Below are 56084 nucleotides of genomic sequence, written 5' to 3'. Positions count from 1 at the left end.
CCAATATCCTGCGCGATATCGATGAGGACGCCGCCATCGGCCGCCTCTACCTGCCGGCGCCCGCACTGGCCGCCGCGGGCGTGCAGGGGCTGGAACATGCTACGCCGCTGGAAGTCATTGCCCATGCCGGCATCGACGCGGCCTGCGCGGCCGTCGCGCGCGAGGCGCAGGCCCACTATGAACAGGCCGACGCCGTCATGGCGCGCTGCCCGTCACGCGCGGTGCGATCGCCGCGGATCATGTCCCAGGTCTATCACTGCCTGCTCGCGCGCCTGCGCGCGCGGGGCTGGCGCGCACCGCGCGCACGCGTGCGCGTGCCGCGCGCGCAGATGCTGTGGATCGTTCTGCGCCACACCATGGTCTGAAGATGCCGCAAGGGGATCCGCTGCCTGGCGTATGGCGTCCGGCGGCGTCCCGAACACCATCTTCGAGGCACGCATGCGTCGTGCCGAACAAGGAGTTTGCATGTCGATGAACGAGGCCGTCCTTGCCGCACCGCGAGCTGCAATTGCACCCGCCGCGCCGGCCGCCCCGGACGCCCTGGAGGCCGGTATCGGCCATGCGCTCGATGCCCTGCTGGCCCAGCAGAAGTCCGACGGGCATTGGGTCTACGAGCTGGAAGCCGACGCCACCATCCCCGCCGAATACCTGCTCATGGTGCACTACCTGGGCGAGACGCCGGACCTGGCGCTGGAAGCACGCATCGCACGCTACCTGCGGCGCATCCAGAATGCCGAGGGCGGCTGGCCGCTGTACCATGAAGGCCGCTCGGACGTCAGCGCCAGCGTGAAGGCCTATTTCGCGCTGAAGATGGCCGGCGACGATCCGCAGGCCCCGCACATGGCGCGTGCGCGCGCTGCCATCCTGGCCATGGGCGGCGCGGAAGCCAGCAACGTCTTCACGCGCACGCTGCTGGCGCTGTTTGGCGTGATGTCCTGGCGGGCGGTGCCGATGATGCCGGTGGAAATCATGCTGCTGCCGCGGTGGTTCCCGTTCCACCTGTCCAAGGTGTCGTACTGGGCCCGCACGGTGATCGTGCCGCTGCTGGTGCTGAACAGCCTGCGGCCGCAGGCGCGCAACCCGCGCAGGATCGGCATCGACGAGCTGTTCACCGCCCCGCGCGACGCCGTGCGGCTGCCATCCAGGGCACCCCACCAGCATGCCGGCTGGTATTCGCTGTTCCGCGGTGCCGATACGCTGCTGCGCGCTGCCGAGCCCGCCATGCCGGGCGCGCTGCGCCGCCGCGCGATCGAAGCGGCGAAAACTTTCGTGCGCGAGCGCCTGAACGGCGAAGACGGACTGGGCGCGATCTTCCCGGCCATGGCGAACTCGGTGATGATGTTCGACGTGCTCGGCATTCCGCCCGACGATCCGGACCGCGCCGTGGCGCGGCGCTCGATCGAGAAACTGCTGGTCATCCACGGCGACGAAGCCTACTGCCAGCCATGCCTGTCGCCGGTCTGGGATACCGCGCTGGCCGCGCATGCGCTGCTGGAAGCCGGCGAGCCGCGCGCCACGGCCGCAGCCGGCCGCGCGCTGGACTGGCTGCGCCCGCTGCAGGTACTGGATGTGCGCGGCGACTGGACCGTGCGCCGCTCGCATGTGCGACCCGGCGGCTGGGCATTCCAGTACGCCAACCCTCACTACCCCGACGTGGACGACACCGCGGTAGTCGCCGCGGCGATGCACCGCGCTGCCCAGGCGAACCCCGCAGGACGCCAGGACCCGAACACCGAAGCGGTCTCGCGCGCGATCGAATGGATCGTCGGCATGCAGAGCGGCAACGGCGGCTGGGGCGCGTTCGAGCCCGAGAATACCCATCTCTACCTGAACAACATCCCGTTCGCGGACCATGGCGCGTTGCTCGATCCGCCCACGGCGGACGTGTCGGCGCGCTGCCTGTCCATGCTGTGCCAGACCGGTGACACGCCCGACAAGAGCGAACCGGCCGCGCGCGCGCTGCACTACCTGCTGGCCGAACAGATGCCTGACGGAAGCTGGTTCGGGCGCTGGGGCACCAACTACATCTACGGCACCTGGAGCGCCTTGTGCGCGCTCAACGCCGCGGGCCTGGACCGCGAAGCGCCGCCGGTGCGGCGCGCCGCCGACTGGCTGGCCGGCATCCAGAACGCGGATGGCGGCTGGGGCGAGGACGGCGACAGCTACAAGCTCGAATACCGCGGCTACGAACGCGCGCCCAGCGTGGCATCGCAAACGGCCTGGGCACTGCTCGGACTGATGGCAGCCGGCGATGCCGCGCATCCCGCCGTGGCACGCGGCATCGACTACCTGTTGCGCACGCAGCAACCCGATGGCCTGTGGCGCGAGCCGCGCTTCACCGCCGTGGGTTTCCCGCGCGTGTTCTACCTGCGCTATCACGGCTATGCCCGCTACTTTCCGTTGTGGGCGCTGGCGCGCTATCGCAATTTGCAGCGCAACCTGCAGCGCAGCGGCAAGCGCCAGGTGGCGTGGGGACTGTGAACGGCACCCCGGACGCACCTGCCATGAGCGGGCCGTGCGTGCTTGTGGTCTGCGGCATGGATTTCGAAGCGAAAATCGCCGCGGGTCCGGGCAGTGAAGTCGTGTACGGCCAGCGCGGCGCGGCGTTGTGTGCGGCCATCGAGCGCCGCGCCGGTGCATGCGCCGGCATCCTCAGCTTCGGCGTGGCCGGTGGCCTCGATCCCGCACTGGCGCCGGGCGCGGTCATCGTTGCCACGAGTGTGCGCGACGAATCCAACGGCATGTCCGCGCCAGCCGATCCCGACTGGATGCGCGCGCTGATGCGCTACCTGCCGCAGGCGGTATCCGGCGCCCTCGCCGGCTCGGACACCGCCGTGGCGACGCTTGCCGACAAGGCTGCCCTGTACGCCGCCAGCGGCGCGCTGGCCGTCGATATGGAGTCTCACATCGCCGCCCGTGTCGCACGCAACCACGGACTGCCGTTCGCGGCCTGCCGCGTGGTGATCGATCCGGCCACGCGCGCCGTCCCGCCACTGGCGCTGGCCGGCATGGGAAGCGACGGGCGCACCGATGTCGGTGCGGTCATGGCGGGACTACTGAAGGCGCCGTGGCAACTGCCGGCGCTGATGCGGCTGGGGCGCGATGCCAGTGCCGCACGCGCGAGTCTGCTGGCGGTACGACGGACTGTCGGTCGGGGTTGGGGTATGCGAGGGGATCTGGCCGCCGCCAGGCTTAATGCGCAATGAGGCTGGCAATGATGTCCCGCCGCTCGTGCAAGATGCGCACAATATCCAGCACCTTGCTGCTCACTCGATAGAACACGAGGAAGGGGAAACGGCTGAGCGGCCAGACCCGAAGCGATTCGTCAGGCAGGAAATGCGCATAACGGCGGGAGCCGACACTTGGGTTCGCGGCCAGAAAGGCCAGCACACCCAGCAACTCGTCGGTGAAGGCCTCGCCAAGACCTGGCGCCGCATCGTCATACCAATCCTGGGCCGCGTAAGCGTCGCTGCGCGCGGCAGGACGTAGCTTCAGGCGCAGCGCCATCGTTCAGCGCGTGCGATTTCGGAGGCGGGCGCGGAACTCCGCTGCAAACTCTTCTACACGCTCGAACTCGGCCCCGTCACCACTGTTGAGCCCTTCCATGATGAGCTCATACAGGCGATGCTCTGCCTCGTTCTGCGGGCCGACAGCATCGGCCGCACGGGGCATCGGGTCCTTTGGCGAGGGAGGTGGAGTCAAGCGGGCCATGGCCGCATTCTATCAAGGTGCAGTCGGTCCGGCCGTCGCATTTTCCGTATTAACCATCCGGAGCGGGCCGCGGCACTCCCCGCGTCCGCGCCCCAGTCGCCTGTTCGATTGTGTGGCCATCACATCTGTGTTTCTCAAAGCACTCCGAATCGGCAGCGACGGCTTTTTTACCCAAACTTCCGCGCCGCATCCAGCGCCAGCCCCGACCCGATCCCGCCGAACAGGTCCCCTTCCACCCGCCGCGCCTGCGGCAGCAATTCGCCGAGCCGCTGACGCAGCAGCGGCACGCTGCTGGAACCGCCCGTGAACAGGATGGTGTCGACCGCATCCGCCTTCACGCCCGCCGTCACCAGCATGTCCTGCACGGTCTTCTCGGTCCTGGTCACGAGCTTGCCGATGGACTGGTCGAACTCGTCGCGGGTGATGGCGAGCATCAGTTCGGGCTCGATGCGATGCAGGTCAACGTCGGTACGGTCCGTGCCCGAGAGCGCGATCTTGGCCGCTTCCATCTGGATCGCCAGCCAGTGGCCCGCGCGCTCGCGGATCAGGCGGATCAGGCGGTCGAGCATCGCGGTGTCGGCCGCGTCGCGATAGTTATCCATCACGATCGACCACGCCTTGCGCGTGTAGACGAGATTGATGGTGTGCCAGCTCGCCAGGTCGAAATACTGGCCCGACGGCATTTCCTTGCCGTTGCGCAGCTTGCTGCCCAGGCCCAGCAGCGGCATGGCGCGCGTCAGGCTCAGCGCGCGGTCGAAGTCGGTGCCGCCGATGTGCACGCCGCCATTGGCGAGGATGTCGTCGCGCCGGTCGGTGCGGCTGGCGCGTTCCGGCGACAGCCGCACCAGCGAGAAGTCCGACGTGCCGCCGCCGATGTCGGCGACCAGCACGAGTTCTTCCTGCGCGATCCTGGCTTCGTAGTCGAACGCGGCCGCGATCGGCTCGTACTGGAATTCGATGTCGCGGAAGCCGGCATCGCGCGCGATCTCCGCCAGCGTCTGCTCGGCGAGCTGGTCGGCCTTCGGGTCCTCGTCGATGAAGAACACCGGGCGGCCCAGCACCGCGCGCGTGAACGTGGTGCCCGCCGCGCGCTCGGCGCGGCCCTTCAGTTCGCCGATGAAGTGCGCCAGCAGCTTGCGGAAGGGCATGGCCTGGCCCATCACCTCGGTGCTGTCTTCCATCATCGAGGTGCCGAGCAGGCTCTTGAGCGAGCGCATCAGCCGGCCTTCATAGCCCGCGAGGTAGTCCTCCAGCGCCGCGCGGCCATAGCTCACCAGCGGGTCTTCGGCATGGAAAAAGATCACCGAGGGCAGCGTGAGCTTGCCGTCTTCCAGCGGCAGGAGTGCGGCCGGATGGCCGGGGCGGTTCCAGCCCACCGTGGAGTTGGACGTGCCGAAGTCCAGGCCGCATGCGTTTGACATCATCGATTCCGTTCTTTGTACAACCACTGCAAGTTCCCCGTGCCGGCCAATGGCCGGCGCAGGCCGGGCGCCATTGTAGTGGCAGATGACGACCGGATCCGGCCCTTGACACGTTTAGCGTCGGCTCCTATGCTGGCTACGTTCTTTCTATAAGACCATTGTTCTGTCTTACAGAATATAATACCTGCCAGGAGACGACATGACTTTCCCGCACCGCCGCAAGCTCCACACGTGGGCCCGCGCATTGCTCTGCCTCGCCATTCCCGGATTCATGGCGGCCGCCGTGCCGGTCCGCGCCGACACTTATCCGAGCCAGCCAGTGCGCCTGGTGGTGCCGTTTCCGCCGGCGGGCGGCACGGACGTGCTGTCGCGGCTGGTGTTCAACAAGGTCGGGTTGGCTACGCACTGGAACGTGGTGGTGGAAAACCGCGCCGGCGCAGGCGGCAATATCGGCCTCGATGCCGTCGCCAAGGCGAAGCCCGACGGCTATACGCTCGGAATGGGCCAGACCGCCAACCTGGCGATCAACCCGACCCTCTACCCGAAGATGCCCTATGACGCGGTGAAGGACTTCGCGCCGGTGGTGCTGGTCTCCGCCCAGCCGGTGGTGCTGATCGTGCGCGCCGACGCCCCGTACAAGACGGTGGCGGACCTCGTGGCGGCGGCCAGGGCCAAGCCGCTGTCGATGGCCTCGGCCGGCACCGGCACGGTGGGCCACCTGACCGGCGAGATGTTCGCGCGCCGCGCCGGCATCAAGACGCTGCACGTGCCCTACAAGGGCGCGTCGCCCGCGCTGACCGACCTGCTCGGCGGCCAGACCGACTTCTACTTCGCCACGCCGCCCATCGCGATGCCGATGATCAAGGCCGGCAAGATCCGCGCGCTGGCCGTCACGTCCGGCAAGCGCCTGCCGCTGCTGCCCGCCGTGCCGACCGTCGCGGAATCCGGCTACGCCGGCTTCCAGGCGGAAGACTGGAAGGCGCTGGTGGCGCCGGCCGGCACTTCGCCCGAAGTGGTCAGGCGGCTCAATGCCGAGGTCAACAAGGCGCTCGCCCAGCCCGACACCATCAGCAAGATGCGCGAGGAAGGCAGCGACCCGCGCGGCGGCAGCGCCCAGGACCTGGCCGCCTTCATCAAGGCCGAGAACGCCCGCTGGGGCACGATCGTGAAGGAATCGGGCGCGCGCGTAGAGTAGTCCGCGCCCCGCCCCATCCCAGCATTCCGCAGGAAACCCATCATGCAAAAACCATTGCGCCATGTGCGCGTACTCGACCTGACCAATGTGCTGGCCGGCCCGTTCTGCTGCCACCAGCTTGCGCACATGGGCGCCGAGGTCATCAAGGTGGAAACGCCGGGCACCGGCGACCTGGCGCGCCAGCTCGGTGCCGACGCCGAACTGAACCAGCGCCTGATGGGCGTGTCGTTCCTTGCGCAGAACCCGGGCAAGCAGTCCATCACCCTCAACCTGAAACACGCGCGCGGCAAGGAAGTGTTCCGCAAGCTGGTGCAGAGCGCCGACGTCGTGGTCGAGAACTTCCGTCCCGGCGTGATGACGCGCCTGGGCCTCGGCTTCGAGACGCTGCGGCAGGACAATCCACGCCTGATTTACTGCGCCATCTCGGGCTTCGGCCAGGACGGGCCGCTGTCGGACCTGCCGGCCTATGACCAGATCATCCAGGGCATGTCGGGCGTGATGAGCATCACCGGTGACGCGCAGACCGCGCCCTACCGGGTCGGCTACCCGGTGTCGGACACCATCGGCGGCATCACCGCGGCGTTTGCCATTGCCGCGTCGCTGGCGGACCACCAGCGTACCGAGGGCTATTTCATCGACGTGTCGATGCTCGAAGCCACGCTTGCCACCATGGGCTGGGTGGTATCGAACCACCTGATCGCCGGCAAGACCCCGGCCCCGATGGGCAACGAGAACTTCACCGCCAGTCCGTCGGGCACCTTCCGCACCGGCGACGGCCTGCTGAACATCGCCGCCAACAAGCAGGAGCAGTTCGAGGCCGTGTGCCGCGTGGTGGGCCGCCCGGACCTGATCGCGGACGAACGCTTTGCCGCGCGCCAGGCCCGCCTGGCGAACCGCACTGCGCTGACGCAGGCACTGGAAGCCGAGCTGGCCAAAAAGCCCGCCGACGCATGGTGGGCCCTGCTCAACGAGGCCGGCGTGCCGGCCGGCCCCGTGCTGGGCGTGCCCCAGACCCTGGAGCAGCCGCAGGTGCGCGACCGCGGCATGATCGGCACCTTCGCCGACGTGCCCGGCGTGGGCCGCGACATCCGCGTGGTGCGCACCGGCTTCAAGCTGAACCGCGAAGCCCCGTCGGTCGACACCCCGCCGCCGCAACTGGGCGAGCACACCCGGCAGATCCTTGCCGGCCTTGGCTACAGCGAGACCGAAATCGACACCCTCAGACAGGAGCGTGCAGTATGAGCGAGACCAGCCAGACCATGGACCCCGGCCAGCAGATGTCCCAGGACTGGTGGCGCACGGAAATCATCGACATGCGCCCCGGCGAGATCCGCTACCGCGGCTACCCGATCGAGCAGCTGATCGGCCAGGTATCGTTCGCGCAGATGATCTGGCTGATGCTGCGCGGCGAGCTGCCCGGCCCGGGACAGGGCGAGCTGCTCGATGCGGCATTGATGGCGGCCGTGGATCACGGGCCGCAGGCGCCCAGCATCGCCATTGCGCGCATGGCAGCCACGTGTGGCGTCGGGCTGAACAATGCGATGGCCTCGGCGGTCAACGTGCTCGGCGACGTGCACGGCGGCGCCGGCGAACAGGCGGTGGAGCTGTACCAGGACATCGCGCGGCGCATCGACGCAGGCGCCGCGCTGGACCAGGCGGTCAGCGCCGGCCTGCAGCACTACCGCGACCTGCACGGCAAGTTCGTGTCGGGCTTCGGCCATCGCTTCCATCCGGTGGATCCGCGCGCGCCGCGCCTGCTGGCGCTGGTGGACCAGGCCGCGGAAAAAGGTGTGGTGAATGGCCGCTACGCCGCGATTGCGCGCGCCGTGGAACGCGCGCTCGGTGAAGGCCGCAGCAAGCCGGTGCCGCTGAATATCGACGGCGCCACGGCGGTGATCTATGCGGAACTGGGCTTCCCGGCCCCGCTGGCGCGCGGGCTGTTCTGCCTGTCGCGCTCGGTCGGCATCCTGGCGCATGCGTGGGAACAGACGCAGCAGGGCGGCCGCAACAAGGGACCGATCCCGCGCCAGTTCCTGTGGACGTATGACGGCGTGCCGCAGCGCGACGTGCCGGGCGCTACCCGGGCCTGACGCGGCTCAGGCCGCCGGTGTCATGACGCGACTGGTCACGTGCACCAGCGACGGCACCGGCACCGCGTCGAACGTGGCGGATGCCAGCACGTAGCGGTCGCGGCCCTGCTTCTTGGCCAGGTAGAGCGCGCGGTCGGCATCCGCGAACAGGGTGCGCCACAGCAACTCCTTGCTGCCCGTCTCGCCGCGCAGTTGCGCCACGCCGATGCTGACCGAGGCAAAGCATTCCTGCCCGGGCAGCGGGATCGCGCGGACCTTGCGCAGGATACGGTTGGCCAGCGCGGTGGCCTGGTGTTCGTCGGTGTGCGGGCAGAGAATGCAGAACTCCTCGCCGCCATAGCGCCCGGCCACGTCGGAGGCGCGGCGCGAGTTGTCGAGCGCCTGGGCGACTTCACGCAGCACTGCGTCGCCGGCATGGTGGCCGAAGGTGTCGTTGACCTGCTTGAAGTGGTCGATATCGATCACCAGGCATGAAAGCGGCTGGCCGTCGCGCTGCCAGCGCGCCACCAGGCCGAGTGCCGACAGGTCCAGCGCGCCACGGTTGAGCAGGCCGGTCAGCGCATCCACTCGGGCGCCGCTTTCGTTGTTGGCGATGATCTGCTCCATCGCCATCACGGTGAATCCGAACAGTCCGAGCAGCCCCGCGATCAGCGGCGCCAGCGCCCAGGCCGAGCCTGCCGGGCCGGCGAAGAACAGCGTGAGGTCATGCCGGTCGACGCCGGCCTGCGTGATCGTATGGCTGGCGCACACCAGCTGGGTCGACAACTGCACCAGACTCGACACCAGCACCAGCGGCGCGCCAATGCTGCGCCGCCCGCGCCCGGTACGCGCCAGCGTCCCGATCGTCGCCAGGGAAATCATGGCCAGGATGCCGTAGACCACGGCCAGCAGCAGCCGCGGCCCGTCGGGCAGGCCGGAGGACGTGGCCATCAGCCCGAGCACGACCACACCGGCCGCCGCCAGCGGGCCGGCGTGCGAGCGCAGGCCGTAGTAGACGCGCACGCCGCGGTAGATCAGCAGCCAGCCCAACACGAAGGCGCCCGCGCCCAACACGCCCAGGTCCGGCGCGCCGCCGGCCGCGCTGACCGCGAGCGCCAGTCCGGCGCCGGACACGATGACATGGCCGAACGCCCACAGCCGCCCCGCTTCGATCACGCGCAGCGCAAAAACCAGCCCAGCCGCGATGACCAGCGTGCTGGAAAAGAACACGATCATCACGACCGCAATGGTCTGCTGGTCCAGGTGCACGAACATCCCTTAACAAAGCCATGAGGCGCGCCGTCAATCGACATGAGGGCACGGGTGAAGGGGGCGATCGCGAATGATATCCCGCCGCGGCAGTCGCAGGGCACCCCCGACAAGCCGGGTCGCCTCGCCACAACACCCGCCCGCGCAGCGGGATCAGGCTGCCGCCGGCATCTCGGGGAAATCGGGGAAGTTGCCACCCAGCCCCTGGGTCAGCGCGCGGGCCGCGCCCAGGACATCGTCACGGAAGTCTTCACGGAACCGGCTGGCCGGGCAGGTCAGCGTCAGCGCACCGGCCAGGGCGCCGTCCGGTCCGAAAACCGGCGCCGAAACGCCCGCGATATCGGGGCTGCGGTCGCCGACCAGCGCGATCACCCCCTGGCGGCGGATGCGCTCGTAGAGTTCGCCGGCCTCGCCGGCAAAGGCGCGCAACACGCGCCCCCCGGCGCCGCGATCGCGCGGCAGCAGTTCCCCCGCGCGGATGTGGTCGCGCACGGGCTGAGGCGAATCGACGCGGTACAGGCACAGCCGGTGTTCGCCCTGCTCGACATGGAACGCGGCGCTTTCGCGCGTGGCCTGTACCAGCGCGCGCAGCACCGGCATGACCACGGCTTCGAGCGAAAACGACGCGGCATAGACCGCATTGAGCCGCGCCACTTCGGGCCCCAGGCTGTAGCGCCCGTCGGGCAGCCGCTGCACCAGCGCGGCATGTTCCAGCGACGCCAGCAACCGCAACAGCGTGCTTTTGTAGAGGCCGGAGCGTTGCGCCAGCTCCGCCAGCCCGAGCGAGGTATCGCCAAGCCGGAACGCCGACAGCACGAACAGCGCACGGTCCACGGCAACGGCACCGCCTTCGGCGGCGTGCTTGTCGGCTTCGGAGACCTGGGCGGCTTTGCGTGGCATGGGCTGGCGCTAAACGGAAAACCGGCGTGCAGTGCACGCCGGTATGACAGAACGAGCAGTCACCGTATAGAACAGGCCCGCCCTTGTCAATGGATGCCGGACCGGCCGTCAGCGGTGCCCGCCGCCGCGTGCGCCACCCATCGCACCGCCCATTCCGCGGCCCATGCCGCCGTGGAAACCGCCGGACGGCATGGCACGGAAACCGCGCGCGCCCCCGCCGGCGCCACCCATGTGGCGGAAGAAAACGTGGTGCATCGGATGCGCGTGGTGGTGGCGGTCCACGAAAATGAACGCCGCCCCAAAGCCCACACCCACGGGTGCCCAGTACCAGGGGTAGCTGTCGTCGTAGTAGTAGGGCGTCGGGTAGAACGCGCCGCCGCTGTCGTCCACCAGCTGCCAGCTGCCGTCAGGCTGCAGGCAGGCCAGTCCGGTCACCTGCTGCCACTGGCCGTTGACTGCCACCTGTCCCGCCACCTGCTGGCATGGCGGCCCCGTGCTCCATTCGTCGTCGGCCAGCGCGGGCGTCCCGGCACAAAGTCCGAGACTGACCACCCATGCCGCCGTCCATCTTGCTGCACCGTACATGGCCCACCTCCTGCGCAGTCGTTGGGGCCGTTGCGAGGGCCCGCCTTGCAACCTCGCCTCATAGCTGTTGTATAGACGTATACGACCGGCGCCGCACGTTTATTCCGGCCGAACTACGGTAGCCGCTGGCGGCGCGACGCGGGTGCTTCTGGCAGCGCACATGTTCAGCATTCACTCCATCCAGATCCGCGCGCTTGCACGGCCACCGATCCGGACGGGTTCTTATTGGCCACACGCACGCGTCGACAGATGGCGTTTTTCCGCAACAGCATTTCCCGCCTTATCGTTCGCACGGCAAGGGCAAAGGCGCCTTAAGGCACATGGCGCGGCATCGCACGCCACGTATGCGCCGCGTCTGCGCCCCATGCCAGAATTAGAAGGGTTATTGCCTGCTTTTGGTTAAGCCGTTGCTGCATGGCATGGATAGAATCATGCGTTACCTCCCGCCGCAGCTTTACTTTTTGCATTGGTATGACCTTCCACAACATTTCGCTTGGCGACATCCTGGATGACTTGCGCAGCGCACCGCGACCGCTGACGCCGTACGAGCACACCTATCTGGCTCATCTGAGGCAGCGGATCGTCACCGGCGACGCCGACCTCTGGACCACGCTGGAAACCGCGGGCGTGCAGTGCAGCGAGCGCCGCCTGTCACCCGAAGTCGTACTGGCGCTGACCGCGCTGGGCCAGTTGCCCATGCACTGAAACCGCGCGGGGCGCGCTGCCGCCCCGCTGCGCAACGCGTCCTGCTTCTCCCCCTTCCTCTCTGCCCGTCCCACGCGGGAATCTGCCCAAGCGGACCAGCAAGGACTTCCGACGCATCGCAATGACGTTGCGGAAGTTCCTGACTCAAGGCTGGCACCGCCGGCGACTACGATCAGCGCTTTAACCTGCACCACGCCGCGTCCCCCAGCCTGCGGCAGGCTGGCGGCCAGATGGCATGGCTCCGATGCATGGCACACCTCCTGAAAACCCGCGCGTCAGCCTGCCCGGATGCCGCAATGCCGCCCTGCGGCCCGGTTGCGTTCGGAGTGCTGCACGCCACCGTGCAGGGAGGGCGCCGGCCTGGCTACAGACGCGTGCAGCTGTAGGCCTCGGTCCGGTACGGAAACGCCACCAGCGCGTGGCCGGCCAGCACCGGCTCCTGGTCGATCACGGCCTGCACTTGCGCGCGCACGGTGGCCTGCTGCCCGGGCGGCAGCGAGGCAATGAAGCTGACCGACATCACCCGATCGACTACGACCTGCTGCGGCGGCCCTTCATGCACGTAAGGCAGGCTTTCCAGCGCGAGCGGGCCGAACCCCTGCGCCGGGAACACCTTCTTCCAGTCGCCCTTGTAGAAGCGCGGCGCATCGCCCTCGAGCGGCATCATGATCGCGGTGAGCCTGGCGACCCAGGGCACGCTCTCGTCGCGCACGTTCCACACCAGGCCCAGTTTGCCTCCCGGGCGCAGCACGCGGCGGATCTCGGCCATGGCGCGGTCGTTGGCGAACCAGTGGAAGGCCTGCGCGCAGACGACGGCATCGACGCTCGCGTCGGGCAATGGCATCGCCTCGGCCGTGCCGGCCACGGCCTGCACCGCGGTCAACGCCGCGGACAATTGCGCGCGCATCTCGTCGACCGGCTCGACCGCGATGACGGCCGCGCCCGTCGCGGCCAGCCGGCGCGTGAACTTGCCCGTGCCCGCGCCGAGATCGACGACTGTCCTGCCCGCGCCGAGACCGAGCGTCCCGCGCAGCCAAGCGCCAATGCCCTCCGGGTATTCGGGGCGCCCGCGTGCGTAGGTAGCGGCCTGGGCCGCAAATCCCTCGGCGGCGGCGTGGTGGATCTCTGTCATGGCGGGCTCCGGTCTCGCTGTGGATATCGGAGCCGTACACTACTCTCGCCGGAGGTGGCGGGCAAGCGACTCAGTGCTGCATGCCCCAGCGCCTTACCGTGAGCCGCTCCAGCGTGGTGAACACCAGCCCTTCCACCATCAGCCCGATCAGGATCACCGTGGCCAGGCCGGCAAAAACGCGATCGGTGTACAGCTCGTTGCGATTCTGGAAGATGAACCAGCCCAGCCCGCCCTGCCCCGACGACGCGCCGAACACCAGTTCGGCCGCGATCAGCGTGCGCCAGGCGAAGGCCCAGCCGATCTTCAGGCCCGACAGGATCGCGGGCAATGCCGCCGGCACCAGGATCAGCACGACATAGCGCACGCCACGCAGCCCGTAGTTGCGCCCGGCCATGCGCAGCGTCTCCGGCACGCTGCGAAACCCCGCATAGGTGTTCAGCGCCAGCGGCCACAACACCGAGTGGATCAGCACGAAGATCAGGCTCTTCGTCCCCAGGCCGAACCACAGCAGCGCCAGCGGCAGCAGCGCAATCGCCGGCAGCGGGTTGAACATCGCGGTCAGCGTATCGAGCAGGTCGCGGCCGATGCGGCTCGACACCGCCAGCGTAGTCAGCACGAACGCCAGCGCCACGCCGCCCGCATAGCTGCGCAGCAGCACCGACAGCGATGCGGCAGCCTTGCCCGGCAGCTCGCCATTGGCCATGTCGGCCGCAAAGGCGCGTGCCGTCGCCAGGAACGATGGCAGCAGCAGGTCGTTGTCCTGCACGCGCGCCACCAGTTCCCACAGTAGCGCCAGCGCGAGCAGGATCGCCGCCTTGCGCAGCCAGCCGTGCTGCCACAGGCGCTGCGGCCACGGCAGCGCGCGCGCGAGCGGCATGGCGACAAAGGGCTCGGGCTCGCGGATGTACTCGGGACGCACTTCGGGCAAGCCGCCACGCGGCGTGGCGGCGGTGGAGACAGTCATGATGGCTTCCCTCGGTATTGCCGCGCCGCCGGTCGCTCGCGCGGCACCTGCGTGTCGGTGGTGTCGGCGGTGTCGGCGGGCACGTCGAACAGCATCTGGTGAATGCGCTGCGCCGCCGCCTGGAATTCCGCGCTGCCCTGGCTGGCCAGGCTGAACTGATGGCTGTTGAGTTCGGCGCGCACGCGCCCCGGATGCGGCGACAGCAGCAGGATGCGGCTGCCGACCACCAGCGCTTCCTCGATCGAATGCGTGACGAACAGCAGCGTGAACGCCGCATCGTCCCACAGCGCCAGCAGCTCTTCCTGCATGCGCCGGCGCGTCAGCGCATCAAGCGCGGCAAACGGCTCGTCCATCAGCAGCACCTTGGGCCGCATGGCCAGCGCGCGCGCAATCGCCACGCGCTGCTTCATGCCGCCGGACAGCGTGTGCGGATAGGCATCGGCGAAGCCGGCCAGTCCGACCTTGTCGAGGCAATGCATCGCGCATTCATCGGCCTCGGCACGCGACATGCGGCGCGATTTCCGCAGCGGGAACATCACGTTCTGGCGCACCGTCTTCCACGGCGGCAACTGGTCGAACTCCTGGAACACCACGATGCGGTCCGGCCCCGGCGCCTGCACGCGTTCGCCGTCGAGCCGGATCTCGCCCTCGCAAGGCGGCACGAAGCCCGCCACGGCCTTGAGCAGCGTGGACTTGCCGCAGCCCGAGGGACCAAGCAATACGAAGCGATCGGCCGCATGCACGTCAAAGCTTACGCGGTGCGTCGCGCGCACGATGCGCTCCTCGGTGCGGTACTCCAGCGACACGCCGTCCACCTGCAGCAGCGGGCCGCGCGCCGCGCCACGGTCGGACACCACGCGCAGATTATGCGTGGCCATGTCAGCTACCCTGCGCGGTGGCCGGGTCCTGGAAGAAATAGTCCTGCCAGGATTTCGGCTGGTTGCGGATGGCGCCCACGCGATGCATGAACTCGGCCAGCGCGAACGTGTTCTGCGGCGTAACTTTGAACTGCACCTGCGGGTTCTTCAGCACCTTGACCAGCAGCGCGCGATCGATCTTCGCCTTGTTCACGCGGACGTACAGGTCCGCCGCCGCTTCCGGATTCGCGCTGGCGAACTTTGCCGCCTCGGCGAGCGCATCGACGAACGCGCGATAGGTCTTCGGATTGTCGTTGCGGAATTTTTCTGTGGCGTAAAGCACGGTGGCCGAACTCGGGCCGCCGAGCACGTCATACGAATTCAGCACGATGCGCGCATTCGGATTGCCAGCCAGTTCCTGCTCCTGGAACGGCGGATTGGCGAAGTGCCCGGTGATCTCGGTGCCGCCCGAGATGATGGCGGCCGTGGCATCGGGGTGCGGCACGGCCACGGTCCACTTGTCGAGGCGGTTGAACTCCTTGTCGCCCCACTGCTTGGCCGCGGCAAGCTGCAGCACGCGCGACTGCACCGACACCGTCACCGCCGGCAAGGCGATGCGATCCTTCTCGGAGAAGTCGGCAATCGTCTTTACTTTCGGGTTGTTGCTGACGAGGTAGTAGGGGAAGTTGCCGAGCGATGCGACGCCGCGCACGTTCTGCTTGCCGAGCGTGCGGTCCCACAGCGTCAGCAGCGGACCGACGCCCGCGCCGGCGATATCGATGGCGCCGGACAGCAGCGCGTCATTGACCGCGGCGCCGCCGGACAGCTGCGTCCATTCGACCTTGATGTCGACGCCCTGTTGCTTGCCGTGCTTTTCGATGAGCTGCTGGTCGCGCGCCACGTTGAGCAGCAGGTAGACCACGCCGAACTGCTCGGCAATGCGCAGCTTGCCTTCGGCATGCGCGGCACCGGAAACGGCCAGCCCGGCGCCGAGGGCGAGCAATGCCAGCTTGCGCGGCCAGCCACGGGCACGCGCGGTAAAGCGGGATGGGAACATGCGGATAACTCCGGAAAAAGCGGAACAGGAAGACCTTCGGCTACGCCACCGCGCTCAGCGTGGCACGTCGCCTTCGATGGTGGTGCGGTACATCACGCGGCGCAGTTCGGGCGGACAGCCCGCGGCAAGATGCAGCAGCGAACGGTTGTCCCAGAACACCAGGTCGTTCCCCTGCCACCGGTGGCGGTACACGTGCTCGGCACGCGTGCTGTGCGCAAACAGCTGGTCGAGCAGTTCACGGCTCTCGCCTTCGGGCAGCCCGGCGATGCGCGTGGTGAAGTGCTCGCTGACGAAGATCGCCTTGCGGCCGGTTTCCGGGTGCGTGCGCACGATGGGCTGCAGCACGGGCAACACCCGCGCAACCTGCTCGGGAGTGAGGTCGGGCCGCCACGGGCTGCGCGCCTGCAACTCTGCATAGCGGGCAAGGTAGGTGTGCTCGGCCTGCAGGCCGTCGACGGCGCGCTGCAGCTCGACTGGCAGCGTGTCCCAGGCCAGGTGCATGTTGGCTAACAGCGTGTCGCCGCCTTCGGCGGGCAGCTCGCGCGCATGCAGCAGCGAGCCAAGGCTCGGCTTGTCCTTGTAGGAGAGATCGGAATGCCAGAAGTGGCCGGCATCGCCAAGGCCGATCGGCTTGCCGTTCTCCACCACGTTCGACACCACCAGGATCTCCGGATGGCCGGTGAGCTGGAACTGGTGCAGCACGTGGATCTGCAGCGGACCGAAGCGGCGGCTGAAGGCGACCTGCTGGTCCGGCGTGATGCGCTGGTCGCGGAACACCAGCACGTGGTGGTCGAGGTGCGCGCGATGGATGCGCGCGAAATCTTCGGCGGACAACGGTTGCGACAGATCCAGTCCGATCACCTCCGCACCGAGCGGTGCGTCGAACGGATGGATCCCGAAACGATTCGTGCCCGCAGGCGCTTGCGGTACGTAGGGCCGGCGGCTCGGCTGGCCGCTATGGAGGTTTGCAGTCATGGCAGGCTCGGTGATGCGCTGGGAGGGGAAGCCAGCGCCGCGACGCATGCCGATGGGCACTGCGCGCGGCGGGTACGAGCCATGCACTGTAGGGAACGCCGGCTGACGCGGTCAACGAACGATATCGCTGCGCCTTATGCGGGCAGCGCATATCCATGTCCGGACATTGGCCCCCGCGCCATCGAAACGGCTTCAGCCGGCGCGCGGCCTGTCTTCGATCAGCCTCACCAGCGCGTGCAGCAGCCGGTTGGCCGGAACGGCGATGCCGAGCGCATCGCCACGGCGCACGATCAGGCCATTGAGATGGTCGATCTCGCTGCGCTTGCCGCGCGCCAGGTCCTGCGCCGTCGACGAGGTCTGCGCGGGCATGGTCTCGGCAATGCGGCGCACGGCCTGCTCGATATCACCGGGCAGGCGCACGCCGTCCGCGTGCGCGACCGCGAGGCATTCCGCGACGATATCGCGCATCACGGCCTCGACGCCTTCACCGCGCACCAACCGGCCATACGGCAACTGCGTGATCGCAGACAACGCGTTGTAGGCACAATTCAGGATCAGCTTGGCCCACAGCGCACCGCGCACATTGTCGGAGGTCTCGACTGGCACGCCGGCCGCGGCGAAGGTACGGGCCAGGGTCGCCCCCTGGCTGGTCGGCTCGATCACAAGCTCGCCGCGCCCGTTGTGCCTGACGTGTCCCGGGCCCGCCATCTCGGTTGCCACATAGACCACCGCGGCAGCCACTTCCTGCTCCAGCAGGCCACGCAGCGTCTCGGCATTCTCGACGCCGTTCTGCAGCGACAGCACCAGCGCGCCCTGCGCGAGCGACGGCTTCATGGCCAGTGCCGCGCTCTGCGTGTCGGTGGACTTCACGCAGAACAGCACGAGGTCCGCGCCTTGCACCGCGCCCGCGTCGGTGCTCGCCGATACTCCGACCTGCTCGTCGAACGACTGCGTTTGCAGCCGCAGGCCGCGCGCCTCGACGGCCTGCACGTGTTGCGGGCGGGCGATCAGCACCACCTCATGGCCGGCCCGCGCCAGCATTCCGCCGTAGTAGCAGCCGACTGCCCCGGCGCCCATGACTGCGACTTTCATTTCACGCTCCTGCTGTGAATCCCGATTGATCCGCGATGGGGGCGACACGTCGAGCTGTCCCCCATCCCTTGCATGAATGCAATTATGACAGGGCGCCCCCGGCGCGGCGTACCGGGGCGAAGCGATGCGCATACCGATATGCAAGCCGCACACGCAACAGGCGCATATGCGGGCATCCCATGACCAATGCCAAAATCGATCGCGCATGCGCACGGCCGGCCCGGCGGCACTGGCCGCGCATAAGCAAATGCAATATGGTTCTTTGCCGCGCATGGTCCCGGGCACCATGCGCTGCTACCATGCGCAGGCCCGGCGCACCGTACGTTGTGGCTTCACCCGGCATCTTCCTCACGCATGCCGCTCCAGCACCCGAAAAAGAACAACCCGATCATGAGACTTGAAACCATTGCCGTCCACGGCGGCTACTCGCCCGACCCGACCACGCGCGCCGTGGCCGTGCCGATCTACCAGACCGTCGCCTACTCGTTCGACAGCGCGCAGCATGGTGCCGACCTGTTCGACCTGAAGGTGCCCGGCAACATCTACAGCCGCATCATGAACCCGACCAACGACGTGCTGGAGCAGCGCCTGGCCGCGCTGGAAGGCGGCGTCGGCGCGCTGGCGCTGGCCTCGGGCATGGCGGCCGTCACCTACGCGATCCAGACCATCGCGGAGGCCGGCGACAACATCGTCTCGTCCAGCCAGCTCTACGGCGGCACCTATAACCTGCTCGCGCACACGCTGCCGCAGTCGGGCATCGAGACGCGCTTTGCCGACGGCCGCAACCCGGCGAGCTTCGGCGACCTGATCGACGAACGCACCAAGGCCGTGTTCGTGGAATCGGTCGGCAATCCGCTCGGCAACGTGGTCGACATCGAAGCGTTTGCGCGCGTGGCGCACAACCATGGGGTGCCGCTGATCGTCGACAACACCGTGCCGTCGCCGTACCTGTGCCGGCCGTTCGAGCACGGCGCGGACATCGTCGTGCATTCGCTGACCAAGTACCTCGGCGGCCATGGCACCAGCGTGGGCGGCGCCATCGTCGACAGCGGCAAGTTCCCGTGGGCCACGCACAAGGCGCGCTTCAAGCGCCTGAATGAGCCGGACGTGTCTTACCACGGCGTGGTCTATACCGAAGCGCTGGGCCCGGCGGCCTACATCGGCCGCGCACGCGTGGTGCCGCTGCGCAACACCGGCGCGGCGCTGTCGCCGTTCAACGCGTTCCTGATCCTGCAGGGCATTGAAACGCTTGCCCTGCGACTGGACCGGATCACCGAAAACACGCTGGCCATCGCCAGACACCTGCAAAAGCACCCCAAGGTGGATTGGGTCAACTTCGCCGGCCTGCCCGAGCACGCCGACCACGCGCTGGTGCAGAAGTATCTCGGCGGCCGCGGCCCCGGCATCCTGTCGTTCGGCCTGAAGGCCGGCGGACGCGAAGGCGGCGCGCGCTTCCTCGACGCGCTGCAGCTGTTCACGCGCCTGGTCAATATCGGCGATGCCAAGTCGCTGGCCACGCACCCGGCGTCCACCACGCACCGCCAGCTCAACGCCGACGAACTCAAGGCCGCGGGCGTGAGCGAGGACATGGTGCGCCTGTCGATCGGCATCGAGCACATCGATGACCTGCTTGAAGACCTCGACCGCGCACTGAACGCTGCCTGAGCGCGATGGTGCTGCTGCGCGTCCCGGCACGGGGCGCGCAGTCCTGCTTGCGGCGCCTGCCTTTGCCGTCGTCGTCGCCCTCGCCGCCCATATGCGCTTTCGGCATATGGGCATGACGAAACACTCGTTCCCTGCTTGTCTGCCCGTCCCTACAATGGCCCGACCATGCAGCCTGAAGGCTGCGCCATTCTGATAACCACGGGGAGCTTTTGATGAAGATCGGCAAGGGGATCCGGCTGTTCGCAGCCGTGCTGGCAATTGGCGTGATGCAGGCGGCGGGCGCGGCCGATCCGGACAAGAAGGAAATCCGCTTTGGCGCAACGGCCGGCCCGTACGCCGACCAGATCCGCTACGGCGTGAAGCCGGTGCTGGAAAAGCGCGGCTACAAGGTCACCATCGTCGAATTCAGCGACTACGTACAGCCGAACCTGGCCCTGGCCGATGGCGCGATCGACGCCAACGCGTTCCAGCACGTGGCCTATCTGAAGAAGTTCTCCGCCGACCGCAAGCTGCAGCTCTCCGAAGTCGTTCAGGTGCCGACCGCGCCGATCGGCATCTACAGCAACAAGCACAAAGCCCTGACGGAAGTGAAGGCCGGCGCCACGGTGTCGCTGCCCAATGATCCGAGCAACCTGGCGCGCGCCATCACCATCCTGCAGCAGATCGGCTGGGTCACCCTCAAGCCGGGCACGGACATGATCCGCGCTTCGGAGCGCGACATCGAAAGCAATCCGCACAAGCTCAGGCTGATCCAGCTCGAAGCCGCGCAGCTGCCGCGTTCGCTCGATGACGTGGACTATGGCTTCGTCAATGGCAACTTCGCGCTGGCCGCCGGCCTGAAGCTGAACTCGGCGCTGGCGCTCGAGAAGATTCCCGACTACTACATGAACCTGGTGGCGGTGAAGACGGCGGACCTCAACAAGCCGTTCGTGAAGGACATCCGCGAGGCCTACCAGTCCGCCGAGTTCAAGGCGGTGGCGCAGCAGCGCTTCGCGGGCTTCGTGCCGCCGGCTTACCAGAAGTAGGCGAACCGGCTGAACGCAGCCCCGTACGGAAAGGCTCCCACCGGGAGCCTTTCCTGTTTTCTGCCGCCGGGTAATGCGGCCTGCCGACGCGCTCCGTTTGCTGCAGCACGGCATGGCCGATCCGGCCACGCTTCTGCGCCCGGAGTAACACAGGCGCCGCTTTTGATCCCCCATGCGCGTGCCCATGCCCTAAACTCAATGCAACCCGACCCGGTCCCGCCCTCCCACAAGGAACGCACGGGATCCCTGACACGCACATCGGAGGCCTCCCACATGGGCACGGTTGCGAGCTTTGACATCGGCTACACACGATACCTGGACCCGCCGGGCGCATCCCCGGTTTCTTCTTCCCCTCTCCCGCCATTCGCCACCGACCCGGACGCGCTGTTGCCGCTGTACCGCGCGATGGTGCTGACCCGCCAGTTCGACCTCAAGGCCATTGCGTTGCAGCGCACCGGCAAGATCGGCACGTTCGCCTCGGCGCTCGGGCAGGAAGCGGTCGGCGTGGGCGTGGCCAGCGCCATGCGCGCCGAGGACGTGCTGGTGCCGTCCTACCGCGACCACGCCGCGCAGTTTGTGCGCGGCGTCACCATGACCGAGAGCCTGCTGTACTGGGGCGGCGACGAGCGCGGCAGCGGCTTTGCGGCGGCGCCGCATGACTTCGGCAACAACGTGCCGATCGGGACGCAGGTATGTCATGCGGCGGGCGTGGCCTACGCCGTCCAGTTGCGCGGCGAGAAGCGCGTGGCGGTCTGCATGCTCGGCGATGGTGGCACCTCAAAAGGCGACTTCTACGAGGGCATGAACATGGCCGGCGCCTGGCACGCGCCGCTGGTCATCGTCGTGAACAACAACCAGTGGGCCATCTCCATGCCGCGCAGCCGCCAGACGGCTGCGCACACGCTGGCGCAGAAGGCCATCGCCGCGGGCATTCCCGGCGAGCAGATCGACGGCAACGACGTGGTCGCGGTGCGGCACCGCGTGGGCCAGGCCATCGAGCGCGCGCGGGCCGGCGAAGGACCGGCGCTGATCGAGGCCATCACCTACCGGCTCGGCGACCACACCACGGCCGACGATGCCTCGCGCTACCGTGACGAGGTTACCGTCAAGGCGCACTGGCAGGCCGAGCCGCTGCTGAGGCTGCGCGAACACCTGCTGAAGCTGGGGGCCTGGGATGCGGGACGCGAAGAGGCGCTGGTGCGCGAATGCTCGCAACAGGTGGCCCAGGCCGTGGAAGCCTACCTGGCATTGCCGCCGCCCGACCCGGCCGCGATGTTCGACTGCCTGTTCGCCACCATGCCGGCGGCCTTGCAGGAACAGCTGGCGACCGCGCGGCGCTATGCCGCGCCGCATGGCCAGCCCAACCCGAACTGAGGCGAGCGCACCATGGCTGAAATCACTCTGGTCGAGGCCGTCAACCAGGCGCTGGGCTATGCGCTGGAATACGACCCCGACGTACTGCTGCTGGGCGAGGACATCGGCGTGAACGGCGGCGTGTTCCGCGCCACGGCCGGCCTGCAGGCCCGCTTCGGTCCGCAGCGCGTGCTGGACACCCCGCTGGCCGAAGCCGGCATCGTCGGCGCCGCCATCGGCATGGCCGCGATGGGGCTGAAGCCGGTGGCCGAGATCCAGTTCACGGGCTTTATCTATCCGGCCATCGACAACATCATCAACCACGCCGGGCGCATGCGGCACCGCACGCGCAACCGCCTGAGCTGTCCGCTCGTGGTGCGCTCGCCGTTCGGCGCGGGCATCCACGCGCCCGAGCATCATTCGGAAAGCCCCGAAGCGATGTTCGCCCACATGCCGGGCATCCGCGTGGTCATCCCGTCATCGCCGGCGCGCGCGTATGGCCTGCTGCTGGCCGCCATCGAGGACCCCGACCCGGTGATCTTCCTGGAGCCGACACGCCTGTACCGGCTGTTCCGGCAGGAAGTCGCCAATGACGGCGCGGCGCTGCCGCTCGACGCCTGCTTCACGCTGCGCGACGGCAGCGATGTCACGCTGGTGAGCTGGGGCGCGATGCTGCAGGAAACGCTGGCCGCGGCGGACCAGCTCGCCGAGGAGGGCGTATCCGCCGCCGTGATCGACGTGGCCACGCTCAAGCCGCTCGACATGCAGACCATCCTCGAATCCGTGGCGCGCACGGGCCGCTGCGTGATCGTGCATGAAGCGCCGCGCACGGCGGGCTTCGGCGCGGAGATCGCGGCCGGGCTGGCCGATGCCGGCCTGTACTCGCTGGCGGCGCCGGTGCAGCGCGTGACCGGCTTCGACACCGTGGTGCCGCTCGCGCGGCTGGAGCATACCTACCTGCCAAGCGTGGCGCGCATTGTCGACGCCGTGCGCAAGGCGCTGGCGGCCTGACGATCCGGGGACGCAACCATGAGAGTGTTCAAGCTGCCCGATCTGGGCGAAGGCCTGCAGGAGGCCGAGATCGTGACCTGGCATGTCAAGGCCGGCGACACCGTGGCCGCCGACCAGCCACTGCTGTCGGTGGAAACGGCCAAGGCCATCGTCGAGATTCCGTCGCCCTACGCCGGCACGGTCGGCAAGCTGTTTGCGCAGGCCGGCGACATCGTCCACCTGGGCGCGCCGCTCGTGGGCTTCGAGGGCGCCGGCGACGATGCCGACGCGGGCACCGTGGTGGGCGCGGTCAAGGTCGGCTCGCAGGTGGTGGCGGAAGCCGCCACGCCGCTGGCGCCCGGCGCGGGTGGCGCCGGCATCAAGGCCACGCCAGCCGTGCGTGCGCTGGCACGGCGCCTGGGCGTGGACCTGGCGATGGCAAACCCGTCCGGTGCGGATGGCGTGGTCACCGCCGCGGATGTGGAGCGCGTGGCCTCGACACTCGCCGAAACCGGGCCGGGCGAGGTACTGCGCGGCGTACGCCGCGCGATGGCGCAGAACATGGCGCGCGCGCAGAGCGAGGTCGCCGCCGCGACCGTGATGGACGATGCCGATATCCATGCCTGGCAGGGCGCGCATGACGTCACCATCCGCCTGGTGCGCGCGCTGGTCGCCGGGTGCCGCGCCGAGCCCGGCCTGAACGCCTGGTACGAAGGCCAGACCGGCAAGCGCCACGTCATGCAGAAGATCGACGTCGGCATTGCCGCCGACCTGCCTGAAGGCCTCTTCGTGCCGGTGCTGCGCAACGTGGGCAACCGCGACGCGGCCGACCTGCGCCACGGGCTGGACCGCATGCGCGCCGATATCCGTGCGCGCACCATCGCGCCTGAAGAGATGCGCGGCAGCACCATCACGCTGTCGAACTTCGGCATGATCGCGGGCCGCTATGCCGCGCCGATCGTGGTGCCGCCTACCGTGGCGATCCTCGGCGCGGGCCGCATCCGCGACGAGGTAGTGGCCGCCGGCGGCGTGCCGGCGGTGCACCGCGTGATGCCGCTGAGCCTGACCTTCGACCACCGCGTGGTCACCGGCGGCGAGGCGGCGCGCTTCCTGGCCGCGGTGATCGCCGACCTGGCGCTGCCCGAATAGTCCGCGGCGTCAGGCCAGCCGGATGTCGCCGTCGAATGTCGCACTCAGTTTGAGCCGGCCAAGTTCCAGCGTCATCTTCACCGGCAGGATCTCGTTGCCTTCCAGTTCGCCGCTGGCCAGCGCGGCCGCGACGGCCTGTTCGATCTCCCGCTGTGAACTGACACCCACGGTCTTGAGGAACTTGCGGATGCTCATGTTGAAGGCTTCCTGATCCATGGCGGTCTCCTGACTGGCTTGTCCCGGTTTGTCCCGGTTCGTTCCGATACTGCCTTGATAGTAGTGCAGGGCGGCGAAGGACTGGCGCGCGGGTGCAAAACGCGCTACACAGGAGGCTGGCTGCCGCCCAGGAGATGCGATGCCCGCGATCCATGACCGCCCCAGTCCGACGTCCCGCTGGCTGTGCCGCCTCGCGTCGCTGCTGGCTGCCGCACTGCTGATGGCGGGCTGCGCCAGCCTGCCGCCGCAGGACGGGCGCGCCGCCTCGTATGCGGTCACCGATACGGCCGGCACGCCGCTGGGCCGCACCGTGGCGCCGATGCTGTCCGCGCACCCCGGGCAATCGGCCTTCTACCCGCTGGCCAGCGGCCCCGACGCGCTGGTGGCGCGGCTGGCGCTGGCCAGGGCCGCGCAGCGCACGCTGGACGTGCAGTATTACATCTACGACGGCGACCTGACCGGCAAGACGCTGCTGGCCGACATCATCGCCGCGGCCGACCGCGGCGTGCACGTGCGGCTGCTGCTCGATGACCTCCACATGTCCGGCCAGGACCGCATTCTCTCGGCGCTCGACGACCACCCGAACATCGAAGTCCGCCTGTTCAACCCCTTCACGGCGCGCAGCCTGCGCATGGCCCAGATGGCCCTGGACTACAGCCGGCTGAACCGCCGCATGCACAACAAGTCGATGACGGCCGACAACCAGGTCACCATCGTCGGTGGCCGCAATATCGGCGACGCCTATTTCTCGGCCGACAAGGGCTCGGACTTCACGGACCTTGACCTGTTGCTGGCCGGCCCGGTGGTGCCGGAGGTCTCGGCCGTGTTCGACGATTACTGGAACGGCGCCGTTGCGTACCCGGTCAGTGCGCTGGCCAAACCGCCCGAGGACGCGGCAGCGCAATTGCAGGCCGTGCGCGAATACCTCGATGAGCACGTGGCCGAAGCCCGCGGCGGCGAGTACTCGCAAACCTTGCAGGCCTCAGGGCTGGCACAGGCGCTGGAAGGCGGCAAGCTCCCCGCGTACTGGGGCCGTGCCACGGTGATCGCCGACAAGGCGGCCAAGGTCACGCTGCCGCCTGAGGACGATTCCAGTCATGCCATCCCCAAGCTGGCGAAGCTGCTCGGGAGCGCGCAGCAGGAACTGGCGCTGGTATCGCCGTATTTCGTGCCGGACCGCAAGTCGGTCGACTGGCTCGCGCAGATGACGAAACGCGGCGTGACGGTGCGCATCCTGACCAACTCCTTCGCCGCCACCGACGTCAGCGCCGTACACGCGGGCTATTCACCTTGGCGCGAGGACTTGCTGGAAGCCGGCGTGGAACTGTACGAGCTCAAGCCTTCGGCCTACGCCGAGATGGCGCGCGAAGGCCAGCACGCGCATCGCAGCATGATCAGCAAGAGCCGCGCCAGCCTGCATGCCAAGAGCTATATGGTGGACCGGCACCTGCTGTTCGTCGGATCGCTCAATCTGGATCCGCGTTCGGCCCGGCTCAACACCGAGATGGGCGTGGTCGTCGACAGCGCGGCGCTGTGCGAAGCGCTCGGCAAGAACCTGGACCAGGCGCTGCTGGACGTCGCCTACAAGGTCATGCTCGCCCCCGGCACCGACGGCAATGCCGCGCACCTGGAATGGGTGACGCGTGAGAACGGCCTGCTGCGCACCTATGACAGCGAACCGGGCATGGGCGCCTTGCAGCATCTCGGGCAGGGACTGCTGCGGATGCTGCCGATCGAAGAGGAACTGTAGACCAGCCGGGGACGCGCGTTTGGCCCTGTATATAATGCGGTTCCGATCGCCGCCGCGCATCGCGACTGACCTCCATGGAATCCAAGACCGCCCGCCTCACCATCCTGATCGATCCGGTCAAGAAAAAGGCTTTCGAGACCCTGTGCGCATCGCAGGACCTGACGCCGTCGCAAGTGGTGCGGCAACTCATCCGCGAATACCTCGCCCAGCACGGCGTGGAATATGCCACCAAGGCCAGGCCCGGTGGCCGGAAGAAGGCCCCGGCCGACAAGGCCTGAGAACCCATCGCATAAAGAGAAAGGGGTTCCAGGCCGGTTCGTCATTCCGGCCGCGCGATGCGCGCGCAGCGCTCGGTCGCCGCGGCCAGCGTTTCCTGGTAGTTCCCTTCCCCCAGCGCCGCCAGCACGCCGGCGCGCGCGAGCTTCTGGCGCACGCGCGCGTTGGCTTCGCACAGCACCACGGCCACGCCGCGCTGCCTGAGCTTGCCGATCACCTCCTCCAGTGTCTGCAGGCCGGTCATGTCCATGAACGGCACGCGGCGCAGCCGGATCAGCAGCACGCGCGGATCGGTGTGGGTCTGAATCAGCGCGCGTTCGAAGTTTTCCACCGCTCCGAAGAAGAACGGCCCGTCGATGCCGTACACGAGCACGCCCGGCGGCAGGCCGGACGGCATGCCGCCTTCGCGCGACAGTTCGTGCTCCACGTCGGGGGCGTCCTGGCGCGAGACTTCCACCGATGCCGACATGCGCCGCAGGAACTGCAGCATGGCCAGGATCACGCCGATATTCACCGCCACCACCAGGTCAGTCAGTATGGTCAGGCAGAACGTGATCAGCAGGATGGCCACGTCCGCCCGCGGCGCGCGGCGCACCATGCGCGCGAAGTGCCGCAGCTCGCTCATGTTGTAGGCCACCACGAACAGGATGGCCGCCAGCGCGGCCAGCGGCACGTTGGCGGCCAGTGGCGCCAGGAACAGCACCACCAGCACCAGCGTCGCGGCGTGGGTGAGGCCCGCCAGCGGGCTGTTGCCGCCGTTGCGGATATTCGTGGCGGTGCGCGCGATGGCGCCGGTCGCGGCAAAGCCTCCGAACAGCGGTGCGACCACGTTGGCCAGCCCCTGCCCCACCAGTTCCTGGTTGGAGTCATGGCGCGTGCCGGCCATGCCGTCGGCGACCACGGCCGACAGCAGCGACTCGATCGCGCCGAGCATCGCGATGGTGAAGGCCGGCCCGGCCAGTTCCAGCACGCGCGCGAGCGTGACCTCGGGCAGCGACAGCCCCGGCAGGCCGCGCGGCAGGCCGCCGAAGGCGCTGCCAATGGTGGCCACGCCGTCGAAGCGGAACAGCGCCTGGATGACAGTGGCCGCCACCAGCGCCACCAGCGGCCCGGGGATGCGCCGCAGCCAGGGCAGGCGCGGCGTGCCGACCACCAGCAGCAGGCTCAGCAGCGCGATCGCCGTGGTTGCCGGATGCCAATGCGGCATGACTTGCAGCAGATGCCAGAGCTTCTGGTGGAAATGGTCGCCGGCCACCGCCGGCAGGCCGAAGAAGTCGCGCCACTGGCCGACGAAGATGATCACGCCGATGCCCGCCGTGAAGCCGACGATCACCGGCGCCGGGATATAGCGGATCACGCTGCCGAGGCGTGTCATCCCCATGGCCAGCAGGATCAGGCCGGCCATCAGCGTGGCGATCTGCAGTCCGTCGATGCCGTGCCTTGCCGTGATGCCGGACAGGATGACGATGAACGCCCCGGTCGGCCCGGCGATCTGCACCCGGCTGCCGCCGCAGGCCGAAACCAGCAGGCCGGCCACGATCGCCGTGTACAGCCCCTGTTCCGGCTTGGCGCCGGAAGCAATGGCAAAGGCCATGGCCAGCGGCAGCGCCACCACGCCGACGATGGCGCCGGCAACGATGTTGGAAAGCCAGTTCCCGCGGCGGAACAATCCGGCCTGCCATGCTTCGCGCAACGCAATCATTGGGGCACCTTCGTCGACGGTGATCGGTAAGCACATCGGATGATAACAGCATGTTAATCATCGACACGCGCCGGCCGACCCGGTCCGGAGGCTGCGCATCGATGCCGGAAAGCGCACTAACGGGCTGTCGCGACGGGCGGGCAATTCCTATACTGGATTGGCCCGCGCGGACCGGGGCATGCGCCAGCCGGAAACGCGCCGGCTTTCAGAGGACTGGCAGCGGAGGACTCGATGTTCAAGCACTTCCTGGTTCCCACGGATGGCTCGCCCCGTGCCGACGCGATGATTGCGCGCGCCATGACCTTTGCCGGACGCCTCGGCGCCCGCGTCACCGGACTGCATGTGATTCCCCAGTACCACCTGATGACCTACCGGCTGACCAGCCTGCAGGACACCCGGGAGACCTTCGCCGCGGAAGCGGCACGCCATGCCGACGAGTTCCTGGCCGCGCTGAGCCGGGCGGCCACGCAGGCGGGCGTGCCGTGCGAAACGGTCACCGCCACGGACGACCACCCGTGGCAGGCGATCGTGCAGACGGCGCAACAGAGAGATTGCGACCTGATCGTGATGTCATCGCATGGACGGCGCGGCCTGCAGGCCATGCTGATCGGCAGCGAGACGCACCGGGTCCTCACGCACAGCGCGATTCCCGTGCTGGTATTCCGCTAGGCGCCCGCAGGGACCTGGCATGCGGGCGACAGCCCGTTCCCCCACCTTCACCACAAGACCAAGGAGTCCGATCATGGCGATTCGAATAGGCGAAGAAGCTCCCGACTTCACCGCCGAGACCACGCAGGGCCCGATCCGCTTCCATGAATGGATCGGCGACGGCTGGGCCATCCTGTTCTCGCACCCGAAGGATTTCACGCCCGTCTGCACCACCGAACTCGGCTACATGGCCGGCCTCAAGCCTGAATTCGACAAGCGCAATACCAAGATCATCGGCCTGAGCATCGACCCGGTCGGCGACCATTCGCGCTGGGCCAAGGACATTGAAGAGACGCAGGGCCATGCGGTGAACTATCCGATGATCGGCGACGCCGACCTGAAGGTGGCCAAGCTCTATGACATGATCCATCCGGAAGCCAGCGGCGGTCCGCGCACGGCTGTGGATAACGCGACCATCCGCTCGGTGTTCTGGATCGGGCCGGACAAGAAGATCAAGGCCATGCTGGCGTACCCGATGAGCGCCGGCCGCAATTTCGACGAAGTCCTGCGGTTGCTGGACTCGCTGCAGCTCAACGCGAAGCATGCCGTGGCGACGCCGGTCAACTGGAAACCGGGCGACGACGTGATCATCCCGACTTCGGTCTCGGACGAAGACGCCCGGAAGAAGTACCCGGACGGCTTCAAGACGCTGAAGCCCTACCTCCGGGTGGTGGCCCAGCCAAAGTAGGTAAGTGGCGGGCGGCGCGGCCGTCCGGCCCCGGGAATTTCGGGCGCCGCCTCATCCTTTGGTATGAGGCGGCCGGATCACCGGGAAAACTATCCACAGGAACAGTGGATATCCGGCCTATTGACAACCGCACAAGGCGCGCCGGTATTGGGAAACACTGGAGTGCCTAAATTCTGGGCAGCCGCGCGGCGTGGGGAAATGGTTGCGCCAGCGGCGATTCTGTGCCTGATGCGATACAACCGGGCTCCGGATTCAGTGCACCAGCACACTGCGGAGCGTCTCGGCCAGTTCCTTGGCAACGAACTTGGCAACGTAGGCATTGGCGCCGACCTTGCGTACGTGTTCCTCGCTGGCCTCCCCCGAAAGCGATGAATGAATCACCACGGGAAGCGACTTGAGGCGGCTGTCCGCCTTGATCCTGCGGGTCAGCGTAAAGCCATCCATCTCGGGCATTTCCAGGTCGGTCAGCACCAGTGCCACCTCGTCGTGGATGGAGCGGCCTTTGCTGGCCGCTTCGGTCGCCATGCTGTCGAGCAGTTCCCAGGCTTCCTTGCCGGACTTGGTCATGAGCACCGGCGCACCGAGCGCCTTCAGGCTCTGCTCGATCAGCCCGCGCGCGAGCGCCGAATCGTCGGCGGCGATCACCTTGGTGCCCGGCGGCAGCGTGAGCTGCGGCCCGACCGATTCCGGGACCACGTCCGGCTGGCGGGACGGCAGCACGTCACGCAGGATCTGCTCGACGTCGAGCACCTGCACCAGGCGCGCCTGGTCGGTGCCGGCATCGAGCTTGGCGATGCTGGTCACGTGGCCGGTTTGCACGCTGGCCTCGGCCGAATGCACCTGGTTCCATTCCAGCCGCACGATTTCCTCGACCGCTTCCACCGCAAACCCCTGGGTCGAGCGCGCATATTCGGTGACCAGGAGGATGCCGAGGCCGTTCGCGGGCTTGCAGCCCACCATGCGCGGCAGGTCGATCACCGGGATCACCTGGCCGCGGATGTCGGCCATGCCCAGGATCGACGGATCGGCGCCGACCACCGTGGTGACCGGCGGCATCACCAGGATTTCGCGGACCTTGAAGACATTGATGCCGAACAGTTCGGACTGGCCTGAATGCTCGGCGTCGCCCAGACGGAACAACAGCAGCTCGAACTGGTTGTTGTTGGTCAGGTTGGTGCGCTCGTCGATGTCCCTCATCGAACTGCTCATTTGATGCTCCCCTTGCATGCCGATTGGCCGATTGGTTTGCCGCTGCGGTAGGTGCGGTCTGCGGCCTGGCGGCAGGCGGACAGCAGACGTTGGATGTCTGGATAACGGCAGGCGGGACGGGGGATTTAAGGCGCACCCCTGCGCCAGATCAAGGCGCGCGGTGCGGCGCACGTGAAGTGCGGCAGTTCAGCCGCCGGCGAGCGCCTGCAGGATGTGGACTTCGTCATTGTCGTGCAGCGGCGCGTCGAGCCGCATCCACTGCACGCGATTGACGAAGACGCGGATATACGGCCGCAGCTTGTCCTGTTCGTCGACGATGCGGAAGCGCATGCCGGGGAATTGCCGGTCGAGATCCTCGAGCAACTGGCCGATGCTGCCGCCATGCGCTTCCACCACCGGCTGCTGGCCGGTGTACGAAAGCAGCGGCGAGGCAATATGCACGCGCATGGCCCGGGCCCCGGTCAGGCCGGCCGCGCGGTCTGCACCGCGTAGATGTGCGGCAGATGGCTGGCGATGCACTGCCAGTGTTCGCCCTCGTCGGCACTGGCCCAGATCTCGCCGCCGGTGGTGCCGAAGTACAGGCCCACGGGTGCCTGCGCGTCGGCCGCCATGGCCTGGCGCTTGACCGTGAGCCAGGCCTGCCCGGCCGGCAGGCCGCGGTCCTGGCGCTGCCAGCTTTCGCCGGCATCGCGCGTGACATAGACCGCCGGCTTGCCGCCGGGGCTCACGCGTGGCCAGACGTCGCTGCCATCCATCGGGAATACCCACACCGTGCGCGGATCGCGCCGATGGGCGACGATCGGGAAGCCGATGTCCCCGACCTCGCGCGGCATGGCGTCGCCGATGCGCTTCCAGATTCCTTCGTGCCGGTCCATGCGGTAGATGCCGCAGTGGTTCTGCTGGTACAGGATGTCGGGCGCGGCCGGATGCTGGAGCACGCAGTGCGGGTCGTGACCGTATTCAACATCGGGGTCCGGCAGGAAATTGGCGGCACAGCCGCGGTTGAGCGGCTTCCAGTCGGCGCCGGCGTCGGTGCTTTCAAACACGCCGCCGCTCGACATGCCGATGTACAGGTGCTTCGGGTCGCGCGGATCGACCAGGATGGAATGCAGCTTGGGGCCGTCGGGCGTGCCGTCCTGCTCGCCGCCGGTCCAGCTGCGCCGCATCGGGTGGTCGTTGAAACCGGTCACGGAGTCCCAGCTTGCGCCATGGTCGGTACTCCGGAACAGACCCTGCGGAGACGTGCCGGCGTACCACGTGCCGGATTCGGTCGCGTGTCCGGGCGTCAACCAGAAGACATGATCGACGACGCGCCCCGTCTCGCCTTCAGGCACCTTGGCAAAGGCTGGCGGGCGCGTGGCTTCCGTCCAGTTCTGGCCGCCGTCGGTGGAACGGAAGACGGTCGGGCCCAGGTGGCCGGTGCGTGCGGCCATCAGCATGCGCCGGGGCTCGCGCGGATCCTGCACGATGTGATGGATGGTATGTCCCAGGAACACCGGTCCCCGCAAAGCCCAGTTGCGCCGGGCCGCGTCGCTGGTCAGGAACCAGGCACCCTTGATGGTGGCGACCAGCAGCATCGCCGGCCCGGATTCCGGGGTCGGCATCGAATGGGGATCGGTATGCGGCGCCGTGCTAGCAGTCATCATGGCTCCTGCGGAACTGCCCCGATGTAGGGCACGTGCTTCCGAGTCTAGTACATGTAGACAGCGTTCACAATTACGATCCGGCTGCCGGATGAGGCGGCAAATCATCGCCCGGTCACGCGCGGGCCTTGACGAATAAACGCTGTTGACCGTGGATCCCGGCACAATGGATGGACATTGCCGACAAAATATGGGATAAGACTCATTGCCCGGCCGCGCCCCGCCATGCCGGTTCCTGCCTCTACCTATTCGCTGATGCCACGCCCCCTCCGCGCCACCGTTCTGCTTCGCCGTGCTATGCATGGCGTGGCCGCGTGCGCGTTGGCGGCGGCCGCCCGCATCGGCTTGCCGGCGATCCCGGCCCGTCGAGCCGTGCTTTTCCTGGCCGTGCGGGCAGCTCGGCGGACCCCCGTCCCGACCTGAGCTTTCCCGCACGGCACTTTGCATGCCGCTGCCCTGTTGGCAGCCGCAAACCATCGTGCATCCAGGAGAAAGCCATGCCATTGATCTACCGCCGCACCCTTTGCGCCATGCTGGCGCTCGTGATCCTGTACGTCGCCCTCAACGCCTGAGCGGGGGTCTCACCATGACCATGACCTTCGAATTGCGCCACCCGGCGCAGGGACTGGCACGCGCATTGGAATTGCGCATCGATGTCAGCCCCGGACACGCCGAGGTGGAAGACGAACTGGGCGCGCTACATGACCGCATGCGCTGCCCTGGCGACCGGCTCCATGCGATGCCGGCTCAGCCCAGCGGACTGCCGGGGCTGCGCCTGCGCTATCGCGAGGCCGACGGCGAGATTTTCGTGTACGTGGAAGACGTGGCCAACGGCCGGCTTGCCGGCTATACGGTGTTCAACCGGCTGATCGAAGTCGGCCGTCGCGCCGACCCTTGGGTGCGTTCGCCCCACACGAAGTTTGCGCCGGCTTACCAGCGCCGCGGCCTGGCATCAGGCCTCTACCGCTGGGCGCTCGACGGTGGACTGTGCCTGCTGAGCGGCGCCCGGCAGTCGGCGGGCGCGCATGCGCTGTGGCAGTCGCTTAGCCGCCGCTACACGCTTGGCTATGTCGACCTGCGCCACAAGACGCTCACCTATCTGGGCGAACGGGTCAGCGCAGCCGTGATGGATGACCTGCACACACGCATGGTGCTGCTCGGGCATGGCTGGACGCTGCGCCGCTTCAAGGAAGCGACGGGGATGTACTGAGTTCGCCGCGGCGGCGTTCGGAACGGTTCGGAACGGTTCAGAGCCAGGTGATGGGCGCCGCCACGCGGGCATTCTCCACATGCAGCGCCCAGCCGCGCGCAAAGTAATCGCGCACCCGCGCGGCGAGCGAACGGCCGCTGCCCATGCGGGCGTACAGGTCCACATCGCGGGACAGGTCGGCGGGGGCCGCAGTCGGACGGCGGTTCGGCGACTGGCGATAAAGCGTATCGGCAAGGACTTGCATAAGAGAAATCAGTAGATGAGGCGTCAATGAAAAGCGCATCGAATCGCACCTGCACCGCGCCTGCGGGACTCGCGAGATCCAATTCGAGGGTTATCCCTAGTATAAAGAAGTCGACCCCAAGACATACGGGTCAATCCCTATAGGCCCTATTTGCTTCAGCTGATAATGCACGCGTGCCTCGGACCCGCCTCCACGCGGCTGCTGCGCACGAAGACGGCCATTCATCACATTCACTATTCCCTTCCAGGCATACCGCGCATTTTGTGGGGGTTATGACGACGCGCCGTGCGTCGCCTAGCCTTCAGCCTTGCCCAGATCACGCCCATGCAGAAGGCGCGGACAGGAGGCAACACCGATAAAACCGGCCGGGCAGCGAGCATTGTCACGGCCGATACCTAGAACCACGTGAGACAAAGCCTGTCCATGGCCCTTCCGTCGGCCGCGGCAGCGCCCTGCAAGGAGACAGATCATCATGATCGAACAGCCCTATCCGTCGGTGACGGAAGTCGATTCCGCGCGCCCCGAAGTCAAGAACAAGCTCGACGCCTATTTCCAGATTACCGCGCGCGGCAGCACGCAGCGCCAGGAACTGGTGGCCGGCGTGACCACCTTCATGGCCATGGTCTACGCGGTCTTTGTCGTGCCGGGCATGCTTGGCAAGGCCGGCTTCGACACCAGCGCGGTATTCGTGGCGGTATGCCTGACCACGGCATTCGGCTCGTTGCTGATGGGCGTGTGGGCCAAGCTGCCGATCGCCATCGGCTGCGCCATTTCACTGACTGCCTTTATGGCCTTTGGCCTGGTACTGGGGCAGGGACTGTCGCCGGCCGTCGCGCTGGGCGCGGTATTCCTGATGGGGGTGGTGTTCACCGCGATCTCCGTCACCGGCGTACGCTCCTGGATCCTGCGCAACCTGCCGGCCGGCGTGGCCCACGGCGCGGGGATCGGCATTGGCCTGTTCCTGCTGCTGATCGCTTCCAATGAGGTCGGCCTGGTGGTCAAGAACAGCGGCGCAGGCCTGCCCGTCACGCTGGGCAAGATCACCGCCTTCCCGGTGGTGATGTCGGTGCTGGGCCTGGCCGCCATCTTCGGCCTGGAGCGTCGCCGCGTGCCGGGAGGCATCCTGCTGGTGATCGTGGCCATCTCCCTGCTGGGCCTGATCTTCGATCCCGCCGTGAAATTCACCGGTGTGTTCGCGCTGCCTTCGCTGAGCGCCCCCGGCCATCAGTCGCTGATCGGCGCCATGGATATCCGCGGCGCGCTGTCCGCCGCCGTGCTGCCAAGCGTGCTGGCGCTGGTGATGACTGCCGTGTTCGATGCCACCGGTACCATCCGCGCCGTGGCGGGCCAGGCCGGCCAGCTCGACGCCAGCGGCCACATCCGCAACGGTGGCCGTGCGCTCACCGCGGACTCGGTCAGCTCGATCTTCTCCGCCATGTTCGGTGGCGCCCCGGCCGCCGCTTATATCGAGTCGACCGTCGGCGTGGCCGCCGGCGCCAAGACCGGCCTGACCGCCGTGGTGGTCGGCCTGCTGTTCCTCGCCGTCATGTTCTTCTCGCCGCTGGCGGCCCTGGTGCCGTCGTACGCCACCGCGCCGGCGCTGATGTACGTGGGCCTGCTGATGCTGTCGAGCGTCTCGCGCCTGCACATGGATGACCTGGTCGATGCGCTGTCGGGCCTGGTGTGCGCGGTGTTCATCGTGCTGACCTGCAATATCGTCACCGGCATCATGCTTGGCTTCTGCACGCTGGTGGTCGGCCGCATCGTCTCTGGCGAATGGCGCAAACTCAATGCCGGCACCGTGGCTATCGCCGTCGCGCTTGCCGCGTTCTATGCCGGAGGCTGGGCAATCTGAAACAGACGCTTCAATCGGACCGCCGCTGCCGCTGGCGCGGTTGTCCGGAGTGAATTCAACAATGTCTCCTCCACCGCCACACGGTGGATTTATGCCCCGGGATTCCTGCTTTCCCGGGGTATTTTTTTATTGCGTACCGACCATGCGCGAATCCTTTCCGCGCTTCACCCTGGCAACGTGCCGGTACGCGCAACGCAGCCGTTCCCCATTCATGGCGACGTGCCTCGCCATTTTCCTTCTATCAACACCCAATTGAATCCGCATGCCATATCGATGGCCGCCGCGCGCGCGGCGGCAAGCGATGCGATTCGCCTGCAATGTTCTGGCTGACGATCATGCGAATCACCGCTGCATCAGCCAATCCGGATTGAAGCCTGATGCCCGCCGTGAAGACACAGCGGATTTCCATGCAAAGCGATTGGAAAGCCGGAATGCCGGCGCGCACACGTGGCCGGAAAACCCATTCCAGATCGCCGGATGCAATCCATTTCCCGCCATTAGCCATTGCCAAAGCCTCGGAACACGGCAATGGCATTGCCCTGCCAGCCCCCGCTATATGTGCCGGACGAACAGCCTGTAACAAGAGACCCGTGCAATCTGCGTTATATTTCGTAAAATATTTTCGTGTCCACCGCAACATGACAATGCCATATCGGCATGAAGTTCCAGTACCATGCAGCGGCCAATCGCAATAAAAGGGGAATATAAATGGCGACATACAAGCAACTTCTCGCAGAAAAAGAAGCGCTCGAAGCGAAGCTCAATGAAGTCAGGGAAACCGAAGTCGCCGGCGTGATCGACCAGATCCGTTCGCTGATGGCCGAATACGGTCTGACTCCGGACGACATCGCCCCGCGCCGCGGCCGTGGCCGGCCGGCCGGTTCGAGCGCCGTCAAGAAGGCGGAACACGCTCCGCTGCCCCCGAAGTACATGGACCCGAAGACCGGCAAGACCTGGTCGGGTCGCGGCCGTGCCCCGGCCTGGCTGGGCAAGCGTCCGGAACGTTTCCTGATCGAGTCGTAATAGTCCGCTGCGGCCGCCCCGCCAGGGGCTGGCCTGTCCGGGCGTCGTCACGACGCCTGGCAGATATATTCTTTCCTCAGCGCGCGGAAGCCCTGCTGCGTCGGCTCGACCACGGGCCGCGCGGCGCCTGACGGCAGCGGTTGCAGGCGCAAGACCTGGGCCGAGCACTGGCTCGCGGTCTCGTCCCGCTTGTAGCGGATTTCATATTGCGCCCCCGCCGCGGGCACGAACGACACGCCCGCCGCGCAACGCAGTTCCGGCAGGGGCGGTGCGGCTGTCGACATCACGCCCACATAGATCCGCCGGCCCGCCTCCACCTGTCGCTCGCGTGTGCGCGCCGGTGGCTCGGGCGAAGTGCCGGCCATCTCCAGTCCACGGTCCCGCCCGATCGCCGACAACTGCTTCCCCATCCCGGCCAGGACCAGCGGACGCGCCGGGTCCGGGCATCTGGCGGGATCCACCACCGTGAAGGTGGTGTTGTCATCGGTATCCGTCATCAGGCGGACGCTGGCCACCGGGGCGCCGGACGGCACGCGGTACTGCGCCACGCAGCCGGCCGCCATGACGGCGCCGGCCAGCATGGTCAGGATCGGTACTGCCGTCGGCCCGTGGTTTCGCATGGTGTCTCGAAGAAAGGGAATGCATGCCGGGTCGCCGAACGGCGAGTGGGGGGCCGGGGCGGATCGCTCAGCATACTCCCGGGCCGGGGGCCGCGTCGATGGTAGAAACCCATGTTGAAATCCGGCGAGGATATCCACAGAATCTGTGGATATCCTCGCGCGCCCCTCCCGAAACGCCCAGTCTGTGCGCCAACGCACCGGAGCGCCTAAATTTTAGGCACCCGGTTGCACCGCGGCGCAACCCGTCAGGCCGGGCGCTCCCACGGCGGGTTTTCGCCGAAGTGTCCGGCCAGGAAATCCACAAACGTCCGCACCCTTGGCGGCACCAGCCGGCGCTGCGGCATGACCGCGTAGATCCCTGATTCCGCTACCGGATAGTTGGCCAGCACCGGCACCAGCTGGCCGGTGCGCAGCGCCGCGCAGACATGCCAGGTCGAATGCATGGCAATGCCGAGGCCGGCCAGGGCGGCGTCCGACAGCAACTCGCCGGAGTTGGCGTCGATCGGTCCACGCACCCGGACCGCAATCTCCCCGCCCGCCCCGTCGCCGAGGCGCCAGACATCCTGCCGGCCCTGGCTGCCCACGAGCAGCAGGCAATCATGGCTGGCCAGGTCCTGGGGCGTGCGCGGCGTGCCGCGGCGACGCAGGTATTCCGGCGATGCGCACAGCAGCCGCCGGTTGGTCGCAAGTTTGCGCGCGACCAGCGCGGAATCATCGAGCGCGCCGATCCGGATCGCCAGGTCGAAACCGGCGCTGACCAGGTCCAGCACGTTGTCCGTCATGGTGAAGCTGAGCTTCAGCCCCGGATGGCGCGCCATGAACTCCGGCAGCAGCGGCGAGATATAGAGGCGACCGAACGATGAGGAGGCGGTCACGCGCAGCGTTCCCGAGATACCGGTGCCCGCCTGCCGCAGCGAACTGCCCAGCGCGTCGAGATCTTCGACCAGCGCCCGGCCTTGCTCGGCGAGGATCGCGCCCTCCGGCGTCGCATGCAGGCGTCGCGTGGTGCGATGCAACAAGCGAACGCCGAGATCGCGCTCCAGCCGCTGCAGGCGCTGGCTGGCCACTGCCACCGACAGATCCAGGCTGCGCGCGGCGGCACTGATCGACCCCAGATCCAGCACACGCAGAAACAGGCCGATATCGCCGATGCGATCCATGATTATCAATTTTTCGTTGAAACTGATTATGAATCATGCCGGTTTATGAAGAAGATGAAAAGACCGACACTTCAGCCTTCCTGCCATCCCTCCCGCTATCCGCAAGTGGCCCCTACCATGTCAAACCCCGTCCCGCACCCGCACACCGGCCGCATGCCGGTAGCCCTGTACGCGCTGACCGCCGGCTCCTTCGGCATTGGCTGCGCCGAATTCGTCATCATGGGCCTGCTGCTGCAAGTAGCCACTGACTTGCACGTCAGCATTGCCGCGGCCGGCATGCTGGTCTCCGGCTATGCGCTCGGCGTATTCGCCGGCGCGCCGGTGCTGACGCTGCTGACCCGACGCATGCCGCGCAAGGCCGTGCTGCTCGCGCTGATGGTCATCTACACCATCGGCAACGCGGCCTGCGCGCTGGCGCCCGACTACACCACGCTGATGATCGCGCGCGTGCTCACGTCGCTCACGCACGGCACCTTCTTCGGCGTGGGCGCCGTGGTGGCAACCAGCCTGGTGCCGGCCGAGCGCCGCGCCTCGGCGATCTCGGTCATGTTCTCGGGTCTGACGCTGGCCACGCTGCTCGGCATGCCCGCCGGAGCCTGGCTGGGCCTGCACCTTGGCTGGCGCTCGACCTTCTGGGCCATGACGGTGATCGGGCTGGTCTCGCTGGTCGTGATTGCCGCGCTGGTGAAAGCAAGCCGCGACGACAGCGCCCCGGTCGCGCTGCGCGATGAACTCGCCACCGTCGTGCGGCTGCAGGTGCTGCTTGGCCTGCTGATGACCGTGCTGCAGGCCGTTGGTACGTTCGCGCTGATCACCTATGTGCAGCCGCTGCTGACGCGCGTGGCCGGCTTCAGCGAGGGCGCGGTGTCGCCGATCCTGCTGCTGTTCGGTGGCGGCATGATCCTGGGCAACATCCTGGGCGGCCGGTTCGCCGACCGCCAGCCGACGGCCGCGCTCCTTGGATCGCTGACCGCGCTCGCCGCCGTGCTGGCGGCCATGACTTTCGCCATCCACAGCCAGGCCGCCATGGCCGGCTTCGTCGGCATCCTGGGCGTCGCCGCGTTCGCGACCGTGTCGCCGCTGCAGCTGCGCGTGCTGCACCATGCCAGCGGCGCGGGCCAGAACCTGGCATCGAGCTTCAATATCGCCGCATTCAATCTCGGCAACGGCATCGGCGCGTGGCTGGGCGGCATGGTGGTCGCCCATGGCCCGGGCCTGAATGCACTGCCCTGGGTGGCCGCCCTGGCCCCATTGGCTGCGCTGCTCGTGGCATGGCTCAGCGTGCGGAGGGAGCGCGGTGACGATCGCATGGCCGTAGCGGCCGGGATGGGCTGACGCGGACCTGTGCCGGCCGACCGGGCAGACCGGCCCTGCCCAAGTCAGTCCTTGCGCAAACGCGCCTGCCGCCACGGCTTCGGCGAGATGCCGAATTCCTGGGAAAACCAGCGTGTGAAGGATCTTGAACTGTCGAAGCCAAGCTGCTCCGCGATGGAGAAGATCGAGTGGCGCGTATTCTCGAGAAAGCGCGTCGCGCTGTCCCGGCGCACCGTGTTGTAGACGCGCATAAAGGTGGTGTCTTCCTGGGCCAGCCGCCGCTGAAGCGTTCGCGGACTCGTCTTCAGGTAGTCGGCAACCAGGTGCAAATCGACCTTGCCGCTCGGCATCAGCAATGAGATCGCCTTTCTCGCATCCTCCAGGACAGACTCGCGATTGACCACTGGCAGATTTTCGATGAAGAACCGCTCGTAGTTCTTCAGTTCGATCTCCGAGAAATCGGAAGGCGAGTCCAGTTCGCTCGTGAGGCACGCGAAGCCTGAATACCCGGCACCGAACCGCAGCGGACAGCGAAAGACGCGGCGATGGATCCGGCGATCGTCCGGCGCCGCATGCGAAAAATAGGCTTCGTGCGGACACCAGTGTTCCCCCAGCAATGACCGGAAGATGCTGATGATCACGCCCACGCCCAGCTCGGCCGCCTGCCTAGAATAGACATCGGAAATCAGCTCGACCCGGACCACCGAGAACTTCCCCTCGCTCTCGACCTGAATCGCGAGGACGTCGCTCAGCAACCCCTTGTGCCTCACGAGGAAGTCGATCGCCGCCCGCGCCGAGCGCTGATGCCGCAGCAGCAGGCTGATCGCCCCGATGTCCGAGAGCTTGCGCCGCTCCACCATCAACGCCGCATAGCCGGCGCAGCTGGACGCGCTCGCCGCATCTTCGAGCAACTGGATCACCACGCGCGCAGGCAGGAAGCTGCACTCTGCGGGGTCCAGCATGGCGCGGCTCAGTCCGTGCCTCAGCAAAAGGGGTTCCGGATCCAGGCCGAGTTCGCCGGCGACCTCCAGGAACCGGGCCAGGGAGGCGGATCGAATGTTCAGGCTCATCAGGATATTCGCTCGTGTGGCGCGATTTGCTACCTTTTTGGCGCCTTCAGTGACCTTTAAAGTCTCCAATGTTCTTACGATCAGGTCAATTATTTCGCCGCTGAGCTACCGAATGACATCCAGATGAAAACATCATCCATGCCGGCACCGCGCACGGAGCCCGTCCCGGGTGTCGCCGCCATGGCAGCCGTCGTAGCCGGACTGTCGATGCTCGGGCAATTTGCCATCGCTAGCTATCTGCCCGCCTTTCCGGTGATTGCCGATGACATGCACGCGACGACTGCGCAGGTGCAGCAGTCGCTGACCGCCTATCTGCTGCCCTTCGCGTTGATGATGCCGTGGCATGGCGCCATCTCCGACGCCGTAGGCAGGCGGCGGATGATTCTTCTCGGCTGCGCGCTGTTCACCTTCGGCTCCCTGGTCTGCGCGGCCGCCACCGGCATCTGGTGGCTTCACGCGGGGCGGGCATTGCAGGGAGTCAGCGCCGGCATTGGCGTCATCGTTGGCCGGGCCATGGTCAGGGACGTCTTTGACGGCATCAAGGCGCAGAAGGTCATGGCACTCGTCGCCATGATCTTCGCGCTGGGGCCGGCCCTTGCACCGGTCTGCGGCGGCTGGCTGCTGCTGTGGATCGGATGGCGCAGCATCTTCGTTTTCCTGGCCCTGGTGTCAGCGTCGCTGCTTGCCGCCTGCTGGCTATGGGTGCCGGAGACCTTGCCGCCCGCGCGCCGGCATCCGCTGCACCCCGTGTCACTCGCGCGCGCCTATGGCGACATGCTGGCGCATGGCCGCTTCATCGCGCTGGCGCTCGCCAACGCCGGCGTCAATGTCGCCATCTATGTCTATGTCTTTACCGCGCCCCGCTTCGTGACCCAGTATCTCGGCCTTGGCGCGCAATCGTTCGGCTGGGTCTTCATCCCGATCGTGGGCGGGATTCTGTTCGGGTCGTTCGTATCGCACCGCATTGCGGGCCGGATCAGCCCCGTGCACAGCGTGCTGCTCGGGCATGCCGTCATGCTGCTGGCCGGCACGTTCAACCTTGCCGTCTGCGCCTTGCACGCCCCGGCAATGCCCTGGGCCCTGGTCGCTCTGCCGGTCTTCGCCGCCGGGATGACCATCACGCAACCGAGCCTGCAACTTCTGGCGCTGGACTGCCTGCCCATGCGGCGCGGGCTGGCAGCCAGCGGCTATGTCACGACACAGCAGTTCGGCAATTTCCTCCTGTCGGCGCTGCTGGTCCCGCTACTGGACTCCATCGTCAAGATGGCGATCTGCATGGCAGGGTTGCAGTTGTTCGGCCTGGTCATGTTCGTCGCGGCGCAACGCCGGAGGGTCGCAGATTCTCCGTGAGGGCGGTTCCCTCCGAAGGGTGGCGGCCGACCGAGTGGCAAAGGCAAATGAATTCGCCGGACACGCGAGGTCCGGCGATGAGTCGGGGGTGACGGCTGTCTTGTGCCGACCGAGTGCCGGGCCACAAACCCCGAAGCTTGCCTTCAGCCAGCCTTTCCGTCGATCCTTGGCCGTGCCAGCCGCGGCGCGTAGACCACCGCGTAGACCGCGAACCCTGCCACCCAGCAGGCAGCCGCGCCATGGATCCAGTGCAGGTACCCGGCCGGCCACAGCAGCGGCCCGACGACACGCAGCACCGCGGCCGCGGCCACCAGCCAGTACGCCGCGGTCTCCGCGCGCCCTGCCGCCAGCATCCGGCCCGTGTGCCCGAGCGCCGTGCGCGTGATCATGGCGATGATGGCGCCACCGAGCACGCCGACCGTGAACGCGTGCGTGGCAATGCCCGGCATCACCATCCCGAGCGCGGCGGCACCCTGGAGCAGGAAGGCAAGAGGCAGCCATCCATAGGCCAGGTGCAGGGACCACAGCAGCGGGCGGTTGCCCACCGCGTAGCCACGCCAGCCGATTACGCGGATGCCGAGCACCACGGCCGCCAGCAGCGACAGCGCGGCTGACAGCCAGCCCGGCAGCGGGACCAGCCCGGCCAGCAGGCCCATCACCGCGGCCGGCACGACCACGCGGTCAACTTTCGGATACTGGCGCAGCCGGAAGCCGGGAATGGCATTGGTCGTGAACATCGGAATCACGCGCCCGCCGATCACGATCACGAACAGCGTGATCAGCGCGACGCCGGCCTGGCAGGCACGCAGCGCCGCGTCCGCATGGCCACCGGCCTGCAGCCCGAGGCTCGCTACATTGGCCAGCGCCAGCAGCCACAGTGCGAACGCGAGCGGATAGTTGCGGCGGTTGCCGCCCCTGACCAGCGTGCGCGTGAATGCCAGCGCGGCCAGCGGCAGGAACGCGCCGTCGATCCACGCCGCCAGCGCGCCGGTACCGAACCACATGGCGCCACGGCCGGCCAGCCACAGCACGAACAGGCAGGCCAGCAGCGCACCGGTCGGCGTGGGTTGTCCAGTCCACGCGCGCCCGGCCGTGAACAGGAAGCCCACCACGATCGCGGCGGCAAAGCCGAACACCATCTCATGGGCGTGCCACAGCATCGGCGGCAAGGCGCCCGCAGGCGCCACGCCAGCCGCACCGCCATACATGGCCGCCCACACGGCCACGGCGATCGCCGCGAAGACCGCGCCGCCGAGGTAGAAGGGGCGGAAGCCGAGCGCGAACAGCGCAAAACCACGGGGCGGCGGACCGGCTTCCGGCAACTTGCGCGGACCGCGTGCGGGCAGGATAGGGATGGTTTCCATGATGGGCGCGTGCGAGAGATTTGATCCTTGTCACGGGTTGATACCGTGTCCAGGCAGGTTGCGACCACGATAGCACCCTGATGCCACCGTCGTCCTCCGCCGATGGAACTAGCTCCACCAGCAGGTTCCGGGCTGTGGCGGCTTGTGCTCCCGGCGAATGGTCAGCCGCAACGCCCATGCCTACTCTGGCGTCATCCCGTCAAAGTTGACACAGGAGCATGGCCATGGCCACCCCCACACGCGCGGCGCGAATGCCGGAGCCCGTCCCTTCCGGGGCATGGACGACACTGGCATCGAGCACCTTCGCCTTCACCATCTGCTTCGCCGTCTGGATGCTGTTCGCCGTCCTCGGCATCCCGCTCAAGAAAGAGCTCGGACTCAATGAGACCGAGTTCGGCCTGCTGGCCGCCACGCCCGTGCTGAGCGGCTCGCTGATCCGCGTGCCGCTCGGCATCTGGACCGACCGCTATGGCGGCCGCGTCGTGTTCTTCGTGCTGATGCTGGCCACGGTCATCCCGATCTGGCTGATCTCGTATGCGCACACCCTGTGGCAGCTGCTGGTGCTGGGCCTGTTCGTCGGCCTGGCCGGCGGCTCGTTCTCCGTGGGCACGCCGTACGTGGCGCGCTGGTTCCCGCGTTCGCGCCAGGGCCTGGCCATGGGTATCTTCGGAGCCGGCAACTCGGGCGCCGCGCTGACCAAGTTTGTCGCGCCCGCACTGATCCTGGCCGCCGGTACCTGGGAAGTCGTGCCGCGCGTGTACTCGGTGGCGATGCTGGTGACGGCCATCGTGTTCTGGCTGGGCTCACGCACCAATCCCGCCCACCGCGTGGCATCCAGCACCGGCTGGCGCGAGCAGTTCGCCATGCTGCGCGACCCGCGCGTCTGGCGCTACTCGCAGTACTACTCGGTCGTCTTCGGCGGCTATGTCGGCCTGTCGCTGTGGATGACCAAGTACTACATCGGCGAATACGGCTTCGACATGAAGGTGGCCGCGTTCCTGGCCGCGTGCTTCTCGCTGCCGGGCGGCATGCTGCGCGCGATCGGCGGCTGGATCTCCGACCGTTACGGCGCGCAGCGCACCACGTGGTGGGTGATGTGGGTGAGCTGGGTCGGCTTCTTCCTGCTGAGCTACCCGCAGACCGACTTCGTGATCCACACCACCACGAGTCCGCAGAACTTCCGCATCGCGCTGACACCGGCCGTATTCACGTTCCTGCTGTTCGTGGTCGGCATCGCGTTCGCCATCGGCAAGGCCTCGGTCTTCAAGTTCATCTCGAACGATTTCTCGCACAACATCGGCGCCGTGTCCGGCGTGGTGGGCCTGGCGGGCGGGCTGGGCGGCTTCGTGCTGCCGATCCTGTTCGGCGCGCTCGCCGACCTCACGGGCGTGCGCAGCAGCTGCTTCATGCTGATGTACGGCACCGTGTGCGTGAGCCTGGTCTGGATGCACTACAGCCACCGCGCCGAACGCCGGCGCAAGGAACAGGCCGTCGGCCTCACCCAGACGGCGTGACGCCGCCCCTGACACCCCTTTCCACTCAAGCACACTGTCATGTCCACCTCCGTACTAACGCGCTGGGAGCCCGAGAACGCGGCGTTCTGGCAAAACACCGGCGAACGCATCGCCTATCGCAACCTGTGGATCTCGATCCCCGCACTGATGCTGGCCTTCGTGATCTGGATGCTGTGGAGCGTGGTCGCGGTCAACCTTGACCGCGCCGGCTTCCAGTTCACCAAGAACCAGCTGTTCTGGCTGACCGCGCTGCCCGCGCTGTCCGGCGCCACGCTGCGCATCTTCTACTCCTTCCTGGTGCCGGTGTTCGGCGGCCGCCGCTTCACTGCCATCTCCACCGCGCTGCTGCTGATCCCGGCGCTGGGCATGGGCTTCGCGCTGCGCGACCCGTCCACGAGCTACCCGACGCTGCTGGCCCTGGCCTTGCTGTGCGGGCTGGGCGGCGCCAACTTCAGCTCGTCGATGGCCAATATCAGCTTCTTCTTCCCGAAGGCGAAGAAGGGGCTGGCCACGGGCCTGAACGCGGGCATCGGCAACCTGGGCGTGTCGGTCGTGCAGTTCGTCACCCCGCTCGTGGTATCGCTGGCGGTGTTCGGCACGCTCGGCGGCGAGCCCCAGCAATACCAGGCCGGCGACGCCATGAAGAACCTGTGGCTGCAGAACGCGGGCTTCATCTGGGTGCCGTTCATCGTGGTGTCGTCGCTGGCGGCATGGTTCGGCATGCATGACATCGCCGACGCCAGGGCTTCCTTCGCCGAGCAGGCCATCATCTTCAGGCGCAAGCACAACTGGCTGATGTGCTGGCTGTACGTGGGCACGTTCGGCTCGTTCATCGGCTTCTCGGCCGGGCTGGCGCTGCTGACCAAGTCGCAGTTCCCGGGCGTCAACCCTACCGCCTACGCCTTCCTGGGGCCGCTGGTCGGCGCGCTCACGCGTCCCGTCGGCGGCTGGATCTCCGACAAGCTCGGCGGCGCACGCGTGACGCTGTGGACCTTCGTCGGCATGATCATCGCCGTGTTCGGCGTGCTGGCCGCGCTGCCGCATGACGGTGCGGCGGGCAGCTTCCCGGGCTTCCTGGCGGCCTTCGTCGCGCTGTTCGCGCTGACCGGCATCGGCAACGGCTCGACCTTCCGCATGATCCCGGTGATCTTCCTCACCGAGCGCCAGCGCGCCGCCGCCGGCAAGGGCGACATGGCGCAAAGGCAGGCGCTGCAGGAGGCCGGCAAGGAATCGGCCGCGGTGCTCGGCTTCTCCGGGGCGATCGGTGCCTATGGCGGCTTCTTCATCCCCAAGAGCTTCGGCACCTCGCTGGAGCTGACCGGCTCGGCCGACGCCGCGCTGTACTGCTTCATCGCCTTCTACGTGAGCTGCGTGCTGGTGACATGGTGGTGCTACGCGCGCCGCAACGCGGCCATGCCCTGCTGATGCTGCCGGCCGGCCTAGTTCGACAGAGCTAGGCCGGCCCCCGCCGACTAGCCCGAACGCACCGCGCGGCCTGTTCCACCAGCGAATTGGCGCGCACATCCCTCCCCCATAAGCTACGAGTGTCCCTGCAACGGCCGTGTGCCGCCAGCAGCTAGCATTCGCGGAGAACAAGAGATGAGTCACTTTCTGGATCGACTGAAGTTCATGTCGCGCGTCAAGTCCACCTATGCGGACGGGCACGGCGCGGTGGTGAACGAAGACCGCAAGTGGGAAGACGGCTACCGCAGCCGCTGGCAGCACGACAAGATCGTGCGCTCCACGCACGGCGTCAACTGCACGGGCTCCTGCTCGTGGAAGGTGTATGTGAAGAACGGCCTGATCACCTGGGAAACCCAGCAGACCGACTACCCGCGCACCCGCCCCGACCTGCCCAACCATGAACCGCGCGGCTGCCCGCGCGGCGCCTCCTACAGCTGGTACGTCTATTCTGCCCAGCGCGTGAAGTACCCGATGATCCGCGGCCGCCTGATGGAAATGTGGCGCGAGGCCCGCAAGACCATGGACCCGATCGCCGCGTGGGAGTCGATCAGCCAGGATCCCGAAAAGGCCGAGCGCTACAAGAGCGTGCGCGGCCTGGGCGGCTTCGTGCGCGCCGACTGGAACACCGCGACCGAAATCATCGCGGCCGCCAATGCCTTTACCGTCAAGAAGTTCGGCCCGGACCGCGTGGTCGGCTTCTCGCCGATCCCCGCCATGTCGATGGTGTCCTACGCCGCCGGCGCGCGCTACCTGAGCCTGCTCGGCGGCGCCTGCCTGTCGTTCTACGACTGGTACTGCGACCTGCCGCCGGCCAGCCCGCAGATCTGGGGCGAGCAGACCGACGTGCCCGAATCGGCCGACTGGTACAACTCCACCTACCTGATGGTGTGGGGCTCCAACGTGCCGCAGACGCGCACGCCGGACGCCCACTTCTACACCGAGGTCCGCTACAAGGGCACCAAGACCGTGGCCGTGTCTTCCGACTTCGGCGAGATGGTCAAGTTCGGCGACATCTGGCTGGCCCCGAAGCAAGGCACCGACGCCGCGCTGGCCATGGCCATGGGCCACGTCGTGCTCAAGGAATTCCACGTCACGCGCAAGTCCGCGTACTTCCGCGACTACATCAAGCAGTACACCGACATGCCGATGCTGGTGCTGCTGCGCGACAATGACGGCACGCTGGTCCCCGACCACTTCCTGCGCGCCTCGCACCTGGCCGACAACCTCGGCGAAGCCAACCATCCGGACTGGAAGACCCTGGTCGTCGACGACATGAGCGGCGACATCGTCGCGCCCAACGGCTCCATCGGCTTCCGCTGGGGCGAGGCTGCGCACAACGGCGGCGAGAAGGTCGGCCGCTGGAACCTGGAGATGAAGGACGGCGGCAGCAGCCGGAACATCGATCCGCGCCTGTCGCTGCTGGGCAGCCACGACGAAGTGGCCGAAGTCGGCTTCGCGTACTTCGGTGGCGAGCATGACGCGCTGCTGCGCCGCCGCGTGCCGGCGCGCCGCGTCACGCTGGCTGACGGCACCACCGCGCTGGTCGCCACGGTGTACGACCTGCAGCTTGCCAACTACGGCGTCGACCAGGGCCTGGGCGGCCCGAACGTGGCCGCGTCCTATGACGACGACGTCCCCTACACGCCCGCCTGGCAGGAAAAGCACACCTCGGTGCCGCCGAAGCTCGTCATTCAGGTGGCGCGCGAATTCGCCGACAACGCGGACCGCACCCAGGGCAAGAGCATGGTCATCGTCGGCGCGGCGCTGAACCACTGGTACCACAACGACATGATCTACCGCGGCATCATCAACCTGCTGATGATGTGCGGCTGCATCGGCAAGAGCGGCGGCGGCTGGGCCCACTACGTCGGCCAGGAAAAGCTGCGCCCGCAGTTCGGCTGGGCGCCGCTGGCCTTCGGCCTGGACTGGTCGCGCCCGCCGCGCCAGATGAACGGCACCTCGTTCTTCTACAACCACACCAGCCAGTGGCGCCACGAGAAGCTCGGCGTCGACGAGATCCTGTCGCCCACCGCCGACAAGAACAAGTACGGCAAGATGACGCTGCTGGACCTGAACGCCAAGTCCGAACGCATGGGCTGGCTGCCGTCGGCGCCGCAACTCGGCTCCAACCCGCTCGACGTGGTCGACGCGGCCGAGCGCGCCGGCAAGGACCCCGTCGCCTACACCGTCGATCAACTCAAGTCCGGCAAGCTGCAGTTCGCCTGCGACGACCCCGACAACCCCGCCAACTTCCCGCGCAATATGTTCGTCTGGCGCTCGAACATCCTGGGCAGCTCGGGCAAGGGACATGAATACTTCCTGAAGTACCTGCTCGGCACGCAGAACGCCGTGTTCGGCGACGAGGACGATGCGATCAAGCCGAGCGAAGTGAAGGTGCGCCCGGCCGCCGAAGGCAAGCTCGACCTGCTGACCGTGCTCGACTTCCGCATGAGCACCACCTGCCTGTATGGCGACATCGTGCTGCCCACGGCCACCTGGTACGAGAAGGACGACCTCAACACGTCCGACATGCACCCGTTCATCCACCCGCTGTCCGAAGCCGTGCAGCCGCTGTGGGAAAGCAAGACCGACTGGGAAATCTACAAGGCCATCGCGAAGACGTTCAGCGAGATCGCCGGGCCTTACCTCGGCACGCGCAAGGACCTGGTCTGCACGCCGCTGCTGCACGACACCCCGGGCGAACTCGGCCAGCCGTTCGAGCCAAAGGACTGGAAGCACGGCGAGTGCGACCTGATCCCCGGCAAGACCGCGCCGTCGATGACCGTGGTCGAGCGCAACTACGCGGACATCTACAAGAAGTTCACCTCGATCGGGCCGCTGCTCGACAAGATGGGCAATGGCGGCAAGGGCATCAACTGGGATACGAAGCACGAGGTCAAGGAGATCGGCGAACTCAGCAAGACCGTGGCCGACCATGGCGTGAGCCACGGCCGCCCGAAGCTGGAAACCGCGATCGACGCCGCCGAGATGATCCTGACCTTCGCGCCCGAGACCAACGGCCATGTCGCCGTCAAGGCATGGGACGCGTTGTCGAAGATCACCGGCCGCGACCACACGCACCTGGCCGAAGGCCGCGAGCACGACAAGATCCGCTTCCGCGACGTGCAGGCCCAGCCGCGCAAGATCATTTCCGCGCCGACGTGGTCGGGGCTGGAGTCCGAAGAAGTCAGCTACAACGCCGGCTATACCAATGTGCATGAGCTGATTCCATGGCGCACGCTGACCGGCCGCCAGCAGTTCTGGCAGGACCACCGCTGGATGCTCGACTTCGGCGAAGGCTCGGCCGTGTACAAGCCGGCCATCGACACCAAGACGGTCAGCCCGATGCTCGGCAAGAAGCCGAACGGCAATCCCGAACTGGTGCTGAACTGGATCACGCCGCACCAGAAGTGGGGCATCCACTCCACGTACTCGGACAACCTGCGCATGCTGACGCTGTCGCGCGGCGGCCCGCACGTGTGGATCTCGGAAGTCGAGGCCAAGGCCAACGGCATCCGCGACAACGACTGGGTCGAAGTGTTCAACGTGAACGGCACGCTGACCGCCCGCGTGGTGGTGTCGCAGCGCGTGCCGCAGGGCATGTGCCTGATGTACCACGCCCAGGAAAAGATCGTGAACGTGCCGGGTGCCGAGACCAGCCGCATGCGCGGTGGCATCCATAACTCGGTCACGCGTGCGGTGACCAAGCCCACGCACATGATCGGCGGCTACGCGCAACTCGCCTACGGCTTCAACTACTACGGCACCGTGGGCAGCAACCGCGATGAATTCGTGATCCTGCGCAAGATGAACAAGGTCGACTGGCTGGAAGGGCCGCTCGTGGAAAAGACTGCGAAGTCGAACAAGAAGGAAGGAGCCTGAGAATGAAGATCCGTGCCCAGGTGGCCATGGTGCTGAACCTCGACAAGTGCATCGGCTGCCATACCTGCTCCGTAACCTGCAAGAACGTGTGGACCAGCCGTGACGGCATCGAGTACGCGTGGTTCAACAATGTCGAAACCAAGCCCGGCATCGGCTACCCCAAGGAATGGGAAAACCAGGAGAAGTGGCAGGGCGGCTGGAAGCGCAATGCCAACGGCACGCTGGAGCCGCGCCAGGGCGGCAAGCTGAAGATCCTGGCGAACCTGTTCGCCAACCCCAACCTGCCGCAGATCGACGACTACTACGAGCCGTTCACCTACGACTACGAGCACCTGCAGAAGGCACCGCTGGTGCAGACCCCGCCGACCGCGCGCCCGGTGTCCGTGCTGACCGGCCGCAAGATGGAAAAGATCGAATGGGGTCCGAACTGGGAAGACGACCTCGGCGGCGAATTCAGCTCGCGTGGCCGCGACAAGCTGTTCGACGACGTGCAGAAGGAGATGTACTCGACCTTCGAGAACACCTTCATGATGTACCTGCCGCGCCTGTGCGAGCACTGCCTGAACCCGGCCTGCGTGGCGTCGTGCCCGTCAGGCTCGATCTACAAGCGCGAGGACGACGGCATCGTGCTGGTCGACCAGGACAAGTGCCGCGGCTGGCGCATGTGCATCTCGGGCTGCCCGTACAAGAAGATCTATTTCAACTGGCAGAGCGGCAAGGCCGAGAAGTGCCTGTTCTGCTATCCGCGCATCGAGGCCGGCCAGCCCACGGTGTGCTCGGAAACCTGCGTCGGCCGCATCCGCTATCTGGGCGTGATGCTCTATGACGCGGACCGTATCGAACAGGCCGCATCGGTGGCCGACGAGCGCGACCTGTACCAGTCGCAGCTCGACGTGTTCCTCGACCCGCACGACCCGACCGTGCAGGCTGAAGCGCGCCGCCAGGGCATTCCGCAGAGCTGGCTCGATGCCGCGCGCAAGTCGCCGGTCTACAAGATGGCCTGCGAATGGAAGGTTGCCTTCCCGCTGCACCCGGAGTACCGCACGCTGCCGATGGTCTGGTACATCCCACCGCTTTCGCCGATCCAGTCCGCCGCCGAGGCGGGCCACATGGGCATGAACGGCGTGATCCCGGATGTGAAGAGCCTGCGCATTCCGGTGAAGTACCTGGCCAACCTGCTGACCGCCGGCGACGTCATACCGGTGCTGTCGGCACTCGACCGCATGCTGGCGATGCGCGCCTACAAGCGCTCGCAGGTCGTCGACGGCGAACAGGACCTGGCCGTGCTCGAGCAGGTCGGACTGACGCCGGCACAGGTCGAGGACATGTACCAGACCATGGCCATCGCCAACTATGAAGACCGCTTCGTCATCCCGTCGTCGCACAAGGAAATGGTCGAGGACAGCTTCAGCGACAAGGCCAGCTGCGGCTTCACCTTCGGCAACGGCTGCTCCGGCGGCACCTCCGAAGGCACGCTGTTCGGCAAGAAGCCGAAGCCGGCCATCGCCTACGCCGCGCTGCCGCGTTCGCGCAAGGCCTTTGCCGGCTGATCCGGCTGAACCGACAGGAGAACTGACATGCCACTCTACCCAGTCCTTAGCGCCCTGCTCTGCTATCCGGACGAGGCCTTGCTCGAAAGCCTGCCCGAGATCGACGAGGCCCTTGCCGAATGGCCACAGGCGCATGACATGCTCGCGCCACTGATGCACATGCTGCGCGAAGAGACACTGATCGCGCTGCAGGAAAACTACGTCGCCACGTTCGACCGGAACCCGGCGCATTCGCTGCACCTGTTCGAGCATGTCCACGGCGAGAGCCGCGACCGTGGCCAGGCCATGGTCGACCTGATCGAGGAATACCGGCGCGACGGCTTCGAGCCGACGGCGTCCGAGCTGCCCGACTACGTGCCGCTGTTCCTCGAGTACCTCGGCGCGCTCGTCGCGGACGACAAGGAAGCACGCGCCGAGCAGTTGCTTGGCGACGCCATCCACGTGCTGGCCGCCGTGGGCGACCGGCTCGCGCGCAACGAGAGCCCGTATGGCGGCATCTTCACGGTGCTGCGCACGCTGACCGACGTGCAGCCCGAGCCCCGGCAGGAGCCGCCCGTGCGCGACATGGACGAAGCGCTCGAAACCTTCGGCCCCGGCGCCGACGGCGTCGAGCCGCTGCTCGGGCCCGTCACCGGCGCGCACGCCGTGAAGTTCTACCCGCGTGGCACCGCGCAGCGCGCGCCGGCGGCATCCGTCTGCTGAGAACGCCAAGGTGACGACCATGAACCTGATCCATCAATTCCTCTTCGGCATCTACCCGTATATCGCGCTGGCCATCTTCCTGTTCGGCAGCCTGGCGCGCTTCGAGCGCGAACAGTACACGTGGAAGACCGACAGTTCCCAGGTGCTCTACCGCGGCAACCTGCGCACGGGCAACATCCTGTTCCACGTCGGCATCCTGGGCCTGTTCTTCGGGCACCTGGTCGGGCTGCTCACGCCGGTGGCGGTGTGGGACACGCTGGGCGTCTCGCACGGCCTCAAGCAGGCCGTGGCCATGACCGCCGGCGGCGTGATGGGCACCATGTGCCTGGCTGGCCTGCTGATCCTGCTGCATCGCCGCCTGACCAACGCACGCGTCTCGGCCGTGACCCGCGCTGGCGACAAGGTGCTGCTGCTGTGGCTGCTGGTCACGCTGCTGCTGGGCCTGTCCACCATCTTCGAATCCGCCAGCCATATGGACGGGCACATGATGGTGCTGCTGATGACCTGGGCCCAGCATATCGTCACGCTGCGCGGCGATGCCGCGAGCTTCGTGGCCGATGCCCCGCTGCTGTTCAAGGCGCACCTGTTCATGGGGATGTCGCTGTTCGTGATCTTCCCGTTCACGCGGCTGGTCCACGTGTGGAGCGGCTTCGCCTCGGTAGGCTACCTTGGCCGCGCCTGGCAACTCGTGCGCAGCCGCTGAGCCGCGCGCACCGTAACCGGAGAACACCATGCCAGTCACCGTCAACGGCGTAGAACTGACCGACGCCGACATCGAACGTGAAATGGACCACCACCACGACGCGCCCAACCCGGCGCAGATGGCAACCGTATCCGCCATCCTGCGCCGCCTGATGCGCACCGAGGCGGAACGCCTCGGCATTGTCCACGGCGATATGGACGACGACGCCGTGGCCCAGGCCCTGCTCATGCAGGAGGCGCCCGTGCCCGACCCCGACGAGAGCAGCTGCCGCCGCCACTACGACAGCCGCCCCGACCGCTTCCGCGAAGGCGAATGGGTCGAAGTCGAGCACATCCTGTTTCAGGTCACGCCGCGCGTGCCGCTCGACGCGCTGCGCGAGATCGCGCAGCAGACGCTTGCGCTGATCAAGGGCGATCCGTCGACCTTTGCCAGCCACGCCAGCGCCTTGTCCAACTGCCCGAGCGGCGCCGGCGGCGGCCGGCTGGGCCGCGTGTTCCGCGGCGAGACGGCCCCGGAATTCGAACGCGCGGTGTTCTCCACGCAGGCGCAGGGCGTGATGCCGCAGCTCGTGGAAACGCGCTTCGGGCTGCATATCGTCCGCGTGCTCGACCGCTGCGACGGCAACCGACTGCCCTTCGATGCCGTCCGCGCGGACATCGCCCGCGCGCTGTCGGACGCGGCGCGCGACCGCGCATGGAAGCAGTACGCGAGTTTGCTGATCGGCCGTGCCAGCATCACCGGCATCGAGCTCGAAGGCGCCGACAGCCCGCTGGTCCAGTAGCATCGTCGTTTCCGGGAGCCCGCTGGCATGCACGAAATAGAACGTCTGCTGAAAGGCTTCGAGCGCTTCCAGCAGCATTACTTCGAGGACCAGCCCGAGCTGTTCGACACGCTGCGCGACGGGCAACGTCCGTCGACATTGCTGATCGGCTGCAGCGATTCACGCGTCGATCCCGCCCTGCTGCTCGGATGCGACCCCGGTGAACTGTTCACCGTGCGCAATATCGGCAACCTGGTGCCGCCGTGCACCGGCAGCCAGGAAGGCAGCCTGCATGGCGTCTCCGCCGCAATCCAGTTTGCCGTGGAGCAGTTGCGCGTGGCCCGCATCATTGTCATGGGCCATGCCGGTTGCGGCGGCATCCGCGCCTTGCTGGCGCAGCCTGCCGATGCCGGGCACGAGCAAGCACCAGCCGGCAGAGACTTCATCGGCCCGTGGGTGCGGATCGCCAGCCCCGCACGCCGGCATGTCGACGAGACCCTCGCCGGCGCCAGCACCGCGCAACGCCAGCGCGCCTGCGAGCAGGCCGCCATTCTGGTGTCGTTGCGCAACCTCGAGACCTTCCCATTCGTGCGGCGCGGGCTGGAACGCGGCCAGCTCACGCTGCATGGCTGGTACTTCGACCTGGAGGCCGGCGCCCTGCTCGCGTACTCGCAGCGGGCCGACGGCTTCCTGCCACTCGTCTGCCCGCTCGGGCGCGAAAACTCTTCCGCGAAGAACTGAGGATCATGCAAGGATTCGTCATCGGCATTGCCGGCTCGTCGGGCAGCGGCAAGACCACGCTCATCACCGCCATGCTGCCCTGGTTCCGTTCACACGGCCTGAGCGTCAACGTGGTCAAGCACAGCCACCATCCGCTCGAACTCGAGCCGCCCACCAAGGACAGCGCGCGCTTTCGCGCGGCTGGCGCCAACGAGGTCATGGTGGCCTCTCCCTACCGCTATGCCATCGTGCGCGAGCTGCATGGCGAGCAGGAGCCAACGCTGGCGCAACAGCTGGCGCGCCTCTCGCCAGCCGACCTGACGCTGGTCGAAGGCTTCCGCGGCGATGCGATACCGCGCATCGAGGTGTTCCGCCCCGCGCATGGCCGCGAGCCCTACTATCCGCGCGATCCGTCCATCATCGCGCTGGCCACCGATGCACCTGCAGATGCCACGCTGCCTTGCCTGCCGCTGAATGATCCGACGGCGGTGGTGCTGTACATCCTCGCGCTGCGCGCAAGCCGCGGCGTGCGTCGAGAGCCGCGCCCGGTGCCGCAGTTTGCCAGCATCGCCGCCTGAGGTCGCAACCCGTTCTGCCTCGCCATGTCCCACGCCAAACCGGCCAGCCTGCCGCTGGTCTATGCCTGCTCGGGCTGCTCCAGCGTCGCGCAGCTCGCCAATGCCTTCGCCATCCGCCTGGACCGCAGCGGCCGCGCGGAGATGTCCTGCATCAGCGGCGTGGGCGGCGGTGTCGCTGCGCTGACACGTGTCGCGCGCTCGGGCCGCCCGATCCTTGCGTTGGACGGCTGTCCGCTTGCATGCGTGAAGGCCTGCCTTGCCAACGTCGATGTCGTGCCCACGCGGCATCTCGTACTGAACCGGCTTGGCGCAACCAAGCGGCAGCATGGCGAATGCACCGAAGCCGAAGAGAGCGCGACGTGGGAGGTTGTCGAGCAAGCGCTCGTGGAAATTTCTGGTTCTTCGCCGGATTGAGGGGGATTGAGTATTGATGGGGGTGTCGTGGTTGGTGGGTGCTGAGCTTTTTGGCGTAGCCGGTGGGGTTTTGATTGGGTTCTCGTTCTTGACATGCGCTGCCGTTTCGCCGGCATAGCCGGCGACCTCCTTTTGCCCGAGCGGCAAAAGGAGGCAAAAACGCGTTTTCGGGTACGGTTCACCCACATAGGTAACAGAACAGTTCAAGCACATAGGTAACAGTTTTCTACGCTGCATGGGCGACTGCCACCGGGAGATGCCCATGCCCTGGAGTGAGCTCA

General features: G+C 67.3%; 53 protein-coding genes (1 of these 53 running past the window's edge). 31 read left to right on the top strand and 22 right to left on the bottom strand.

The window, feature by feature from the left end; translation table 11 throughout:
* The 3 genes from hpnD to KHO22_RS08190 all read left to right on the top strand — a co-directional run.
* On the top strand, nucleotides 1-365 hold the 3' portion of the coding sequence (hpnD, locus tag KHO22_RS08200; protein WP_211946625.1) for a presqualene diphosphate synthase HpnD. 502 nt of this gene lie to the left of the window's left edge; the window shows 365 of its 867 coding nt (coding positions 503-867); the start codon falls outside the window, past its left edge; it ends in the stop codon at nucleotides 363-365.
* A 100-nt stretch (nucleotides 366-465) separates the two neighbouring features.
* On the top strand, nucleotides 466-2481 hold the full coding sequence (gene shc / locus KHO22_RS08195) for a squalene--hopene cyclase (protein ID WP_211946624.1): 2016 nt from the start codon (nucleotides 466-468) through the stop codon (nucleotides 2479-2481).
* Nucleotides 2482-2504: 23 nt separating this feature from the next.
* Nucleotides 2505-3206: a phosphorylase gene (locus KHO22_RS08190; protein WP_211946843.1), complete on the top strand. Its 702-nt coding sequence runs from the start codon at nucleotides 2505-2507 to the stop codon at nucleotides 3204-3206.
* Here KHO22_RS08190 and KHO22_RS08185 read toward each other — a convergent pair.
* Both KHO22_RS08185 and KHO22_RS08180 read right to left on the bottom strand, forming a co-directional pair.
* A complete protein-coding gene (locus KHO22_RS08185) occupies nucleotides 3193-3507 on the bottom strand; it encodes a type II toxin-antitoxin system RelE/ParE family toxin (RefSeq protein WP_211946623.1) in 315 nt (104 codons plus the stop codon). The two genes, KHO22_RS08190 and KHO22_RS08185, sit on opposite strands and share 14 nt — an antisense overlap.
* 371 nt (nucleotides 3508-3878) lie before the next feature.
* Nucleotides 3879-5135, bottom strand: coding sequence for an Hsp70 family protein (locus KHO22_RS08180; protein ID WP_211946622.1), 1257 nt, complete (start codon nucleotides 5133-5135; stop codon nucleotides 3879-3881).
* Between the two features lie 196 nt (nucleotides 5136-5331).
* On the opposite strand from KHO22_RS08180, the gene KHO22_RS08175 reads away from it, so the two are divergent.
* Genes KHO22_RS08175 through KHO22_RS08165 form a run of 3 tightly spaced genes read left to right on the top strand, consistent with a single transcriptional unit; the run spans nucleotide 5332 to nucleotide 8417 of the window.
* Nucleotides 5332-6327 carry a Bug family tripartite tricarboxylate transporter substrate binding protein gene (locus KHO22_RS08175; RefSeq protein WP_211946621.1) on the top strand — a complete coding sequence of 332 codons (996 nt, stop codon included), beginning with the start codon at nucleotides 5332-5334 and terminating at the stop codon, nucleotides 6325-6327.
* A gap of 42 nt (nucleotides 6328-6369) precedes the next feature.
* On the top strand, nucleotides 6370-7569 hold the full coding sequence (locus tag KHO22_RS08170) for a CaiB/BaiF CoA transferase family protein (RefSeq protein ID WP_211946620.1): 1200 nt from the start codon (nucleotides 6370-6372) through the stop codon (nucleotides 7567-7569).
* On the top strand, nucleotides 7566-8417 hold the full coding sequence (locus tag KHO22_RS08165; RefSeq protein ID WP_211946619.1) for a citryl-CoA lyase: 852 nt from the start codon (nucleotides 7566-7568) through the stop codon (nucleotides 8415-8417). Before KHO22_RS08170 ends, KHO22_RS08165 begins: the two co-directional genes overlap by 4 nt.
* A 6-nt stretch (nucleotides 8418-8423) precedes the next feature.
* On the opposite strand, the gene KHO22_RS08160 is transcribed toward KHO22_RS08165, so the two are convergent.
* The 3 genes from KHO22_RS08160 to KHO22_RS08150 form a co-directional block, all read right to left on the bottom strand.
* Entirely contained in the window at nucleotides 8424-9665 is a 1242-nt protein-coding gene (locus KHO22_RS08160) for a GGDEF domain-containing protein (RefSeq protein ID WP_211946842.1), read from the bottom strand.
* A gap of 153 nt (nucleotides 9666-9818) precedes the next feature.
* Nucleotides 9819-10565: an IclR family transcriptional regulator gene (locus tag KHO22_RS08155; RefSeq protein WP_211946618.1), complete on the bottom strand. Its 747-nt coding sequence runs from the start codon at nucleotides 10563-10565 to the stop codon at nucleotides 9819-9821.
* Between the two features lie 108 nt (nucleotides 10566-10673).
* A complete protein-coding gene (locus KHO22_RS08150) occupies nucleotides 10674-11150 on the bottom strand; it encodes a hypothetical protein (protein WP_211946617.1) in 477 nt (158 codons plus the stop codon).
* Between the two features lie 471 nt (nucleotides 11151-11621).
* On the opposite strand from KHO22_RS08150, the gene KHO22_RS08145 reads away from it, so the two are divergent.
* The gene (locus KHO22_RS08145) at nucleotides 11622-11855 is read left to right on the top strand and encodes an IclR family transcriptional regulator (RefSeq protein WP_211946616.1); all 234 of its coding nucleotides are present in this window, start codon (nucleotides 11622-11624) and stop codon (nucleotides 11853-11855) included.
* Between the two features lie 364 nt (nucleotides 11856-12219).
* On the opposite strand, the gene KHO22_RS08140 is transcribed toward KHO22_RS08145, so the two are convergent.
* The 6 genes from KHO22_RS08140 to KHO22_RS08115 form a co-directional block, all read right to left on the bottom strand.
* Entirely contained in the window at nucleotides 12220-12987 is a 768-nt protein-coding gene (locus tag KHO22_RS08140) for a class I SAM-dependent methyltransferase (protein WP_211946615.1), read from the bottom strand.
* Between the two features lie 70 nt (nucleotides 12988-13057).
* Nucleotides 13058-13951 (bottom strand): ABC transporter permease, encoded by an 894-nt coding sequence (locus tag KHO22_RS08135; protein ID WP_211946614.1) that lies wholly within the window; start codon nucleotides 13949-13951, stop codon nucleotides 13058-13060.
* The gene (locus tag KHO22_RS08130) at nucleotides 13948-14829 is read right to left on the bottom strand and encodes an ABC transporter ATP-binding protein (protein ID WP_211946613.1); all 882 of its coding nucleotides are present in this window, start codon (nucleotides 14827-14829) and stop codon (nucleotides 13948-13950) included. Before KHO22_RS08130 ends, KHO22_RS08135 begins: the two co-directional genes overlap by 4 nt.
* A 1-nt stretch (nucleotide 14830) precedes the next feature.
* Nucleotides 14831-15865: an ABC transporter substrate-binding protein gene (locus tag KHO22_RS08125; RefSeq protein WP_211946612.1), complete on the bottom strand. Its 1035-nt coding sequence runs from the start codon at nucleotides 15863-15865 to the stop codon at nucleotides 14831-14833.
* 54 nt (nucleotides 15866-15919) lie between these two features.
* Complete coding sequence (locus KHO22_RS08120) at nucleotides 15920-16840, bottom strand: TauD/TfdA dioxygenase family protein (RefSeq protein ID WP_211946611.1); 921 nt, start codon at nucleotides 16838-16840, stop codon at nucleotides 15920-15922.
* 192 nt (nucleotides 16841-17032) lie between these two features.
* A complete protein-coding gene (locus tag KHO22_RS08115; RefSeq protein ID WP_211946610.1) occupies nucleotides 17033-17932 on the bottom strand; it encodes a ketopantoate reductase family protein in 900 nt (299 codons plus the stop codon).
* Between the two features lie 390 nt (nucleotides 17933-18322).
* Between KHO22_RS08115 and KHO22_RS08110 the strand changes: the two genes are divergently transcribed.
* The 5 genes from KHO22_RS08110 to KHO22_RS08090 all read left to right on the top strand — a co-directional run bounded on the left by KHO22_RS08110 (nucleotide 18323) and on the right by KHO22_RS08090 (nucleotide 24114).
* Nucleotides 18323-19597, top strand: coding sequence for an O-acetylhomoserine aminocarboxypropyltransferase/cysteine synthase family protein (locus tag KHO22_RS08110; RefSeq protein ID WP_211946609.1), 1275 nt, complete (start codon nucleotides 18323-18325; stop codon nucleotides 19595-19597).
* Between the two features lie 212 nt (nucleotides 19598-19809).
* On the top strand, nucleotides 19810-20622 hold the full coding sequence (locus KHO22_RS08105) for a MetQ/NlpA family ABC transporter substrate-binding protein (RefSeq protein ID WP_211946608.1): 813 nt from the start codon (nucleotides 19810-19812) through the stop codon (nucleotides 20620-20622).
* Nucleotides 20623-20895: 273 nt separating this feature from the next.
* Nucleotides 20896-21996, top strand: coding sequence for a pyruvate dehydrogenase (acetyl-transferring) E1 component subunit alpha (pdhA, locus tag KHO22_RS08100; protein ID WP_211946607.1), 1101 nt, complete (start codon nucleotides 20896-20898; stop codon nucleotides 21994-21996).
* A gap of 12 nt (nucleotides 21997-22008) precedes the next feature.
* The gene (locus KHO22_RS08095; RefSeq protein ID WP_211946606.1) at nucleotides 22009-22986 is read left to right on the top strand and encodes an alpha-ketoacid dehydrogenase subunit beta; all 978 of its coding nucleotides are present in this window, start codon (nucleotides 22009-22011) and stop codon (nucleotides 22984-22986) included.
* Between the two features lie 18 nt (nucleotides 22987-23004).
* Nucleotides 23005-24114, top strand: coding sequence for a dihydrolipoamide acetyltransferase family protein (locus KHO22_RS08090; protein WP_211946605.1), 1110 nt, complete (start codon nucleotides 23005-23007; stop codon nucleotides 24112-24114).
* Nucleotides 24115-24123: 9 nt separating this feature from the next.
* Here the strand turns inward: KHO22_RS08090 and KHO22_RS08085 are convergent, their stop codons facing one another.
* Complete coding sequence (locus KHO22_RS08085) at nucleotides 24124-24330, bottom strand: DUF6494 family protein (protein WP_211946604.1); 207 nt, start codon at nucleotides 24328-24330, stop codon at nucleotides 24124-24126.
* 139 nt (nucleotides 24331-24469) lie between these two features.
* Here KHO22_RS08085 and KHO22_RS08080 point away from each other — a divergent pair, with 139 nt between their 5' ends.
* Together KHO22_RS08080 and KHO22_RS08075 are read left to right on the top strand one after the other, a co-directional pair.
* Nucleotides 24470-26080, top strand: a complete 1611-nt coding sequence (locus KHO22_RS08080; RefSeq protein WP_211946603.1) for a phospholipase D family protein — start codon at nucleotides 24470-24472, stop codon at nucleotides 26078-26080.
* 74 nt (nucleotides 26081-26154) lie between these two features.
* Complete coding sequence (locus KHO22_RS08075) at nucleotides 26155-26358, top strand: CopG family transcriptional regulator (RefSeq protein WP_211946602.1); 204 nt, start codon at nucleotides 26155-26157, stop codon at nucleotides 26356-26358.
* A gap of 41 nt (nucleotides 26359-26399) precedes the next feature.
* Here KHO22_RS08075 and KHO22_RS08070 read toward each other — a convergent pair whose 3' ends face one another.
* Nucleotides 26400-28058, bottom strand: coding sequence for a SulP family inorganic anion transporter (locus KHO22_RS08070; protein WP_211946601.1), 1659 nt, complete (start codon nucleotides 28056-28058; stop codon nucleotides 26400-26402).
* A 231-nt stretch (nucleotides 28059-28289) separates the two neighbouring features.
* Between KHO22_RS08070 and KHO22_RS08065 the strand changes: the two genes are divergently transcribed.
* Both KHO22_RS08065 and KHO22_RS08060 read left to right on the top strand, forming a co-directional pair.
* Nucleotides 28290-28727, top strand: coding sequence for a universal stress protein (locus KHO22_RS08065; protein WP_211946600.1), 438 nt, complete (start codon nucleotides 28290-28292; stop codon nucleotides 28725-28727).
* A gap of 73 nt (nucleotides 28728-28800) precedes the next feature.
* On the top strand, nucleotides 28801-29454 hold the full coding sequence (locus KHO22_RS08060) for a peroxiredoxin (RefSeq protein ID WP_211946599.1): 654 nt from the start codon (nucleotides 28801-28803) through the stop codon (nucleotides 29452-29454).
* Nucleotides 29455-29706: 252 nt separating this feature from the next.
* Here the strand turns inward: KHO22_RS08060 and KHO22_RS08055 are convergent, their stop codons facing one another.
* The 3 genes from KHO22_RS08055 to KHO22_RS08045 all read right to left on the bottom strand — a co-directional run bounded on the left by KHO22_RS08055 (nucleotide 29707) and on the right by KHO22_RS08045 (nucleotide 32309).
* A complete protein-coding gene (locus tag KHO22_RS08055) occupies nucleotides 29707-30663 on the bottom strand; it encodes a chemotaxis protein (RefSeq protein WP_211946598.1) in 957 nt (318 codons plus the stop codon).
* A gap of 186 nt (nucleotides 30664-30849) precedes the next feature.
* Complete coding sequence (locus tag KHO22_RS08050; protein WP_211946597.1) at nucleotides 30850-31110, bottom strand: MoaD/ThiS family protein; 261 nt, start codon at nucleotides 31108-31110, stop codon at nucleotides 30850-30852.
* 14 nt (nucleotides 31111-31124) lie between these two features.
* Nucleotides 31125-32309: a beta propeller repeat protein gene (locus tag KHO22_RS08045; protein ID WP_230426788.1), complete on the bottom strand. Its 1185-nt coding sequence runs from the start codon at nucleotides 32307-32309 to the stop codon at nucleotides 31125-31127.
* Nucleotides 32310-32892: 583 nt separating this feature from the next.
* On the opposite strand from KHO22_RS08045, the gene KHO22_RS08040 reads away from it, so the two are divergent.
* Nucleotides 32893-33516, top strand: coding sequence for an N-acetyltransferase (locus KHO22_RS08040; RefSeq protein WP_211946596.1), 624 nt, complete (start codon nucleotides 32893-32895; stop codon nucleotides 33514-33516).
* Nucleotides 33517-33553: 37 nt separating this feature from the next.
* Here the strand turns inward: KHO22_RS08040 and KHO22_RS08035 are convergent, their stop codons facing one another.
* Nucleotides 33554-33760 carry a hypothetical protein gene (locus tag KHO22_RS08035; protein WP_211946595.1) on the bottom strand — a complete coding sequence of 69 codons (207 nt, stop codon included), beginning with the start codon at nucleotides 33758-33760 and terminating at the stop codon, nucleotides 33554-33556.
* Nucleotides 33761-34232: 472 nt separating this feature from the next.
* Here KHO22_RS08035 and KHO22_RS08030 point away from each other — a divergent pair, with 472 nt between their 5' ends.
* Entirely contained in the window at nucleotides 34233-35615 is a 1383-nt protein-coding gene (locus tag KHO22_RS08030; RefSeq protein ID WP_230426787.1) for an NCS2 family permease, read from the top strand.
* Nucleotides 35616-35856: 241 nt separating this feature from the next.
* Here the strand turns inward: KHO22_RS08030 and KHO22_RS08025 are convergent, their stop codons facing one another.
* Entirely contained in the window at nucleotides 35857-36120 is a 264-nt protein-coding gene (locus KHO22_RS08025; protein ID WP_211946594.1) for a hypothetical protein, read from the bottom strand.
* Between the two features lie 203 nt (nucleotides 36121-36323).
* Between KHO22_RS08025 and KHO22_RS08020 the strand changes: the two genes are divergently transcribed.
* Nucleotides 36324-36638 (top strand): H-NS histone family protein, encoded by a 315-nt coding sequence (locus tag KHO22_RS08020; RefSeq protein WP_211946593.1) that lies wholly within the window; start codon nucleotides 36324-36326, stop codon nucleotides 36636-36638.
* 47 nt (nucleotides 36639-36685) lie between these two features.
* Here KHO22_RS08020 and KHO22_RS08015 read toward each other — a convergent pair whose 3' ends face one another.
* Both KHO22_RS08015 and KHO22_RS08010 read right to left on the bottom strand, forming a co-directional pair.
* Nucleotides 36686-37258: a hypothetical protein gene (locus KHO22_RS08015; RefSeq protein WP_338031326.1), complete on the bottom strand. Its 573-nt coding sequence runs from the start codon at nucleotides 37256-37258 to the stop codon at nucleotides 36686-36688.
* 245 nt (nucleotides 37259-37503) lie between these two features.
* Nucleotides 37504-38418, bottom strand: coding sequence for a LysR family transcriptional regulator (locus KHO22_RS08010; protein ID WP_211946592.1), 915 nt, complete (start codon nucleotides 38416-38418; stop codon nucleotides 37504-37506).
* Nucleotides 38419-38535: 117 nt separating this feature from the next.
* On the opposite strand from KHO22_RS08010, the gene KHO22_RS08005 reads away from it, so the two are divergent.
* Entirely contained in the window at nucleotides 38536-39753 is a 1218-nt protein-coding gene (locus tag KHO22_RS08005; RefSeq protein ID WP_230426786.1) for an MFS transporter, read from the top strand.
* 44 nt (nucleotides 39754-39797) lie between these two features.
* Here the strand turns inward: KHO22_RS08005 and KHO22_RS08000 are convergent, their stop codons facing one another.
* Nucleotides 39798-40802, bottom strand: a complete 1005-nt coding sequence (locus KHO22_RS08000) for an AraC family transcriptional regulator (protein ID WP_211946591.1) — start codon at nucleotides 40800-40802, stop codon at nucleotides 39798-39800.
* A gap of 123 nt (nucleotides 40803-40925) precedes the next feature.
* On the opposite strand from KHO22_RS08000, the gene KHO22_RS07995 reads away from it, so the two are divergent.
* On the top strand, nucleotides 40926-42152 hold the full coding sequence (locus KHO22_RS07995) for a multidrug effflux MFS transporter (RefSeq protein ID WP_230426785.1): 1227 nt from the start codon (nucleotides 40926-40928) through the stop codon (nucleotides 42150-42152).
* 143 nt (nucleotides 42153-42295) lie between these two features.
* Here the strand turns inward: KHO22_RS07995 and KHO22_RS07990 are convergent, their stop codons facing one another.
* Nucleotides 42296-43516: an NnrS family protein gene (locus KHO22_RS07990; RefSeq protein WP_211946590.1), complete on the bottom strand. Its 1221-nt coding sequence runs from the start codon at nucleotides 43514-43516 to the stop codon at nucleotides 42296-42298.
* 224 nt (nucleotides 43517-43740) lie between these two features.
* On the opposite strand from KHO22_RS07990, the gene KHO22_RS07985 reads away from it, so the two are divergent.
* The 10 genes from KHO22_RS07985 to KHO22_RS07940 all read left to right on the top strand — a co-directional run bounded on the left by KHO22_RS07985 (nucleotide 43741) and on the right by KHO22_RS07940 (nucleotide 55803).
* The gene (locus KHO22_RS07985; protein ID WP_420839583.1) at nucleotides 43741-45030 is read left to right on the top strand and encodes an MFS transporter; all 1290 of its coding nucleotides are present in this window, start codon (nucleotides 43741-43743) and stop codon (nucleotides 45028-45030) included.
* Nucleotides 45031-45069: 39 nt separating this feature from the next.
* Entirely contained in the window at nucleotides 45070-46455 is a 1386-nt protein-coding gene (locus KHO22_RS07980) for a NarK family nitrate/nitrite MFS transporter (protein WP_211946589.1), read from the top strand.
* 174 nt (nucleotides 46456-46629) lie between these two features.
* Nucleotides 46630-50376, top strand: coding sequence for a nitrate reductase subunit alpha (locus KHO22_RS07975; protein WP_211946588.1), 3747 nt, complete (start codon nucleotides 46630-46632; stop codon nucleotides 50374-50376).
* 2 nt (nucleotides 50377-50378) lie between these two features.
* Nucleotides 50379-51926 (top strand): nitrate reductase subunit beta, encoded by a 1548-nt coding sequence (narH, locus tag KHO22_RS07970; RefSeq protein ID WP_211946587.1) that lies wholly within the window; start codon nucleotides 50379-50381, stop codon nucleotides 51924-51926.
* 27 nt (nucleotides 51927-51953) lie between these two features.
* A complete protein-coding gene (gene narJ, locus KHO22_RS07965) occupies nucleotides 51954-52628 on the top strand; it encodes a nitrate reductase molybdenum cofactor assembly chaperone (RefSeq protein WP_211946586.1) in 675 nt (224 codons plus the stop codon).
* A 19-nt stretch (nucleotides 52629-52647) separates the two neighbouring features.
* Complete coding sequence (narI, locus tag KHO22_RS07960) at nucleotides 52648-53331, top strand: respiratory nitrate reductase subunit gamma (RefSeq protein WP_211946585.1); 684 nt, start codon at nucleotides 52648-52650, stop codon at nucleotides 53329-53331.
* A 28-nt stretch (nucleotides 53332-53359) separates the two neighbouring features.
* A complete protein-coding gene (locus KHO22_RS07955; RefSeq protein ID WP_211946584.1) occupies nucleotides 53360-54112 on the top strand; it encodes a peptidylprolyl isomerase in 753 nt (250 codons plus the stop codon).
* A 27-nt stretch (nucleotides 54113-54139) separates the two neighbouring features.
* On the top strand, nucleotides 54140-54832 hold the full coding sequence (locus KHO22_RS07950) for a carbonic anhydrase (protein ID WP_211946583.1): 693 nt from the start codon (nucleotides 54140-54142) through the stop codon (nucleotides 54830-54832).
* Nucleotides 54833-54837: 5 nt separating this feature from the next.
* On the top strand, nucleotides 54838-55389 hold the full coding sequence (mobB, locus tag KHO22_RS07945) for a molybdopterin-guanine dinucleotide biosynthesis protein B (protein ID WP_211946582.1): 552 nt from the start codon (nucleotides 54838-54840) through the stop codon (nucleotides 55387-55389).
* Between the two features lie 24 nt (nucleotides 55390-55413).
* Nucleotides 55414-55803, top strand: a complete 390-nt coding sequence (locus KHO22_RS07940; RefSeq protein ID WP_211946581.1) for a putative zinc-binding protein — start codon at nucleotides 55414-55416, stop codon at nucleotides 55801-55803.
* Nucleotides 55804-56084 lie beyond the last annotated feature (281 nt).

The sequence above is a fragment of the Cupriavidus yeoncheonensis genome (assembly GCF_905397275.1).
Classification (GTDB): domain Bacteria; phylum Pseudomonadota; class Gammaproteobacteria; order Burkholderiales; family Burkholderiaceae; genus Cupriavidus; species Cupriavidus yeoncheonensis.
The sequence above is the reverse complement of the archived record's forward strand: the minus strand, read 5'-3'. Positions and strand labels throughout refer to the sequence as shown.

Bases quoted from the DNA above. Each gene is read 5' to 3' on its own strand.
- KHO22_RS08150 (WP_211946617.1), bottom strand. From the start codon at position 11,150: ATGTACGGTGCAGCAAGATGGACGGCGGCATGGGTGGTCAGTCTCGGA.
- KHO22_RS08185 (WP_211946623.1), bottom strand. From the start codon at position 3,507: ATGGCGCTGCGCCTGAAGCTACGTCCTGCCGCGCGCAGCGACGCTTAC.
- narH (WP_211946587.1), top strand. From the start codon at position 50,379: ATGAAGATCCGTGCCCAGGTGGCCATGGTGCTGAACCTCGACAAGTGC.
- KHO22_RS08105 (WP_211946608.1), top strand. From the start codon at position 19,810: ATGAAGATCGGCAAGGGGATCCGGCTGTTCGCAGCCGTGCTGGCAATT.
- KHO22_RS08035 (WP_211946595.1), bottom strand. From the start codon at position 33,760: ATGCAAGTCCTTGCCGATACGCTTTATCGCCAGTCGCCGAACCGCCGT.
- KHO22_RS07985 (WP_420839583.1), top strand. From the start codon at position 43,741: ATGGCCACCCCCACACGCGCGGCGCGAATGCCGGAGCCCGTCCCTTCC.
- KHO22_RS08050 (WP_211946597.1), bottom strand. From the start codon at position 31,110: ATGCGCGTGCATATTGCCTCGCCGCTGCTTTCGTACACCGGCCAGCAG.
- KHO22_RS08030 (WP_230426787.1), top strand. From the start codon at position 34,233: ATGATCGAACAGCCCTATCCGTCGGTGACGGAAGTCGATTCCGCGCGC.
- KHO22_RS08130 (WP_211946613.1), bottom strand. From the start codon at position 14,829: ATGGCCACGCATAATCTGCGCGTGGTGTCCGACCGTGGCGCGGCGCGC.
- KHO22_RS08125 (WP_211946612.1), bottom strand. From the start codon at position 15,865: ATGTTCCCATCCCGCTTTACCGCGCGTGCCCGTGGCTGGCCGCGCAAG.
- KHO22_RS08085 (WP_211946604.1), bottom strand. From the start codon at position 24,330: ATGGATCAGGAAGCCTTCAACATGAGCATCCGCAAGTTCCTCAAGACC.
- KHO22_RS08110 (WP_211946609.1), top strand. From the start codon at position 18,323: ATGAGACTTGAAACCATTGCCGTCCACGGCGGCTACTCGCCCGACCCG.
- KHO22_RS08040 (WP_211946596.1), top strand. From the start codon at position 32,893: ATGACCATGACCTTCGAATTGCGCCACCCGGCGCAGGGACTGGCACGC.
- narI (WP_211946585.1), top strand. From the start codon at position 52,648: ATGAACCTGATCCATCAATTCCTCTTCGGCATCTACCCGTATATCGCG.
- KHO22_RS08180 (WP_211946622.1), bottom strand. From the start codon at position 5,135: ATGATGTCAAACGCATGCGGCCTGGACTTCGGCACGTCCAACTCCACG.
- KHO22_RS07955 (WP_211946584.1), top strand. From the start codon at position 53,360: ATGCCAGTCACCGTCAACGGCGTAGAACTGACCGACGCCGACATCGAA.
- KHO22_RS08090 (WP_211946605.1), top strand. From the start codon at position 23,005: ATGAGAGTGTTCAAGCTGCCCGATCTGGGCGAAGGCCTGCAGGAGGCC.
- KHO22_RS08135 (WP_211946614.1), bottom strand. From the start codon at position 13,951: ATGACTGTCTCCACCGCCGCCACGCCGCGTGGCGGCTTGCCCGAAGTG.
- KHO22_RS07940 (WP_211946581.1), top strand. From the start codon at position 55,414: ATGTCCCACGCCAAACCGGCCAGCCTGCCGCTGGTCTATGCCTGCTCG.
- KHO22_RS08010 (WP_211946592.1), bottom strand. From the start codon at position 38,418: ATGGATCGCATCGGCGATATCGGCCTGTTTCTGCGTGTGCTGGATCTG.
- KHO22_RS08140 (WP_211946615.1), bottom strand. From the start codon at position 12,987: ATGACAGAGATCCACCACGCCGCCGCCGAGGGATTTGCGGCCCAGGCC.
- KHO22_RS08025 (WP_211946594.1), bottom strand. From the start codon at position 36,120: ATGGCTAATGGCGGGAAATGGATTGCATCCGGCGATCTGGAATGGGTT.
- KHO22_RS08080 (WP_211946603.1), top strand. From the start codon at position 24,470: ATGCCCGCGATCCATGACCGCCCCAGTCCGACGTCCCGCTGGCTGTGC.
- KHO22_RS08020 (WP_211946593.1), top strand. From the start codon at position 36,324: ATGGCGACATACAAGCAACTTCTCGCAGAAAAAGAAGCGCTCGAAGCG.
- KHO22_RS08075 (WP_211946602.1), top strand. From the start codon at position 26,155: ATGGAATCCAAGACCGCCCGCCTCACCATCCTGATCGATCCGGTCAAG.
- KHO22_RS08155 (WP_211946618.1), bottom strand. From the start codon at position 10,565: ATGCCACGCAAAGCCGCCCAGGTCTCCGAAGCCGACAAGCACGCCGCC.
- KHO22_RS07980 (WP_211946589.1), top strand. From the start codon at position 45,070: ATGTCCACCTCCGTACTAACGCGCTGGGAGCCCGAGAACGCGGCGTTC.
- KHO22_RS08015 (WP_338031326.1), bottom strand. From the start codon at position 37,258: ATGCGAAACCACGGGCCGACGGCAGTACCGATCCTGACCATGCTGGCC.
- KHO22_RS07950 (WP_211946583.1), top strand. From the start codon at position 54,140: ATGCACGAAATAGAACGTCTGCTGAAAGGCTTCGAGCGCTTCCAGCAG.
- KHO22_RS08005 (WP_230426786.1), top strand. From the start codon at position 38,536: ATGTCAAACCCCGTCCCGCACCCGCACACCGGCCGCATGCCGGTAGCC.
- KHO22_RS08065 (WP_211946600.1), top strand. From the start codon at position 28,290: ATGTTCAAGCACTTCCTGGTTCCCACGGATGGCTCGCCCCGTGCCGAC.
- narJ (WP_211946586.1), top strand. From the start codon at position 51,954: ATGCCACTCTACCCAGTCCTTAGCGCCCTGCTCTGCTATCCGGACGAG.
- KHO22_RS08175 (WP_211946621.1), top strand. From the start codon at position 5,332: ATGACTTTCCCGCACCGCCGCAAGCTCCACACGTGGGCCCGCGCATTG.
- KHO22_RS07975 (WP_211946588.1), top strand. From the start codon at position 46,630: ATGAGTCACTTTCTGGATCGACTGAAGTTCATGTCGCGCGTCAAGTCC.
- KHO22_RS08115 (WP_211946610.1), bottom strand. From the start codon at position 17,932: ATGAAAGTCGCAGTCATGGGCGCCGGGGCAGTCGGCTGCTACTACGGC.
- KHO22_RS08190 (WP_211946843.1), top strand. From the start codon at position 2,505: ATGAGCGGGCCGTGCGTGCTTGTGGTCTGCGGCATGGATTTCGAAGCG.
- KHO22_RS08170 (WP_211946620.1), top strand. From the start codon at position 6,370: ATGCAAAAACCATTGCGCCATGTGCGCGTACTCGACCTGACCAATGTG.
- KHO22_RS08120 (WP_211946611.1), bottom strand. From the start codon at position 16,840: ATGACTGCAAACCTCCATAGCGGCCAGCCGAGCCGCCGGCCCTACGTA.
- KHO22_RS07990 (WP_211946590.1), bottom strand. From the start codon at position 43,516: ATGGAAACCATCCCTATCCTGCCCGCACGCGGTCCGCGCAAGTTGCCG.
- KHO22_RS08145 (WP_211946616.1), top strand. From the start codon at position 11,622: ATGACCTTCCACAACATTTCGCTTGGCGACATCCTGGATGACTTGCGC.
- KHO22_RS08045 (WP_230426788.1), bottom strand. From the start codon at position 32,309: ATGATGACTGCTAGCACGGCGCCGCATACCGATCCCCATTCGATGCCG.
- KHO22_RS08095 (WP_211946606.1), top strand. From the start codon at position 22,009: ATGGCTGAAATCACTCTGGTCGAGGCCGTCAACCAGGCGCTGGGCTAT.
- KHO22_RS08055 (WP_211946598.1), bottom strand. From the start codon at position 30,663: ATGAGCAGTTCGATGAGGGACATCGACGAGCGCACCAACCTGACCAAC.
- KHO22_RS08165 (WP_211946619.1), top strand. From the start codon at position 7,566: ATGAGCGAGACCAGCCAGACCATGGACCCCGGCCAGCAGATGTCCCAG.
- KHO22_RS08060 (WP_211946599.1), top strand. From the start codon at position 28,801: ATGGCGATTCGAATAGGCGAAGAAGCTCCCGACTTCACCGCCGAGACC.
- KHO22_RS08000 (WP_211946591.1), bottom strand. From the start codon at position 40,802: ATGAGCCTGAACATTCGATCCGCCTCCCTGGCCCGGTTCCTGGAGGTC.
- pdhA (WP_211946607.1), top strand. From the start codon at position 20,896: ATGGGCACGGTTGCGAGCTTTGACATCGGCTACACACGATACCTGGAC.
- mobB (WP_211946582.1), top strand. From the start codon at position 54,838: ATGCAAGGATTCGTCATCGGCATTGCCGGCTCGTCGGGCAGCGGCAAG.
- KHO22_RS07995 (WP_230426785.1), top strand. From the start codon at position 40,926: ATGAAAACATCATCCATGCCGGCACCGCGCACGGAGCCCGTCCCGGGT.
- KHO22_RS08070 (WP_211946601.1), bottom strand. From the start codon at position 28,058: ATGATTGCGTTGCGCGAAGCATGGCAGGCCGGATTGTTCCGCCGCGGG.
- shc (WP_211946624.1), top strand. From the start codon at position 466: ATGTCGATGAACGAGGCCGTCCTTGCCGCACCGCGAGCTGCAATTGCA.